Origin of the sequence: Mycolicibacter sinensis, assembly GCF_001667945.1 — a bacterium.
GTDB classification, from domain to species: domain Bacteria; phylum Actinomycetota; class Actinomycetes; order Mycobacteriales; family Mycobacteriaceae; genus Mycobacterium; species Mycobacterium sinense_B.
Window position 1 is genome coordinate 1 of record NZ_LZJK01000146.1, and the last position, 44,519, is coordinate 44,519.

General features: G+C 69.5%; 43 protein-coding genes and 2 pseudogenes. 30 read left to right on the top strand and 15 right to left on the bottom strand.

What is annotated here, in order from left to right; translation table 11 throughout:
• The 3 genes from A5694_RS18615 to pstS (A5694_RS18625) form a co-directional block, all read right to left on the bottom strand.
• On the bottom strand, positions 1 to 420 hold a 420-nt coding region (locus tag A5694_RS18615; protein WP_207516052.1), incomplete at its 3' end, for a substrate-binding domain-containing protein.
• A 65-nt stretch (positions 421 to 485) separates the two neighbouring features.
• Positions 486 to 1,292 (bottom strand): ATP-binding cassette domain-containing protein, encoded by an 807-nt coding sequence (locus A5694_RS18620; protein ID WP_064923791.1) that lies wholly within the window; start codon positions 1,290 to 1,292, stop codon positions 486 to 488.
• 46 nt (positions 1,293 to 1,338) lie between these two features.
• A complete protein-coding gene (gene pstS / locus A5694_RS18625; protein ID WP_064923792.1) occupies positions 1,339 to 2,433 on the bottom strand; it encodes a phosphate ABC transporter substrate-binding protein PstS in 1,095 nt (364 codons plus the stop codon).
• 49 nt (positions 2,434 to 2,482) lie between these two features.
• Here pstS (A5694_RS18625) and pstS (A5694_RS18630) point away from each other — a divergent pair, with 49 nt between their 5' ends.
• The 4 genes from pstS (A5694_RS18630) to A5694_RS18645 all read left to right on the top strand — a co-directional run bounded on the left by pstS (A5694_RS18630) (position 2,483) and on the right by A5694_RS18645 (position 8,372).
• Positions 2,483 to 3,601 carry a phosphate ABC transporter substrate-binding protein PstS gene (gene pstS / locus A5694_RS18630; protein WP_064923793.1) on the top strand — a complete coding sequence of 373 codons (1,119 nt, stop codon included), beginning with the start codon at positions 2,483 to 2,485 and terminating at the stop codon, positions 3,599 to 3,601.
• A 91-nt stretch (positions 3,602 to 3,692) separates the two neighbouring features.
• Positions 3,693 to 5,642: a serine/threonine-protein kinase PknD gene (locus A5694_RS18635; RefSeq protein ID WP_064923794.1), complete on the top strand. Its 1,950-nt coding sequence runs from the start codon at positions 3,693 to 3,695 to the stop codon at positions 5,640 to 5,642.
• Positions 5,643 to 5,648: 6 nt separating this feature from the next.
• Complete coding sequence (locus A5694_RS18640) at positions 5,649 to 7,577, top strand: serine/threonine-protein kinase PknD (RefSeq protein ID WP_064923795.1); 1,929 nt, start codon at positions 5,649 to 5,651, stop codon at positions 7,575 to 7,577.
• 183 nt (positions 7,578 to 7,760) lie between these two features.
• Positions 7,761 to 8,372: a cation transporter gene (locus A5694_RS18645; RefSeq protein ID WP_064923825.1), complete on the top strand. Its 612-nt coding sequence runs from the start codon at positions 7,761 to 7,763 to the stop codon at positions 8,370 to 8,372.
• A 137-nt stretch (positions 8,373 to 8,509) separates the two neighbouring features.
• Here A5694_RS18645 and ctpC read toward each other — a convergent pair.
• The 4 genes and pseudogenes from ctpC to A5694_RS18665 all read right to left on the bottom strand — a co-directional run.
• Positions 8,510 to 10,600, bottom strand: a pseudogene (ctpC, locus tag A5694_RS18650) (manganese-exporting P-type ATPase CtpC); the annotation flags it as partial.
• Positions 10,601 to 10,664: 64 nt separating this feature from the next.
• Entirely contained in the window at positions 10,665 to 10,946 is a 282-nt protein-coding gene (locus A5694_RS18655) for a DUF1490 family protein (protein WP_064923796.1), read from the bottom strand.
• Positions 10,947 to 11,120: 174 nt separating this feature from the next.
• Positions 11,121 to 11,810, bottom strand: coding sequence for a TIGR03089 family protein (locus A5694_RS18660; protein ID WP_064923826.1), 690 nt, complete (start codon positions 11,808 to 11,810; stop codon positions 11,121 to 11,123).
• Between the two features lie 46 nt (positions 11,811 to 11,856).
• Positions 11,857 to 13,329 (bottom strand): LCP family protein, encoded by a 1,473-nt coding sequence (locus tag A5694_RS18665; RefSeq protein WP_234786422.1) that lies wholly within the window; start codon positions 13,327 to 13,329, stop codon positions 11,857 to 11,859.
• A gap of 87 nt (positions 13,330 to 13,416) precedes the next feature.
• Here A5694_RS18665 and rfbD point away from each other — a divergent pair, with 87 nt between their 5' ends.
• The 4 genes from rfbD to A5694_RS18685 all read left to right on the top strand — a co-directional run bounded on the left by rfbD (position 13,417) and on the right by A5694_RS18685 (position 16,700).
• Positions 13,417 to 14,286, top strand: coding sequence for a dTDP-4-dehydrorhamnose reductase (gene rfbD, locus A5694_RS18670; protein WP_064923798.1), 870 nt, complete (start codon positions 13,417 to 13,419; stop codon positions 14,284 to 14,286).
• 10 nt (positions 14,287 to 14,296) lie between these two features.
• Positions 14,297 to 15,184: a glycosyltransferase family 2 protein gene (locus tag A5694_RS18675; RefSeq protein WP_064923827.1), complete on the top strand. Its 888-nt coding sequence runs from the start codon at positions 14,297 to 14,299 to the stop codon at positions 15,182 to 15,184.
• Positions 15,181 to 16,254: a sugar phosphate nucleotidyltransferase gene (locus A5694_RS18680; protein ID WP_064923799.1), complete on the top strand. Its 1,074-nt coding sequence runs from the start codon at positions 15,181 to 15,183 to the stop codon at positions 16,252 to 16,254. The genes A5694_RS18675 and A5694_RS18680 overlap by 4 nt, the downstream gene beginning before the upstream one ends.
• A gap of 89 nt (positions 16,255 to 16,343) precedes the next feature.
• A complete protein-coding gene (locus tag A5694_RS18685) occupies positions 16,344 to 16,700 on the top strand; it encodes a hypothetical protein (RefSeq protein WP_064923800.1) in 357 nt (118 codons plus the stop codon).
• Between the two features lie 14 nt (positions 16,701 to 16,714).
• Here A5694_RS18685 and A5694_RS18690 read toward each other — a convergent pair whose 3' ends face one another.
• The 3 genes from A5694_RS18690 to cofD are packed head-to-tail and all read right to left on the bottom strand — an operon-like array spanning position 16,715 to position 19,574.
• The gene (locus tag A5694_RS18690) at positions 16,715 to 17,248 is read right to left on the bottom strand and encodes an NUDIX hydrolase (RefSeq protein ID WP_064923801.1); all 534 of its coding nucleotides are present in this window, start codon (positions 17,246 to 17,248) and stop codon (positions 16,715 to 16,717) included.
• The gene (locus tag A5694_RS18695; RefSeq protein WP_064923802.1) at positions 17,245 to 18,585 is read right to left on the bottom strand and encodes a coenzyme F420-0:L-glutamate ligase; all 1,341 of its coding nucleotides are present in this window, start codon (positions 18,583 to 18,585) and stop codon (positions 17,245 to 17,247) included. Before A5694_RS18695 ends, A5694_RS18690 begins: the two co-directional genes overlap by 4 nt.
• Positions 18,582 to 19,574 (bottom strand): 2-phospho-L-lactate transferase, encoded by a 993-nt coding sequence (gene cofD / locus A5694_RS18700; RefSeq protein WP_064923803.1) that lies wholly within the window; start codon positions 19,572 to 19,574, stop codon positions 18,582 to 18,584. Before cofD ends, A5694_RS18695 begins: the two co-directional genes overlap by 4 nt.
• 362 nt (positions 19,575 to 19,936) lie before the next feature.
• On the opposite strand from cofD, the gene A5694_RS18705 reads away from it, so the two are divergent.
• A complete protein-coding gene (locus A5694_RS18705; RefSeq protein ID WP_275080514.1) occupies positions 19,937 to 20,293 on the top strand; it encodes a WhiB family transcriptional regulator in 357 nt (118 codons plus the stop codon).
• A gap of 16 nt (positions 20,294 to 20,309) precedes the next feature.
• Here the strand turns inward: A5694_RS18705 and A5694_RS18710 are convergent, their stop codons facing one another.
• Positions 20,310 to 20,765: a metallopeptidase family protein gene (locus A5694_RS18710; RefSeq protein ID WP_064923805.1), complete on the bottom strand. Its 456-nt coding sequence runs from the start codon at positions 20,763 to 20,765 to the stop codon at positions 20,310 to 20,312.
• A 91-nt stretch (positions 20,766 to 20,856) separates the two neighbouring features.
• Here A5694_RS18710 and A5694_RS18715 point away from each other — a divergent pair, with 91 nt between their 5' ends.
• The 12 genes from A5694_RS18715 (at position 20,857) to A5694_RS18770 (ending at position 35,020) form a co-directional block, all read left to right on the top strand.
• Positions 20,857 to 21,291 (top strand): DUF3499 domain-containing protein, encoded by a 435-nt coding sequence (locus A5694_RS18715; RefSeq protein ID WP_082952751.1) that lies wholly within the window; start codon positions 20,857 to 20,859, stop codon positions 21,289 to 21,291.
• A gap of 58 nt (positions 21,292 to 21,349) precedes the next feature.
• Positions 21,350 to 22,753 (top strand): phosphomannomutase/phosphoglucomutase, encoded by a 1,404-nt coding sequence (locus A5694_RS18720; protein WP_064923807.1) that lies wholly within the window; start codon positions 21,350 to 21,352, stop codon positions 22,751 to 22,753.
• Positions 22,750 to 23,889 carry a hypothetical protein gene (locus tag A5694_RS18725; RefSeq protein ID WP_064923808.1) on the top strand — a complete coding sequence of 380 codons (1,140 nt, stop codon included), beginning with the start codon at positions 22,750 to 22,752 and terminating at the stop codon, positions 23,887 to 23,889. Before A5694_RS18720 ends, A5694_RS18725 begins: the two co-directional genes overlap by 4 nt.
• A gap of 8 nt (positions 23,890 to 23,897) precedes the next feature.
• Complete coding sequence (manA, locus tag A5694_RS18730; RefSeq protein ID WP_064923809.1) at positions 23,898 to 25,139, top strand: mannose-6-phosphate isomerase, class I; 1,242 nt, start codon at positions 23,898 to 23,900, stop codon at positions 25,137 to 25,139.
• Positions 25,140 to 26,081, top strand: a complete 942-nt coding sequence (locus A5694_RS18735; protein ID WP_064923810.1) for a cation diffusion facilitator family transporter — start codon at positions 25,140 to 25,142, stop codon at positions 26,079 to 26,081.
• Positions 26,078 to 27,163, top strand: coding sequence for a type I-U CRISPR-associated protein Cas7 (locus A5694_RS18740; RefSeq protein WP_234786421.1), 1,086 nt, complete (start codon positions 26,078 to 26,080; stop codon positions 27,161 to 27,163). The genes A5694_RS18735 and A5694_RS18740 overlap by 4 nt, the downstream gene beginning before the upstream one ends.
• Before the next feature lie 138 nt (positions 27,164 to 27,301).
• Positions 27,302 to 30,073 (top strand): helix-turn-helix transcriptional regulator, encoded by a 2,772-nt coding sequence (locus tag A5694_RS18745; RefSeq protein ID WP_234786420.1) that lies wholly within the window; start codon positions 27,302 to 27,304, stop codon positions 30,071 to 30,073.
• A gap of 285 nt (positions 30,074 to 30,358) precedes the next feature.
• Positions 30,359 to 31,267 (top strand): SAM-dependent methyltransferase, encoded by a 909-nt coding sequence (locus tag A5694_RS18750; protein ID WP_064923830.1) that lies wholly within the window; start codon positions 30,359 to 30,361, stop codon positions 31,265 to 31,267.
• Positions 31,268 to 31,343: 76 nt separating this feature from the next.
• Positions 31,344 to 31,955 carry a UbiX family flavin prenyltransferase gene (locus A5694_RS18755; RefSeq protein ID WP_064923811.1) on the top strand — a complete coding sequence of 204 codons (612 nt, stop codon included), beginning with the start codon at positions 31,344 to 31,346 and terminating at the stop codon, positions 31,953 to 31,955.
• Positions 31,952 to 33,550, top strand: coding sequence for a UbiD family decarboxylase (locus A5694_RS18760; protein ID WP_064923812.1), 1,599 nt, complete (start codon positions 31,952 to 31,954; stop codon positions 33,548 to 33,550). Before A5694_RS18755 ends, A5694_RS18760 begins: the two co-directional genes overlap by 4 nt.
• 37 nt (positions 33,551 to 33,587) lie before the next feature.
• A complete protein-coding gene (locus A5694_RS18765) occupies positions 33,588 to 34,013 on the top strand; it encodes a tautomerase family protein (protein WP_064923813.1) in 426 nt (141 codons plus the stop codon).
• Positions 34,010 to 35,020 (top strand): LLM class flavin-dependent oxidoreductase, encoded by a 1,011-nt coding sequence (locus A5694_RS18770; protein WP_064923814.1) that lies wholly within the window; start codon positions 34,010 to 34,012, stop codon positions 35,018 to 35,020. The genes A5694_RS18765 and A5694_RS18770 overlap by 4 nt, the downstream gene beginning before the upstream one ends.
• Here A5694_RS18770 and A5694_RS18775 read toward each other — a convergent pair.
• From A5694_RS18775 to A5694_RS18785, 3 genes are read right to left on the bottom strand one after another with little or no spacing between them, the layout of a single operon-like run.
• Complete coding sequence (locus A5694_RS18775; protein ID WP_064923815.1) at positions 35,009 to 35,404, bottom strand: PaaI family thioesterase; 396 nt, start codon at positions 35,402 to 35,404, stop codon at positions 35,009 to 35,011. The genes A5694_RS18770 and A5694_RS18775 overlap by 12 nt on opposite strands.
• 2 nt (positions 35,405 to 35,406) lie before the next feature.
• Positions 35,407 to 36,321 (bottom strand): alpha/beta fold hydrolase, encoded by a 915-nt coding sequence (locus A5694_RS18780; protein WP_064923816.1) that lies wholly within the window; start codon positions 36,319 to 36,321, stop codon positions 35,407 to 35,409.
• Positions 36,322 to 36,353: 32 nt separating this feature from the next.
• Positions 36,354 to 37,820, bottom strand: a complete 1,467-nt coding sequence (locus tag A5694_RS18785) for an adenylate/guanylate cyclase domain-containing protein (protein WP_064923831.1) — start codon at positions 37,818 to 37,820, stop codon at positions 36,354 to 36,356.
• Positions 37,821 to 38,088: 268 nt separating this feature from the next.
• Between A5694_RS18785 and A5694_RS18790 the strand changes: the two genes are divergently transcribed.
• From A5694_RS18790 to A5694_RS18815, 6 genes are all read left to right on the top strand, one after another.
• Positions 38,089 to 39,318 (top strand): alkane 1-monooxygenase, encoded by a 1,230-nt coding sequence (locus tag A5694_RS18790; RefSeq protein WP_064923817.1) that lies wholly within the window; start codon positions 38,089 to 38,091, stop codon positions 39,316 to 39,318.
• Positions 39,318 to 39,491 carry a rubredoxin gene (locus tag A5694_RS18795; protein WP_064923818.1) on the top strand — a complete coding sequence of 58 codons (174 nt, stop codon included), beginning with the start codon at positions 39,318 to 39,320 and terminating at the stop codon, positions 39,489 to 39,491. The genes A5694_RS18790 and A5694_RS18795 overlap by 1 nt, the downstream gene beginning before the upstream one ends.
• Positions 39,488 to 39,670: a rubredoxin gene (locus A5694_RS18800; protein ID WP_064923819.1), complete on the top strand. Its 183-nt coding sequence runs from the start codon at positions 39,488 to 39,490 to the stop codon at positions 39,668 to 39,670. The genes A5694_RS18795 and A5694_RS18800 overlap by 4 nt, the downstream gene beginning before the upstream one ends.
• The gene (gene alkX / locus A5694_RS18805) at positions 39,667 to 40,296 is read left to right on the top strand and encodes a TetR family transcriptional regulator AlkX (RefSeq protein WP_064923820.1); all 630 of its coding nucleotides are present in this window, start codon (positions 39,667 to 39,669) and stop codon (positions 40,294 to 40,296) included. The genes A5694_RS18800 and alkX overlap by 4 nt, the downstream gene beginning before the upstream one ends.
• 73 nt (positions 40,297 to 40,369) lie before the next feature.
• Complete coding sequence (gene ahcY / locus A5694_RS18810; RefSeq protein ID WP_109535751.1) at positions 40,370 to 41,830, top strand: adenosylhomocysteinase; 1,461 nt, start codon at positions 40,370 to 40,372, stop codon at positions 41,828 to 41,830.
• Positions 41,831 to 41,988: 158 nt separating this feature from the next.
• Positions 41,989 to 42,336, top strand: a complete 348-nt coding sequence (locus A5694_RS18815; protein ID WP_064923822.1) for a hypothetical protein — start codon at positions 41,989 to 41,991, stop codon at positions 42,334 to 42,336.
• A gap of 9 nt (positions 42,337 to 42,345) precedes the next feature.
• On the opposite strand, the gene A5694_RS18820 is transcribed toward A5694_RS18815, so the two are convergent.
• Positions 42,346 to 42,735, bottom strand: coding sequence for a hypothetical protein (locus tag A5694_RS18820; protein WP_125224358.1), 390 nt, complete (start codon positions 42,733 to 42,735; stop codon positions 42,346 to 42,348).
• A gap of 81 nt (positions 42,736 to 42,816) precedes the next feature.
• Here A5694_RS18820 and A5694_RS18825 point away from each other — a divergent pair, with 81 nt between their 5' ends.
• The 3 genes and pseudogenes from A5694_RS18825 to A5694_RS18835 all read left to right on the top strand — a co-directional run.
• A complete protein-coding gene (locus tag A5694_RS18825; RefSeq protein WP_064923824.1) occupies positions 42,817 to 43,458 on the top strand; it encodes a dTMP kinase in 642 nt (213 codons plus the stop codon).
• Positions 43,459 to 43,510: 52 nt separating this feature from the next.
• Positions 43,511 to 44,197 carry a two-component system response regulator MtrA gene (mtrA, locus tag A5694_RS18830; protein ID WP_019737852.1) on the top strand — a complete coding sequence of 229 codons (687 nt, stop codon included), beginning with the start codon at positions 43,511 to 43,513 and terminating at the stop codon, positions 44,195 to 44,197.
• 78 nt (positions 44,198 to 44,275) lie between these two features.
• Positions 44,276 to 44,519, top strand: a pseudogene (locus tag A5694_RS18835) (two-component sensor histidine kinase); the annotation flags it as partial.

The window sequence follows — 44,519 nt, forward strand, 5'->3', positions numbered from 1 at the left end:
CTTGCCGTCGAGCTTGATCGCCTCGGTGACACCGGGAAGGTTGTAGTTGATCTGCTGGGCCGAGATGGCCAGCGCGACGTTCATCAGGCCCGGGTGTTCTTTCATGTCGCCCTCGGACAGGTAGGCGTCCGAAGCGCCGATGTCCACCGCACCCGCGGCGGCCTGCGAGATGCCGGTGCCCGAACCGGTGCCCTGCGCGGTGATGGTGACGTTGGGATACTTCTGGTGATACGCCGGGCCCCACTGGTTGAACAACGGGTAGAGCAACGTGCTGCCGGTCTCCGACAACGCCACCTCCGAGGAGGCCGGCGTCGTGGCCACACCGCCCGGATGAGCCGATTCCGATGGCGCCGTGTCGGTTTTCCCACCGCAGGAGGCCGCGGCCAGGATCAGCGGCGCGGTGGCCGACAGGGTCAGCATGCGACTCAGCTTGCTTTGACGGCGAGTTTTCACGGTGACACCCTTTCGTCGTACCTTGCGATTACCTAGGCGTGCTCGGCGGACAACTGCCCCCGGGAGAGGTAGCGGACCGTCTCTTGGTGCTGCGGAGACGAGAACAGTTGTGCGGTCGGGCCTTCCTCGACCAGCCGGCCCTCGAAGAAGAACGCGGTGCGGTCTGCGATCCGCGCGGCCTGGGCCAGATCGTGGGTCACCATGATCACCGTCAGCCGGTCGGTCAGCGACGAGATGAGCTGTTCGATCTTGTCCGTGGTGGTCGGATCCAGTGACGACGTCGGCTCGTCGAGCAGCAGCACGTCGGGGTTGACCGCCAGTGCCCGCGCGGTGCACAGCAGTTGCTGCTGGCCGCCGGAGAGCCGGAACGGGGAGTCTCCGAGGCGGTCCTTGACGGCATCCCAGAGTCCGACCAGCCGCAGCTTCTCTTCCGCAACATCGCGAAACCGGCTGCGCGGCACCATCTTATGGGCACGCACGCCGGCGACGACGTTGTCCAGGATCGACATCGGGAACGGGTTGGGGCGCTGAAACAGCATGCCGACACTGCGCCGCAGTTCCATCAGATCCCGGTCGCCGAAAATGCTTGCCCCGTCGAGCAGGACGTCGCCGCGGTAGCGGTAGCCGGTGACCTTGTCGTTCATCCGGTTCAGGGTGCGCAGAAACGTCGTTTTGCCCGAACCCGTGGGCCCGAGCAGGGCAGTGATCGCCCGGGCGGGAAACGCCAGATCCACCTCGTCGAGCACGGTTTTGGCGCCGAAACCCAAGGTGAGACCCACAGCGCGCATTGCTGGAGCGCTGGCATTCCCGGTCTCGCTGTCGAGCCTTTCGGGTGGCATCGGCGCTTATGTTACGTCCGGTTCCTGCGGATCGGTTGTCAAAGCCTCAATGAGCGGCGCCGATTTTGGCGATCTGGGCCTGCGACTGTTTGGCGACGGCGTCGGGCAGCGGCTGCAGGTGCACCTTGTCGAGGAAGCTGGGAGAGCTGCCGTCGGTGACGGCCCAGTGCAGGAAGGCCTGCAGCGCTTGGGCGGTGGCTTTATCCCTGGTGGCTTTCGGCGTGACGTTGACGATCGCGTACTCGTAGTTGACGATCGGGTAGGCGTCGGGGGCGGGGCCGTTGATCAGCGAGACGGCCTGGTTGTCGGGGGTCTGGTCGGCGAAGCCGGCCGCGGCGGCCTGGATGCCTTTGGCGTCGGGCAACAGATAGTGGCCGGCCGCGTTGGCCAACTGCGCCGTGCCGAGGCGATGAGCGCGCGCCTCATCCTGCTGGCTGATGCTGACATAGGCGATGCAGCCGGGATTGGCGGCGCAGCCGGTCACCATGGCGCCGTTGCCGTTCTCGCCCAGCGCCCCGGGCACTGCGGGGAAGTCCACGGTGGTGCCGAAACCGGGGGCTTTGCCCCAGCCGTCGGGGTCTTGTTTGGACAGGTACTGGGTGAACAAGAAGGTGTCGCCGGAGCCGTCGGAGCGGTGCAGTGGCACCACCGGGGTGTCGGGCAGGTTCAGCCCGGGGTTGAGCGCGGTGATCTGTGGGTCGTTCCAGGTTTTCACCGTGCCGGAGTACATGGCGGCCAGCACCTTGCCGTCGAGCTTGATCGCCTCGGTGACACCGGGAAGGTTGTAGTTGATCTGCTGGGCCGAGATGGCCAGCGCGATGTTCATCAGGCCCGGGTGTTGCTTCATGTCGCCCTCGGACAGGTAGGCGTCCGAAGCGCCGATGTCCACCGCACCCGCGGCTACCTGGGCGATACCCGCACCAGACCCGCCGTCCTGAGTGCTGATCGTGACGTGGGGGTGCTGCTGTTGGTAGGCCGGACCCCACTCGCTGAACAACGGATAGAGCAACGTGCTGCCGGTCTCCGACAACGCCACCGGCATCGCATCGGTGTCGCCGGTGGTGGCCGATCCGCACGCCGCGGCGCCCAGCAGCACTGTGGCGGTGAGCAACCCGGTGAGGCGTGTCCGTCGAGACCGCATCGAGCAATGCTACGTCCGCCTGCTGGGCGCCGCGGTAAGGTTTTGAGCTGTGAAACCCGGCCGATGGACCGTGTTGGTGGCGCTGCTCATCGTTGGTGCACTGACGGTTTCGGCATGCGGCGGCCACGCCGGTGATTCCGGTTCGGCGGAAGGCCCGGCGTCATCGGTGGACTGTGGCGGCAAGCAGGAACTGCACGCCAGCGGCTCCACCGCCCAGGAGAACGCCATCGAGCAATTCGTCTACGCCTACATCCGGGCGTGCCCGGGCCACACCCTGGACTACAACGCCAACGGTTCGGGCGCCGGGGTGGACGAGTTCGTGTCCAACGAAACCGATCTCGCCGGATCAGACGTGGCGCTGGACCCCTCCAAGGGCCAGCCGGAACGCGCTGCTGAGCGGTGCGGTTCACCGGCGTGGGACCTGCCGATCGTGTTCGGCCCGATTGCGGTCACCTATCACATCAGCGGAGTCAACTCCCTGAGCCTGGACGGCCCTACCCTGGCGAAGATCTTCAACGGCACGATCGGCAGCTGGGACAACCCCGCCATCAAGGCGCTCAACGCGGGTGTGCCGCTGCCCTCGACGCCCATCCATGTGGTCTACCGGAGCGACAAGTCGGGAACCACCGCCAATTTCCAAAAGTATCTCGATGGTGCCTCCGATGGCGCGTGGACCGGCGGAACCAGCGAGATGTTCAACGGCGGTGTCGGTGAAGGCGCCGCTGGGAACAACGGCACGTCGGCGGCGCTGCAGAACACCGATGGCTCGATCACCTACAACGAGTGGTCGTTCGCGGTCGGCAAGCAGCTGCCGATGGCGCAGATCATCACGTCGGCGGGGCCGAAGCCGGTCTCGATCTCCGCGGACTCGGTCGGCAAGACGATCGCCGGGGCCAAGTTCGCGTCGCCGGCCGGACAGCCCAATGACCTGGTGCTGGACACGTCGTCGTTCTACAAGCCGACCGAGGCGGGCGCCTATCCGATCGTGCTGGCGACGTACGAGATCGTCTGCTCGAAGTACCCCGACGCCGCCACCGGCGCAGCCGTCAAGGCGTTCATGCAGGCGGCGATCGGCCCCGGCCAGGACGGACTTGACCAGTACGGCTCCATTCCGTTGCCGGATTCCTTCAAATCGAAGCTTCTGGCGGCGGTAAACGCCATTTCGTGACTTCGGGGTGACGCCGGTTAGGCTGGTAGGCAGGTCTTTCGCCGCGGATTCGCGGCACCGGGGTGCTGGTGAGGCGAAGGGAGCGTCGTCGGTGAACAACACCGAGCCGGGTTCGCGGGCGGGGTCGCGGTTCGGCCCCTACCGGCTTGAGCGTTTGCTGGGTCACGGCGTCGTGGGTGAGGTCTACCGGGCCGAAGACACCCGCACCGACGAGATGGTGGCGCTGAGACTGATCGCCGAGTCGTTCTCCGGCGACGAGGCGTTCCGCGGCCGGCTGGAGGACGAGGCCGAAGCGGCCGGTCAGCTGACCGAGCCCCACGTGGTGCCTATCCAGGCCTACGGCGAGATCGACGACGTGCTCTACCTCGAGACCGCCCTGATCGACGGCACCGACCTGGCCACCGTATTGGCGGACGGCGGGCCGTTGAGCCCGCCGCGCGCGGTGGCGATCGTGCGGCAGATCGCCGCGGCGCTGGACGCGGCGCACAACGCCGACGTCACCCACCGTGATGTCAAGCCCGCCAACATCCTGCTCACCGGCGACGACCTGGCCTACCTGATGGACTTCGGGGTGGCCGCGGCCATCCCGGATCCGGGCACCCGGCCCGACCCGGCGACCAGCGCCGTGCATTACATGGCTCCCGAACGCCTGACCGGCGAGCAGGTCACCCACCTCGCCGACATCTACTCGCTGGCCTGCGTGCTGGCCGCGTGCCTGACCGGAGCGCCTCCGTTCTCCTCCGGCACCCTCGACGACGCGGTCGAAGAACGCCGGACCACGTTGCCCCCATGTCCCAGCAAGCTGCGCCCGGGGCGCGTCCCGGCGGCCATCGACGATGTGCTGGCCCGCGGATTGGCCAACAAACCCGAGGATCGCTACAGCAGCGCCGGTGAGCTGGCCGCGGCCGCCTACCAGGCGCTGACCGAGCCCGAACGCCACCAGGTGGCCAGGATCCTGCGGCGAGGCGAGCCCGCCCTGCATCTGCCCGGCGGCCTGGAAGCCGAGACCCGGGCCGACTCCCGCCCCGCCGCCCGTACCGCGGGCCCCGGGGACGCCGTGCCGCAGCCGGTGCCGTTCCCGGTGTCGCCGCTGCTAGGTGCCGAACTGCGCAGCGCGAACCCGGCCAGGTCCACCCCGCCCATGCCGTCCCGGCTCCGGCAACTGCCGCGCAAGCCGGTGCTGGCGGCGGCCGCGGCGCTCGCCGCGGTGACCGTGGTGGCCGGCATCGGCCACCTGGTCAGCCGCCCGTCGTCGGCGTCGGCGGTGGCCTCGCCCCCACAGCAGGTGCTGTCGTTCACCAACCTGGACTACCGGCTCTCCCCGGGCGGGGTGGCGCTGGACGGCGACGGCAACGTCTATGTCACCAGCGAAGGCATGCGCGGGCGAGTGGTGAAACTGGCGGCCGGCTCGGATGACACCACGGTCCTGCCGTTCAGTGACCAGTATCAGCCGCGCGGGCTGGTCGTCGACGACGGCGGCAATGTGTACTTCTCCGACGTGAACAACCGGGTGGTCAAGCTGGCGGCCGGTTCCGAGGCGCACACGGTGCTGCCGTTCGCCGGTCTGGACGATCCCAGCGGGGTAGCGGTGGATTCCGACGGCAACGTCTACGTCGCCGACCGGGGCGCCGACATGGTGGTGCGGCTGGAACCGGGCTCGAACATCCAGACCGTGCTGCCGTTCGCCGGCCTCAACAAGCCCAGCGGGGTGGCGGTGGACTCCGCCGGCAACGTCTACGTCGCCGACACCGGCAACAACCGGGTGCTCAAGCTGCTGGCCGCGGCAGGCGAACAGATCATATTGCCGTTCGCCGGCATCGTCTCCCCACGAGGAATCGCCGTGGACGACGCCGGCGACGTCTACGTCACCGAGCACAGCCGCAACAAGGTGGTGAAACTGGCTGCCGACGCCGCGATCCCGGAGGTGTTGCCGTTCACCGGCCTCAACGCGCCGCTGGATGTGGCCGTCGACAAGCACGGCCACGTCTACGTCGCCGACCGCGGTAACGACCGGGTCGTCATGGTGGACGCGAACCGATGAGGACCGGTGTATAACGGCGGCCCCGGGTCGCGAGCCGGTTCCCACTTCGGGCACTACCGGCTGATCCGCCTGCTCGGCAGCGGCGGGATGGGTGAGGTCTACGAGGCCGAGGACACCCGCAAGCACCGGATGGTGGCGTTGAAGCTGATCTCGCCGCAACTCTCCGACGACCCGGTTCTGCACGCCCGGCTGCGGCGTGAGGCCGACACCGCCGGGCGGCTCACCGAACCGCACGTGGTGCCCATCCACGACTACGGCGAGATCGACGGACAGTTCTACGTGGAGATGCGCCTGATCGAAGGCGACTCACTGCGCACCCTGCTCAACCGGCAGGGCCCGCTCAGCCCCGCCCGGGCGGTGGCGCTGATCCGCCAGGTCGCCGCTGCGTTGGACGCCGCCCACGCCGCGCAGATCATGCACCGCGACGTCAAGCCCGAAAACATCCTGGTGACCGGGGACGACTTCGTCTACCTGGTGGATTTCGGTATCGCCCGCGCGGCCACCGACCCGGGGTTGACTCAGATCGGTACCGCGGTGGGCACCTACAACTACATGGCCCCGGAACGGTTCACCGGCGGCGACGTCACCTACCGCGCCGACATCTACTCGCTGGCCTGCGTGCTCGGTGAGTGTCTGACCGGCACACCGCCGTACCGGGCCGACAGCATCGAGCGGATGATCGCCGCGCACCTGACCGAACCCGCCCCGCGGCCCAGCGCGCAGCGCCCGGGCAGTGTCCCGCCGGCCTTCGACCAGGTGATCGCCCGGGGGATGGCCAAACGGCCCGAGGACCGCTACCGCAGCGCCGGCGAGCTGGCCGCCGCCGCCCACGACGCCCTCACCGGCCCGCAACAGGATCAGGCGGCCACCATCATCCGGCACAGCGAAGAAGCGGCCTTCGGCCCCGCACCGGCCGCTCCGGTTGCCCCGGTTGCCCCGGCCGCTCAGGTCACCGGCTGGCGCGACCGGCCCGCACCGCAACCACCGACGGTGCGCCGGCCGGCGGCCTACGCGCCGCCGCCGGCGTCCTCGCGGCTCGGCCGCCGGCGCGGGGGCCCCGGCGGGCAGCGCCCGGCGGTGCTGGTCGCCGCGATCCTGGCGTTGGTCACGGTGGTCGGCGTGGTCGGCTACCTGATCGCGCGGCCGTCGCACCCGTCGGCGGCGGCGCCGGCCGGCCAGAGCGAGCTGCAGTTCACCGGCATCAACTTCCGGCTCTCCCCGAGCGGGGTGGCGCTGGACTCCGACGGCAACGTCTACGTCGCCAGCCAGGGCATGTACGGGCGGGTGGTCAAGCTGGCGGCCGGATCCACCGCGCCGACCGTGCTGCCGTTCAGCGGGCTCTACCAGCCGCAGGGCGTCGCGGTCGACAACAACGGCACCGTCTACGTCTCGGACTTCAACAATCGGGTGGTGAAGCTGTCGGCCGGCTCCAACGACCAGGTGGTGCTGCCGTTCAACGGGCTGAGTTACCCCGAGGGCCTGGCGGTCGACTCCGGCGGCAACGTCTACGTCGCCGACCGCGGAAACGACCGGGTGGTCGAGTTGGCGTCCGGCTCGAACACCCAGACGGTGCTGCCGTTCAGCGGCCTCAACAACCCCGACGGGGTGGCGGTGGACGGTTCCGGGACCGTCTATGTGACCGACACCGACAACAACCGGGTGCTCAAGCTGGCGGCCGGGTCCACCGATCAGGTGGTGCTGCCGTTCCCCGGGCTCGCGGTGCCGTGGGGCATCACGGTCGACTCCGGTGCCAACGTCTACGTCACCGAGCACGACGGCAACAAGGTACTCAAGCTGCCGGCCGGGGCCACCGAGCCGACCACCCTGGCGTTCACCGGGCTCAACACCCCGTTGGATGTCGCGGTGAGCAAGGACAACACGGTCTATGTGGCCGACCGCGGCAACAACCGGGTGGTGCGGCTCGCCCCGGGCTGAGCCGGTCGTGCCGGTGTGACGTGCGTCCGGCGGCCGTGCCCCGTCGCCGATCGGCGGTAGCATTTTCGTGTGGACAGTCGCGTGGCGGGCCCAGAGGTCGGCCTGACCAATCCGGTCATCGACGCAGCGGCCGTCCACCCTCCCGAGCACGATCACGCCGGGCACCGCCATGCGGTTCGCCCGGTGCTCGATGCCGGCTGGCACCGCGCCGCCAGGTGGGCTCGCCGGCTCGCCTGGGTCAGCCTGGTGGTGGTGGGGTTCGAAGGCGTAGTAGGCCTGTGGCAGGGCTTGGCCGCCGGCTCGATCGCGCTGACCGGCTGGGCGCTGGGCGCCATTCCCGAAGCGTTGGCCGGGGCGATCGTGATCTGGCGGTTCACCGGCGCACGTACGCTGTCGCCGACGGCCGAGCGCCGCGCCCAGATCGGGGTGGCGGTGTCGTTCTGGATCAACGCCCCCTACATCGCGGCCGAATCGGTACGCCACCTGTTGGGCGACCACCGCACCGAGAGCAGCGTCCTGGGAATCGCGATCACCGCTGTGGCGGTGCTGGTGATGCCGATTCTGGGCCGCGCGCAGCGCCGGCTCGGCACCCGGCTGAGTTCGGCGGCCACCGTCGGCGAAGGCGTGCAGAACTACCTGTGCGCGATCCAGGCCGCCGCGGTGCTGGTCGGGTTGACACTCACCGCGCAGTGGTCGGGGGGATGGTGGCTGGATCCGCTGATCGGCCTGGGGGTGGCCGCGGTGTCGGTATGGCAGGGCTTCCGGTCCTGGCGGGGCGAGGGCTGCGGCTGCTAAAGACCGTCGAACCTGCGGGGGGACTGCTTACCGAGCAAAGTCCCGGCTGCCCTGGAGCTGGTGGTGTTGCTCGACAGGGACAGCCGGGACGGAAACAGATTACGCCCCGCCGGGGCCGATGCCATCGGTTCGGTGCCCAGCTTGTAGCGAATCAACCGCGAACTGTTGGCGACCACGGCCACCGACGACGCGTTGTGCAGAATCGCCGCCAGCACCGGTGACAGCGCACCGCCGGCGCCGATCAGCAGACCGGCGGCGTTGACCGCGATCGACATGCCGTAGTTCTGCCGGATCACCTCAACGGCCCGGCTGCCCAGGTCCCGGACGTCCAGCAGCCGCCGCAGGTCGTCGTTGGCCAGAGCGACATCGGCGGTCTCGACCGCCACGTCGGTGCCGGCCAGGCCCATCGCGATACCCATGTCGGCGGCGGCCAGCGCGGGAGCGTCGTTGACCCCGTCACCGACCATGCCGACCACGTAGCCCTCGTCCTGCAGGTCGCGAACCACCTGCAGCTTGTCTTCGGGGAGCACCTCGGCGCGCCACTCGTCGATGCCGAGCTCGGCGGCCACCGCAGCAGCGGTCTCGGGGTGATCGCCGGTGAGCATCACGATGCGACGAATTCCCTTGCCACGCAACTGCTCAAGCACGCCGTGTGCCTCCGGGCGCACCTCGTCACGCAAGCTGATCAACCCCACCAGGGTGCCGTCGACCGCCAGCAGCAACGGGGTCTCGGCCTGCGCGCGCAACTTGGTGACCCAGTCCGCCGCCTTCTTCGAGATGCGGACCTTCTCGGCGCGCAGCAGATTCGGGCTGCCCAGCAGCAGGGTACGGCCGTCGGCCCAGGTGCGGATGCCCAGCCCGACCAGAACTTCGCACTCCTCATGCGGCGGAATGCTGATGTGGCGTTCCTCGGTGGAGCGGATCACCGCCTCGGCCAGCGGATGCCGCGAGTGCAGCTCCGAGCTTGCGGCGTAGGCGAGCACCTGCTCGGGCTGCCAATCCTTGTGGACGGCAACGATATTGGTCACCACCGGGCGGCCCACGGTGAGTGTGCCGGTCTTGTCGAACACGATCGCGTCCACCCGGCCGGCCTGCTCGAGATGGGAGCCGCCCTTGATCAGGATCCCGCGCCGGGCGCCGTTGCCGATCGCCGCGCTGATCGCCGTCGGGGTGGCCAGCCCGACCGCGCACGGGCAGGCGATCAGCAGCATCGTCATCGCGCGGCGCACATCACCGGTGACCAGCAGGGTGAACGCCGACAGGATGAATGACGCCGGTACGAATCGGCGGGAGAAGTTCTCGCCGACGGTCTGGATCGGGGCACGGTCGTGTTGCGCCTCCTCGACGCGGCTGATGATCCGGCCGATCACGGTCTGGCTGCCGACCGCGGTGGCGCGCACCACCACCCGGCCGCGCACCACCACCGAACCGGCGTGCACCGTCGCCCCGGCGATCACGCTGACGGGCAGGGTCTCACCGGTGATCGCGGACTGGTCGACGATGGCCTCGCCATCGGTGACCTCGCCGTCGACCGGGATCGCGACGTGATCGTGGACGATCACCTCATCGCCGATCTGCACCGTGTCGATCGGTACCTGCACCTCGGTTCCACCGGCGAGCCGCACCCAGGCGGTGTCCTGGCTGCCGCGCAACAGATCCGAGATGGCGCGCCGGGTGCGGCGCAGCGTCAGGTCCTGCAGGTATTCGCCGATGTTGAGCAGCCACAGCACGGTGAGCGCGACCACGTTCTCCCGCAATACCAGGCTGGCGATGGTCGCGGCGGTGACCAGCGCGTCGGTGCCGGCCTTGCCGGACCGGATCGAGCGCAGCGCGCCCCGCAGGAATGGATAACCCATGAACACCGTCGCGCCGGTGGCGACCAGCTGGCCGCTCGGCCCGAGCAGCGGCGGCCGGGCGAATACGTAGCGGCGCATGCCCAGCAGCGCCAGGGCTGCACCGCCGATCACCATGCGCAGCACATCGGTGTTGCGGATGTCCGCCGAGCGCGGGGTGCGGGCCGGGATCAGCTCGGCGGCGACGGTGGCCGCGTCGCGGATCGCCGCCATGATCTCCGCGGTGTCGCATCGGTTGGGGGAGTACCACACCACCACCGCGCCGGTGCGCGGGTAGGCGTGCACGGTGCGCACCCCGTTGACCCGCCCGGCCGTCTCCTCGACCGCCACTGCACGCCGCGAGTCGTTTCGGACCCAGGGGACCCGTACCCGCATCCGGCCCGCAGCGTCGGAGACGACGCTCAGTTCTGCGCTGTCGGCGGCGCTCACGTCGCCGCGCTCAGTGGTCGTGGTCGTGGGCGACGGCCGCCGCCGGGGGTGTCGCCTCCTCGCCGATGCGTTCGCGTGCCTCGGCGACCACGTCGGCCACCTTCAGCCGCGCCGACTCGGCGACCTCCTCGGCGCGCCGGGTTCCGCGCAGGCTCCATTCGGTGGCGGTCACCGCAGCCTCGTGCAGCGGAGCCTTCTGCAGCGCCTTACGCGCCAGCTCATAGGCGCTCACCCCGACCAGCCCGGTGAACACCGTGCCGGCCGCCTTCGCCAGCAGTCCCTGTACCGCCATGAGTCATCCCCTTCGTGGCTCGTCCGTCTTAGTCAGCGAGAGTATCAGCATATAAGCATTTCTGCATATATCGCGTCGGCTGTGAGTCGGCCTGGAAACGCGCCACGTGTGCGGTTTCGTACGCAACACGCCGGCGCGGGCGTATTGAACCGCACACTCGACCGCCGGGCCGCGTCAGCCCAGCGTCCGGGTGACCTTCTCGGTTTCCCGGCGGCGCTGCTGCGTGTCGGGGTCGGGATTGGTGACCTGCACCAGCGACGCGCCGACGGCGAAGACCGCCAGCATGTTGTCGACCAGCTCGGCAGGGGTGGCCCAGGAATTGGCCGACCACACCCGATCCGAGGGTGTCAAACCTGTTGCCGCCGCGGACTTCTCGCACCAAGCCAGCACCTCGTCGGCGGACGATCCGGCCAGTGCCGGGCCGGGGGCCCGTTCGGCGACGATCTGGTCGCCATGCACCCGCACCGCCGTCGCGTAGTCGGTGACACCCACCGGCAGGTCCGGGACCGGCCCGCCGAACGGGTCCAGGGACAGCACGACCACCTCGCCGCCGGTGGCGGCGACCGCCGCGTCGGCCTCGTCGAGCCGCTCGGCGGTGCACAGGGCGATATCGGCGTCCCCGCCCGGGGCGGCCAGTAGCACCTCGGCGCCGATCCACCACGCGCCGAACAGCACCGCCGCGGTCTGCCAGTGCGCCGGCAGCAAGACCGCCACCCGGCTGCGCGCCCCGGCGCCGAGTTCGTCGCGCAGCAGGTTGCCGGTCTTGGCGGCCCAGTTCGCCAGGGTCGCCGCGGATAACTCGATGCGCTCGCCGGTGGCGTCGTCGTAGTGGGTGATCCGTGGGCCCGCCGGGTCGGCGCGCATGATCGGGTCAAGGATCGCCGAGCTGAGGTTGGTCACCTCACCGACGTTAGTTGACGCATTGCGGGTCGTTGGAACCTGCGGTCAGAATCGGTGACGCAGCGGGGATTTGGGGCAGCTCGCCGTCTTCGACGCCGGAGATGCCGGCCACCTCGGCGCGATCACCGGCACCCAGGCCCGATCCCGGTCCGGTGTAGTCGTTGGCCAGCACGACGCGTACCGCGCCGGCCGGCACCGACTCGTTGGACACCACCGGCAACCCGCCGAGATCCCGGGCCACCGCCTGGGCGCCGGGGTCATCGGTGTTGGCGGCCTGCACCTGGCTGTTCGGCACGTGGGCGGCTTCGTTGTTGCCGACCGACCCGGTACCAAACCCCTTGGCGTTGAGCACACCCGAGACCGCCGCGGCCAGGCCGTTGATATCGGTGTCGTTGTACACGCTGGCGATGGTGTGCTCCGGGTCGTAGGCCCGCTGGTCGGTCCTGCCCTCGTCGGTGTCATGCAGCAGTCCGGCCACCCAGTCGGACACCTGGGCTGGGTCGACGCGCACCACGCTCTGCATGCCGTCGTCGCTCCAGCCGGACTCCTCGAGCACCGGGATGGTGGCGAAGGCGACCTTGCCCGCCGCCAGATCCTGCAGCTTGGTGACGAAATCCATTACGTCCCAACCGGCCGAGAGCACCACCGAGCGCTGCACCGCGGCCTGCAGCCGCGACAGGGTGCCCGGACTCGACAGTGTCTTGCCGGAGATCACCTTGTGGGCCAGCTCCGCCATCACCGCCTGCTGGCGGCGGACCCGGTCGAGGTCGCCGTGCGGCAGGTCGTGGCGCTGCCGCACGAAGCTCAGCGCCTGCGCGCCGTCGAGTCGCTGCCAGCCGGCCGGGAAGTCCGCACCGGAAAGTTCCTCATACACGGGCTCTTTCAGGCAGACGTTGACGCCGCCGAGGGCGTCGGTGATCAGCGCGAAGCCCAGCAGTCCGACCTCGGCGTAGTGGTCGACGGTGACCCCGGTGAGGTCGGCCACCGTCTTGATCAGGGCCTCCCGGCCCGCCTCGGTGCCGCGGGCCTGCGCCTGGGCCGGGTCCATCCCGGACGCGACCAGCGCGTCGGCGGTCTCGAGTCGGGTGGCGCCGTAGACGCCGTTGATCTTGGTCTTGTCCAGCCCGGGGGCGGCCACGTAGGAGTCGCGGGGTATCGAGATCGCGGTGGCCGACTTCCCGTTGTTGGGGATGCGGACCAAGATGATGGTGTCGGTGTTGGTGGCGTCGTCGTCGCCGACGCGCAGCGCTGCGAGCTCCTCGGGAGTCAGCGGGTTGCCGTGGGCGTCGGTGCGACTGTCCATCCCGACCAGCAGGATGTCGACCGCGCCGTCGGCTCCGCCCTTGCCGAGGGCCAGCGACGCGACGTGGAAGATGCCGTCCTCGAAGGACCGGACCCGGCTCCAGGCCACCCCGGTGCCGAGGACGACGGCGACGGCTGCCACGGTCGCGATCACACGAATCACACGTTGCGCAGGCATCACTTCAGGCTACTTGTGTAACTGCTGTATCGGCGGTAGCCGTGATCGGCGCGCCAGATCAGCTGGAACCGCTGCATAAGCTCGGCAGCTATGAGTACTCGGCAGCGAATCGTGATCACCGGAGCCGGCGGCCAGGTCGGCACCTGCTTGGCCGCCCGCGCCGCCGAGGCGGGCCGCGACGTGCTGGCGCTCACATCGGCGCAGTGCGACATCACCGATCCGGACGCCGTCGACGCCGTCGACCTGCGCGCCAATGACGTGCTGGTCAACTGCGCGGCCTACACGAACGTCGACGCCGCCGAGACCGACCCGGACCGCGCCCACGCCGTCAACGCGGCCGGCCCGGGCCATCTGGCCGCCGCCTGCACGCGCGCCGGCGCTCGCCTGATCCACATCTCCACCGACTACGTCTTCGACGGCGACTTCGGCGGCGCGCCGCCGCGCCCGTACGAGCCCGGGGACGCCACCCGCCCGCTCAGTGCCTACGGCCGCAGCAAACTGGCCGGTGAGAACGCGGTGCTGGGCGCCTCGCCGGACGCGCTGGTGGTGCGCACCGCCTGGGTCTACACCGGTACCGCCGGCGGGACGGACTTCGTCGCCGTCATGCGTGGGCGGGCCCCCGGCGATTCGACAGTGGAGGTGGTCGACGACCAGATCGGTTCACCGACCTACGCCGGCGACCTGGTCGAGGCACTGCTGGCGTTGGCGCAGGCGTGGCCGACGGCGCGGGTGCTGCACGCCGCCAATGCCGGTGCGGCCAGCCGCTATGAGCAGGCCCGGGCGGTGTTCAGCGCGCTGGGCGCCGACCCGCACCGGGTGTTGCCGGTCAGCAGCGCGGCCCGGCCCCGCCCGGCGGCCCGGCCGGCCTACTCGGCGCTGTCGGGCGTCGAATCGGCGCGGGCCGGCCTGGCGCCACTGCGCTCATGGCGCGATGCGCTGGCCGCGGCACTGGCGAGATAACCTCTACGCCGTGAGTGAGGCCCTGCCGGTGGTGACGGTGACGTATTCGCCGGGTTGGCATCTGGACCGTTTCCTGGCATCGCTGTCGCTGGCCACCGACCGCCCCGTGCAGGTGGTGATGGCCGACAACGGATCGACCGATGGCGCCCCGCAGGAAGCCGTGCAGCGCTACCCCAATGTGCAGCTGTTTGTGACCGGGGCCAACCTCGGCTACGGCGGCGCGGTCAACAGCGCGGTGGCGCACCTTGACGCCGCGGATGGCCACCGCAGCGAATTTCTCATCGTGGCCAACCCCGACGTGCAGTGGGGCCCCGGCAGCATCGACGCCCTGCTCGAGGCGGCCGACCGGTGGCCGCACGCGGCGACGCTGGGCCCGCTGATCCGCGAACCCGACGGCTCGGTGTACCCCTCGGCGCGCCACCTGCCGAGCCTGATCCGCGGCGGCATGCACGCCGTGGTCGGTCCGGTGTGGCCGAACAATCCGTGGTCGCGGGCCTACCGGCAGGAGCGCCTAGAACCCAGTGAGCGCCCGGTGGGCTGGCTCTCCGGCGCCTGCCTGCTGGTGCGCCGCGCCGCGTTCGAGGCGATCGGCGGCTTCGACGAGCGCTACTTCCTCTACATGGAAGACGTCGACCTGGGCGACCGGCTCGGCAAGGCCGGCTGGCTCAACGTCTACGTGCCGTCTGCGGAGGTACTGCACCAGAAGGGGCACGCCACCGGCAAGGACCCGGCGGCCAACCTAGCGGCGCACCACCGCAGCACCTATACCTACCTTGCCGACCGGCACACCGGGTGGTGGCGGGCGCCGCTGCGCTGGGCCATGCGCGGTGCGCTGGCGGTGCGCTCGACCCTGGCGGTGCGCAGCGCCCGCCGCAAGCTGATGAAGGGACGCCCGTGACACTGAGCCAAGTCGATGCCGTGGTGCTCGTCGGCGGCAAGGGCACCCGGCTGCGGCCGCTGACGTTGTCGGCGCCCAAGCCGATGCTGCCGACCGCGGGCGTGCCGTTCGTCACCCACCTGCTCTCGCGGATCGCCGCGGCCGGCATCGAGCACGTCATCCTCAGCACGTCCTACAAGCCGGCGGTGTTCGCGCAAGAATTCGGCGACGGGTCCGCGCTGGGCCTGCAGATCGACTACGTGACCGAGGACGAACCACTGGGCACCGGCGGCGGTATCGCCAACGTCGCGCCCGTGCTGCGCCATGACACCGCGATGGTGTTCAACGGCGACGTGCTGTCGGGGGCGGACCTGGGCGAGTTGTACGCCTATCACCGCGAGCACGGCGCCGAGGCGACCCTGCACCTGGTGCGGGTCGGAGACCCGCGCGCGTTCGGGTGTGTGCCCACCGACGACGGCCGGGTCACCGCGTTTCTGGAGAAGACCGAGGATCCGCCGACCGACCAGATCAACGCCGGCTGTTATGTGCTGTCCCGCAACGTCATCGACCGCATCCCGCGCGGGCGGGCGGTTTCGGTGGAGCGCGAGGTGTTTCCAGCGCTGCTCTCCGACGGGGTCAAGGTCTGCGGGTTCGTCGACACCAGCTACTGGCGTGACATGGGCACCCCGGAGGACTTCGTGCGCGGCTCGGCGGATCTGGTGCGCGGCATCGCGCCGTCGCCGGCGTTGGGCGGTCAGCGCGGTGAGTCGCTGGTGCACGACGGTGCCGCGGTGGCGCCGGGTGCGGTGCTGATCGGCGGGACGGTCGTCGGCCGCGGCGCCGAGATCGGCCCGGGCGCCCGGCTGGACGGCGCGGTGATCTTCGACGGCGTCAAAGTCGAAGCCGGCTGCGTGATCGAACGCTCGATCATCGGGTTCGGCGCGCGCATCGGCCCGCGCGCGTTGATCCGCGACGGGGTGATCGGTGACGGCGCCGACATCGGGGCCCGCTGCGAGCTGTTGCGCGGGGCCCGGGTGTGGCCCGGGGTGTCGATCCCCGACTGCGGAATCCGCTACTCCAGCGACGTCTGAGCCGGCTCTCCGCTGACTCTGCGCTCAGGGTGCAGCTTTCTCGAACTTTTCCGCCGTACACGCGGAGTCAACGGGGGATAGTCATAGCCATGTTCATCAAGGTCTTCGTCGCGTGCCTGGCGGCGGTCGCCATGGCGCCGTCGGCAGCTGCCGATCCGCTTGACCCGATTCCCGGTAACGGCGTCTATCAGGTCGGCACCGATATCGCACCTGGCCTGTATCACACCGGCGGGTCGGGTTCGGCCTTCGGCGTATGGATCAACAACGTACCGACGCAAGAGTCGATGTGTTCGTGGTTCACCTACAGCACACCCGATGCGGCCAAGGATCATGTGGTCCAGACGAATACGTCTATCGGTCCGATGTACGCGAGCATTCCCGCCACGGTCAAGGCCTTCGAGTCGCAGAATTGCCAGCCCTGGACGCGGGTCACCGACTCCCAATGAGCCCGCGGGCAGGGCTACCTGACCGCCCGCGCCACCAGATGCGCCAACGCGTCATCGGCATCCGGCGGCAACGCGTCCACCGGCCACCAGCGCAGGTCGACCGACTCGTCGCTGATGCCGATCTGCGCGCCGGCCGGGGCGTGCGCCACGAACTGCAGGTCCAGATGCCGGGTCGGCACGCCCAGCGAGCACGTCACCGGATGCACGTGTACGGCCGCCAGACGCGGGTCGAGCTGCAGGCCGGCGATACCGGATTCCTCGGTGGCCTCGCGCAGTGCGGCGTTGACGATGTCGGCGTCACCGTCTTCGCAGTGCCCGCCCAGTTGCAGCCAGCGGCCCACCCGCGGATGCAGCGTCAGCAGCACGTGTTCGCCGGTGTGGTCGAGCACCAGGGCCGAGGCGGTGATGTGGCCGGGCGCGCATTCGCGCGCACAGGCGTCGGCGCGGGCGGCCAGAAACGCCAGGACCGCGTGGCGCAGCGCATCTTGTCCGGCATCGGGTGCCTCCCAAGCCGTCAGCGTGGCGACAGCGGAGGCGTGGGTGCTCACCGGCGCACCAGCAGATCGTCGATGGCGGCCGGCGGGCGGGGTTCGATCGGCTCGGGGGAGTAGCCGATTGCGATGGCGCCCAACGGTTCCCAGTCCGCCGGCAGATCCAGCTCAGTACGCACCAGCTCGGGGGTGAAGATGGTCGACCCGATCCAGCAGCTGCCCACGCCGCGCACCGCCAGCGCCACCAGCAGCGCCTGCACGGCAGCGCCGACCGCCACGGTGAACATGGTGTGTTCGGCGGCGGTGCGGGCCTCATCCCGGTAGTGGTGGGCGCCGTCGGGGACCATCACCGGGATGACGACTTCGGTGGCGTCGTAGAGGATCCGGCCGCGCGCCACCCGGGCCTCGATGGCTTCCGCGGATTTGCCGTCGCCGGCCAGGTCGGCGCGCCAGCGCTGGGCCATCGCATCGAGCAGCCGGGTGCGCACGCTCGGGGTCTGCAGCCAGACGAACCGCGCCGGCCGGGTGTGGTGCGGCGCCGGGGCGGTCAGGGCTTCGGCGATGGCGTCGGTGATCGTCTCCGCCGGCACGGGTTCGCTGGAGAAGGTGCGCACCGAGCGACGCAGCAGCTGGGCTTGTCGCCGCCCGGTCTCGATGGCCTCGGCGGTGCCCAGCCAGAACAGGTCATCGGCGCCGGAGCGCACCAGCGCGGCCGCGGTGGAGCCGTCGTCGGGGCTGGACACCCCGCGTACCACCGCCACCGGAACATCGGTGAGCTTGCCCTTGACCAGGTCGGCGGCGGCGGCGAGCTCGTCGGCGACGGCCACTTCGGTGACCACCAACTCGTTGCCGTGCCGGTCGACGGCACCGCCGTAGCCGTTCAGCACGGTCAGCCCGGATGCCCCGATCGCGACATCGATCTGCCCGTTGCGCCAGGCGCGGCCCATGGTGTCGGTGATCAGCACCGCCACCGCGACCCCGAGCCGCGCGGCCAGGCCGGCGCGCAACGCGGCGGCACTTGCGTCGGGATCGACCGGCAGCAGCGCGAGTTCGTCGGCGCCGACGTTGGACCCGTCCACGCCCGCGGCGGCCTGCACCAGCCCCAGCCGATTCTCGGTGATCCAGGTGCGGCCCTTGCGGGCCAGGACCCGCACCGCCTCGGCCTCCACCAGCTGGCGGCGCAGCGCATCTCGGGCCTCGGCGTCGTGCGGCGCCGGCACGATGCGGCCCTCGCACTTGGACACCACCTTGCTGGTGACGACCACGATGTCGCCGTCGGCCAGCCAGGGCGCGGCCTGCGCCAGCGCGGCCGCCAGGTCATCACCCGGCCGGAATTCGCCCAGGCCGGTGACCGGCAGGATCTCGACCTTGGCGGCGCTGCCGTGTTCGGTCATCGTTTGCCCGCGAGATCCAGCCCGGTGCGCACCATCTCGGCCGTCGCGGCGGGATCGGTCATCAGCAGCGGGGCGCTGCACACGGTCACGCCGTCGACCTGCACGTGTTCGCCCTCGTGCACCAGCCAGTAGTCCAGGATCCCGGTTGCGTTGCGGGCGCCGTAGTGCGCGCCCACGGCCTGCGCAGTGGACTCCACGCCGATCACGCTCAGGCAGGTATCGGCCATGCCGCGCAACGGTTTCCCGGCGATGATCGGCGAGTAGCCGACGACCGGTGCCGGCGTGGATCGCAGTGCCGCCCGGATGCCGGGTACGGCGAGAATGGCGCCGATGCTGACGACCGGATTGGACGGGGCCAGCAGCACGATGTCGGCTCCGGCGATCGCCTCGGTGACTTCGGCTGTCGCGCTGGCCTTCTCGCTGCCGACGAAGCCGAATCCGTGGGTGGGGACCTCGGCGCGGTAGCGCACCCACCATTCCTGGAAGTGGATCGCGCGCTGCGAGTCGTCGGCCGGATCGGTGATGACGACGTGCGTTTCGCAGCTGTCGTTGGTCACCGGCAGCAACCTTGCCCCCGGCTGCCAGCGGTCACACAGTGCCGCGGTTACCTCGGTCAGCGGATAGCCGGCGCGCAGCGCCTGGGTGCGAACCAGGTGGGTGGCCAGGTCGCGGTCGCCGAGGCCGAACCAATCCGGCTGCATGCCGTAGCGGGCCAACTCCTCCATCGCGTGCCAGGTTTCGTCGCGGTGGCCCCAGCCGCGCTCCGGGTCCACCCCGCCGCCCAGGGTGTACATGCAGGTGTCCAGGTCCGGGCAGATGCGCACCCCGTGCATCCAGGCGTCGTCGCCGACGTTGACGACCGCGGTCAGTTCGTGCGCGGCGGTCTCGGCGTCCGAGCCGTCGCCGAACTGGCCCAGACCCAGCAGTTTCTGGACGCCGAGCAGGAAGCGGGCACCGCCGACCCCCCCGACCAGAACCGTCACCTTCACAGCGCACGACAGTACCTTTGGTGAGGCCGCGGCCGGTGTGGCGGTGCATCCCAACAGCCCCCGCAAGACACGCCGGAGGGCCGGTGTGGGCTAGATGACACGGACTCGCCGGTCTCGGACACGTCGGAAATCGGTCACGGGATGGTAAGGAATTTGGCCGTTCGGCTTGACCGGACCAGTCAACCCGTGTCTAATCACATCAGTGTCATTTCCCGGTTGGCCAGCCGATTCCGGTGTCGCAGACCGAGATTCGATCACATGTTCGAATTGAGACGGACAATATCGCACAAGCGGGCGACATATCAGGATCGCGCAACCAGGTGAGGAGGCCCAGCATGTCCTATGAACACCTTTGGGGCGTAATGGGGGGGACACCGCATGCCCATACCGCAATGACGCCGGCCGAGGCCGAACCGGCGCGCAGCCGGCCCCATCTGAGTCTGGTTCCCGAACCCGAGGACTACGACGAATTCGACCCGTTCGACCCCGCCTCGGCCACCAATGAGCAGTGGCAGGACCGCGCCCTGTGCGCGCAGACCGACCCCGAGGCGTTCTTCCCGGAGAAGGGCGGCTCCACCCGCGAGGCCAAGAAGATCTGCCAGCGGTGCTCGGTGCGCAGCGAGTGCCTGGAATACGCGCTGGCGCACGACGAGCGCTTCGGCATCTGGGGCGGCCTGTCCGAGCGCGAGCGCCGTCGCCTCAAGCGCGGCATCATCTGAGCGCGCTACGTCCGGCCTAGTCCTCGATCGTGGGGTCGATGACGGTGGGGTCGACATCGAGGTAGGTGGCGACCTGAGCCACCAGAATTTCGTGTAGCAAATCCCCGAGTTCGGTGCTGTCGTTCGCCCGTTGCTCGATCGGCTTGCGGAACAGCAGGATTCGCGCCCGCGTCGGATTTCCCCGCACATCGACCCCGGCGGGAATCAAGCGGGCCAGCGGAATCGGCCCGTCGGCGACCACTTCCGGCGGCCACTGCACACTGTCGGGGTCGCGGGCGGCGATCCGCGGAATCTCGTCGACGGCGACGTCGAGCGCCGATAGCCGTTGCTTCCAGCGTTGTTCGATGGGCTCGTAGGCCTCCAGCACCGCCATGTCGAACCGTTCGGCGCGGGTGCGCCACCCCGGCACGGTCGGCGGCAGCAGCGGCCCGCGAGGCTCGCGGCCGCGCCAATGCCGACGCGTGGCGATCACGGAAGAAGATGGTAACGGTTGCGCATAGCCTGCTCGCCCCTTGCGCGTGTCCGGCGACACGGCGGTGCGCGGCCACGATAGCCTCACGGGCGTGAACGTTCCCCGCCGCTGCTGTCGGCCAGGGTGTCCGCACTATGCGGTGGCGACGCTGACGTTCGTCTACTCGGACTCCACCGCCGTGGTCGGCCCGCTGGCGACCGCCGCCGAGCCGCATTCGTGGGACCTGTGCTTCAGCCACGCCGGCCGGATCACCGCCCCGCGGGGCTGGGAACTGGTCCGCCACCCCGGCCCCTGGGTCTCGCCGGAGGAAGACGATCTGGTCGCGCTCGCCGAAGCGGTTCGCGAGGGCCAGTCCGGGCCGGCCGCGCCCGCCAAGGGGTGGTACCCGCAGGCCGGCCCGACGGATTCCGGTGCCCGGGGCGCACCGGCCACCGCCCAAGGGGTGCTGGCACCGCCCGGTCCGCCCGGCAAGAGCAACGGCCGGCGCCGCGGTCACCTGCGCGTGTTACCCGACCCGTCGGACTGATCGCGCGTTCCGGGCTAGGCTTGAGCGTCAAGAGTCCACTTCGTCAGGAGCCCTGTCCATGTCTCGGCCCGCTGCGGCTGTCCACCGTGTGATCAAGGCGTACGACGTACGTGGCCTGGTCGGTTCGGAGATCGATGAATCCCTGGTTACCGAGGTCGGGGCTGCGTTCGCCCGGCTGATGGGCGACGAGGGCGCCCGCCAGGTGGTGATCGGCCACGACATGCGGGACAGTTCGCCCGGGTTGTCGGCGGCGTTCGCCGACGGGGTTACCGCCCAGGGCCTCGACGTGATCCGGATCGGTCTGGCCTCGACCGACCAGCTCTACTTCGCCTCCGGCTCACTGGACTGCCCGGGCGCGATGTTCACCGCCAGCCATAACCCCGCCGCCTACAACGGCATCAAGCTGTGCCGGGCGGGCGCCAAGCCCGTCGGCGCCGACACCGGCCTCGGCCGGATCCGCGACGAGCTGATCGCCGGGGTGGACCCGGACGCCGGCCGGTCCGGGCAGCGTGGTGCCATCACCGATCGCGACGTGTTGGCCGACTACGCGGCGTTCCTGCACTCGCTGGTCGACATCAGCGGCTCGCGCCCGCTGCGGGTCGCCGTCGACGCCGGCAACGGGATGGCCGGCCACACCGCCCCGGCGGTGTTCGGCTCGGTCGAGGCGATCACGCTGCTGCCGCTGTATTTCGAGCTGGACGGCAACTTCCCCAACCACGAGGCCAACCCGCTGGACCCGGCCAACCTCACCGACTTACAGGCCTTTGTGCGCGAGCGCGGCGCCGATATCGGACTGGCCTTCGACGGCGACGCCGACCGGTGCTTCGTCGTCGACGAGCACGGCGACCCGGTGTCCCCGTCGGCGGTGACCGGCCTGGTCGCGGCCCGCGAACTGGCCCGCGAGCCCGGTGCGACGGTGATCCACAACCTGATCACCTCGCGGGCGGTGGCCGAGTTGGTGACCGAGCGCGGCGGCACGCCGCTGCGCTCGCGGGTCGGGCACTCCTACATCAAGGGGCTGATGGCCGAGACCGGTGCGATCTTCGGCGGGGAACATTCGGCGCACTACTACTTCCGGGACTTCTGGGGCGCCGACTCGGGCATGCTGGCCGCTCTGCACGTCCTGGCCGCACTCGGCGAACAGCAGCGGCCGCTGTCCGAGCTGACCGCCGACTACCAGCGGTACGCGGCATCCGGCGAGATCAACTACACCGTCGAGGATGCGCAGGCGTGTGTGGACGCCGTCGTCGCGTCGTTCGGCGCGCAAGCCTCCGTCGACCACCTGGACGGGGTGACCGTCGACCTGGGTGCGGGCAGCTGGTTCAACCTGCGCAGCTCCAACACTGAACCGCTGCTGCGGCTCAACGTGGAGGCGCCCGACGCCGCCACGGTGGATGCGGTGGTGGCCAAGGTCGCCGGGCAGATCCAGGCCGTCACCGCCGCCGAGAAGTCACGGTCGTGAACGCGTTCTCCGGATCCTTTTCTTCCACCGTCGACCTCGACGACACCGAGGGGCTGCTGGCCGCCGACCACGACGGCGTGTTGCGGGCCGCGTCCATGGCCGGCGCGCAGGTACGGGCCACCGCCGCCGCGGTCGCCGAGGGCGCGTTGGACGCGGTGCGCAGCGACGGCTGGGACTACCCGCCGCGCACCCTGGTCTGGGTGGCGACCCGCGGAACGGCGGCGACGGCGGGCAGCCTGCTGGCGGCGGCCCGCGCAGATGTGGTTCGCCAACCGCTGGTCCTGGCCTCCGAGGCCCCCGCGTGGGTTGGGTCGCTGGATGTGCTGGTCGTGGCCGGCGACGACCCGGGGGATCCGGCGCTGGTCGCCGCAGCCGCCGCCGGGGTGCGGCGCGGCGCGCGGGTGGTAGTGGTCGCTCCCTACGAGGGTCCGCTGCGCGACGCCACCGCCGGCCGGGTCGCGGTGCTTGAGCCGCGAATCGGTGTCCCCGACGAGTTCGGCCTGCCGCGCTACCTGGCTGCCGGGCTGGCCGTGCTGGACGCGGTCGAGGTCGGCGCCACCGGTGCACAGACCGACCTGGGCGCGCTGGCCGACGAACTGGACGCCGAGGCGTTGCGCAACAGCGCCGGGCGTGAACTCTTCACCAACCCGGCCAAGATGCTGGCGGACCGGATCGTCGGCCGCGACGTCGCACTGGCCGGGGACTGTGCGGCGACGCTGGCGCTGGCCCGGCACGGTTGCGCGGCGATGCTGCGGATCGGGCGGACGACGGTGGCGGCGACCGGGCTGGCCGATGCGGTGAGCGCGCTGCGGGCGCGGGCCGCGGCGGGCTCCGCCGATATCTTTCACGACGAGCAGATCGACGGCCCGGCCGCCGACCGGCTGCGGGTGCTGGCGCTGACGCTGGCCGCCGACCGCACGGTGGTGGCGGCCCGGGTCAACGGTCTGCACGATGTCGACCTGATCGGCGCGGGGGACGTACCGCTGACACCGGGGGCGCCGGAGGGGGCCGCCGGGCCGGCTGGACTTTTGCCGGTGCCGGTGCCGACCGACGCGGACCGGGTCGAACAACAGCTTGCGGTGCTGGCCGTGCGGTTGGAGATGGCCGCCGCCTACGTGCGACTTTTGCGGGGTTGACGAGAACAGTGGAACCACTACGCGGTGCGATACGGACCTACGCCTGGGGGTCGAGGACCGCTATCGCCGAGTTCACCGGACGGCCGGTCCCGGCGGCGCACCCGGAGGCCGAGCTGTGGCTGGGTGCGCACCCGGGTGACCCGGCCTGGCTGGAGACCGCCGAGGGCGAGGCGTCGCTGCTGGACGTGTTGACCGCCGACTGGGAGGGGCAGCTCGGGCCGGTGGCTCATGCCCGCTTCGGTGACCGGCTGCCGTTCCTGGTCAAGGTGCTGGCCGCCGACGAGCCACTGTCCCTGCAGGCGCACCCCAGCACCATGCAGGCGATCGAGGGCTACGAGCGTGAGGAGCGGCTCGGAGTTCCGGTGTCCTCGCCGATCCGTAACTACCGCGACACCAGCCACAAACCCGAACTGCTGGTGGCGCTGCAGCCGTTCGAGGCGCTGGCCGGGTTCCGGCCCGCCGCGCGCACCACCGAGCTGCTGCGGGCGCTGGCGGTATCGGACCTCGACCCGTTCATCGACCTGCTCGGTGACGCCCCGGACGGCGACCAGTCCGACGCCGACGGCCTGCGGGCCCTGTTCACCACCTGGATCACCGCACCCCAGCCCGATCTCGATGTGCTGGTACCCGCAGTGCTGGAAGGCGCCATCCAATATCTCAGTTCGGAGGCGGGCGAATTCGCCGCGGAGGCCAAGACGGTGCTCGAACTCGGTGAGCGCTACCCCGGCGACGCCGGGGTGCTGGCCGCGCTGTTGCTCAACCGGGTCAGCCTGGCACCCGGTGAGGCGATCTTCTTGGCGGCCGGCAACCTGCACACCTACCTGCACGGGGTCGGCCTGGAGGTGATGGCCAACTCGGACAACGTGCTTCGCGGCGGGCTGACGCCCAAGCACGTCGACGTGCCCGAACTGCTGCGGGTGCTGGACTTCACTCCGACCACCGAGGCGGCGCTGCGGCCGGCGGTGCACACCGAGGGGCCGGAGCTGGTCTACCAGACGCCCGCCGAGGAGTTCGCGGTGTCCCGGCTGACGCTCGACGGCGCCTACCTGGGCCACGAGGTGGACGCCCCGGCGCACCATGACGGCCCCCAGATCCTGTTGTGCACCGAGGGCTCGGTCACAGTGCACGCGAAGTCGAAAACGTTGACGCTGCATCGCGGCGAGTCGGCCTGGGTGCCCAGCGACGACGGACCGATCCGGCTGCTGGCCCAGCAGCAGGCGGCGTTGTTCCGGGCGACGATAGGCCTGTGAGTGTCGTCGTCCGGTAGTACCAGGGCGATCATCGCGGCGCTGGCCGCCAACGCCGGAATCGCGGTGGCGAAGTTCACCGGGTATGTGATCACCGGCAGCGCCGCCATGCTCGCCGAGGCGGTGCACTCGGTGGTCGACACCTCCAACCAGGCGCTGCTGCTGTTCGGCCAGCGGGCCGCGGCCAAGGCGCCCGATGCGCTGCATCCGTTCGGGCACGGGCGCAGCCGCTACTTCTGGTCGTTCGTGGTGGCGCTGGTGCTGTTCAGCCTCGGCTCGATGTTCGCGGTGTACGAGGGCTACGAAAAGGTCCGCCACCCGGTCGAGTTGAGTTCTCCGGTGGTGGCGGTGGCGATCCTGGTCGTGGCGATCGGATTGGAGGCGTTCAGTTTTCGTACCGCGGTGCGCGAATCGCGCCCGCTCAAGGGCGACGGCAGCTGGTTGCGGTTCTTGCGCACCTCGCGTAACCCGGAGCTTCCGGTGGTGCTGCTGGAGGACACCGCCGCACTGATCGGCCTGGTGCTGGCGCTGGCGGGGGTGGGCCTGAGCATGCTCACCGACAACCCGGTCTGGGACGGCGTGGCAACCTTGGGCATCGGCGCGCTACTCGGGGTGGTCGCGGTGTTTCTGATGGTCGAGATGCACAGCCTGCTGATCGGCGAGGGCGCCACCGTCGCCGAGGATCGGGCCATCCGCGCGGCGCTGGAACAGACCGCCAACGTCACCCGGCTGATCCACATCCGCACCCAGTACCTGGGGCCCGACGAGATGCTGGTGGGCGCCAAGATCGCGCTGGTTCCCCGGCTGGACCTGGCCGCGATCGCGGCCACCATCGACGCCGCCGAAGCCAATATCCGCGCGGCCGTGCCCACCGCTCGGGTCATCTATCTCGAACCGGACCTGGACCGCACGCCTGTGCCAGACTCGCGGGAGCAGAAAGGGTGACCGTTTTGTCCAGCTTCTCCTACCAACAGCTGACCGCGGCCTGCCAGGCCGGCGGTGCCAGCACCTTGAGCGTGGCCACCGACTTGGCCGCCGCCGGCGGGCCGCACGCCGCGATCAGCCCGGCCCACCGCGCCGGACGTGGCCCGTCGGCCATCATCACCGAGACCCGCCTGATCGACGGCAACCCGACGCCGACGGTGGTCGTCGACGACAATCAGAGCCAGATCCAGCGCGTGGAAGCCGCGATCCTGCAAGGCCTGCGCGATCAACACCCGCTGCTGAGCCGGGTGCCGCATCTGCAGGTGGCCTACGAAGGCGGCCGCTCGGTCTACACCGATCTTGAACTGCCGCAACGCATCTTCGATGGCCACTTCCTGACCGGGTCGATCGACGGCCACCCGGCGATCGCGCACCCGGTCTACCGCGCTGCGCGCGAAAGCACGCCCGAAAACGCCCGCGCTCTCCTGGAATTGAGCCCCGGCAGCCTGGTTTTCGGCGCGATCGACGCCGCCCGCAGCGCGGGCCAGAGCCGCTTTCGCGGTGTGCTGTCCGGTGAGATCATCGGCGTGCTCGTCGAGGGCGCACCGACGAATTCCCGCGGGGGCGCCGACACCGTCTGCTGCAGCCGCATCATCCGCACTCAGGTGCTGAGCTTCGCCGCCCTGCGGCAGCTGCGATTCGACTGCGGGCCCGCCGGCGACGAGGCGTGCCGGGCATTGTTGGGTGCCTACGCGCTGGCCGGGCTGGTGCGCGCCAACGCCGAGCTGAGCATCCGGGCCAACTGCGACCTGGTCGAGACCGGCCCGACGACGCTCAAGCTCGACGCCCGCGACGGCGACTTCGTCGAGCTGGCGGCGCTGTCGATCGAGCAGGCCGACGACCTGCTGGAGCGCGCGCTGGCGCAGGCCTACCGGGAAGCCGACATCAGCTGGCGCGGCCAGGTGCTGCACGTCACCGGCAACGCCGGGGCCTACGCCGCGGCCCAGAACGGGGGAGCGGCGCAGGAGGCGCCGGTCGCCCATGAGCCGCGCCGGTTCCGGCTGCCGCACTTCATCGAGAGCCGGCGCACCGCGATGCGCTGAGGGACCGGCGCGCATCGACTGACCGGCCGTAGGGACGATGCCAGCACGAGTCGACGCAGCGCAACCTGATGCAGTGCTGGCAGCGGCACGGAACCTCCGGGGCTGCGCAGCTCTGGGCCGGCGTTATAGCGTCAGGGGGTGTCGGTACCGCTGCAGGGCGGCGTCCCGGACTTGACGGGCCGCGCCGCGGAGCGCCACGTGGTCGATCAACTTCTGGATGCGTTGCGCGCGGGTCGGAGCCGGGCCCTTGTGATCCACGGCGAGGCCGGTATCGGTAAGACGGCGCTGTTGCACTACGCCGCCTCGCGAGCGACCGGCATCCGGGTGCTTCGTGCAGCAGGTGTCGAATCGGAGCTGGAACTGGCGTACGCCGGGCTGCACCAGCTGTGTGCCCCCTTCCTCGACCGGCTCGATCACCTGCCCGCGCCGCAACGCCGGGCTATGCAGATCGCCTTTGGTATCAGCTCCGGCCCGCCCCCCGACGAGTTCGTCCTGGGGCTCGCTGTACTGGGCCTGCTGTCGCACCTGGCCGAGGAACGACCACTCATCTGCCTGGTGGACGATCAACAGTGGCTGGACCGGGCCTCGATGAGGTCGCTGGCATTCGTCGCCCGCAGGCTCGGCGAGGAGTCGGTGGGGATGGTGTTCGCGACCCGGCAGCGAGGGATCGAGGTAGCCGGCTTGCCGGATCTACCCGTCGCCGAATTGGCGGACGCCGATGCGCGACGACTGCTCGACAGGGCGCTTGATGGTCCGCTCGATGCGCGGGTCCGCGATCAGATCGTCATCGAATCACGCGGGAATCCCCTTGCCCTGCTGGAGCTTCCGCGCGCGGTATCGACGGCCGCGTTGGCCGGTGGCTTCGCGCTGCCGCGCGCGGGGTCGCTCACCGGGGCACTCGAGGAAACGTTCCGCGTCCGCTATCGGGCACTTCGCCCCGAGGCCCGGCTGCTGCTGCTGGTCGCGGCTACCGATCCGACCGGCGATGCTGCGTTGGTGTGGCGGGCCGCCCAGGCGCTCGGCATCGACGACAGCGCCGCGGTGGACGTTGCCGACGCGGGCCTGGCGGAGATCGGCACCCGGGTACGTTTCCGGCACCCGTTGGTGCGTTCGGCGACGTACTGGTCGTCGTCGATCGCGGACCGGCAGTCGGTGCACCGCGGACTCGGGGAGGCCACCGACGCGACCCGTGACCCGGACCGGCGCATCTGGCACCTCGCCCAAGCCGCCGCGGGGCCGGACGCAAAGCTGGCAGATGAGCTCGAACGCGCCGCCGACCAGGCGCTCGAACGAGGTGGGCTGGTGGCCGCGGCGGCATTCCTGGAGCGGTCGGCACTGCTGACGCTCGAGCCCTCCCGGCGGGGACAACGCGCCCTGATGGCCGCGCGGGCCAATGTGCAGGCCGGGCGATTCGATGCGGCGACCCACCTGCTGACCACCGCCGAATCGGAGTCGGTTGGCGAGCTTCAGCGCGCCCACATCGACCTGCTCCGCGCTCACCTCGCGTTCGCGACCAGCCGCGGGGGCGAGGCGCCGCTACTGCTGCTGCAGGCAGCGCGAAGATTCGAGCCCATCGATCCGCAACTCGCCAGGGAGACCTACCTGGAAGGCATCTCCGCCGCTGCGTTCGCCGGGCGGCTCGCAAGCCCTGGCGGAGACGTCCTCGACCTGTCGCGCGCCGCCATGTCGGCCCCGGCCCCCCGGGGAATACCGCGGACAACCGACCACCTCTTGGCCGGCATGGCCAAGAACATCGTCGAGGGATACCCAGCGGCGGTCGCAGACCTTCGCGCTGCGCTGGCCAGCGTGCCGGGCGAGATGTCGCCCACCGAAGAACTGCGGTGGATGTGGTTGATCAACGAGACCGCATTGCACCTGTGGGACGACGCGCGCTGGAACGCGCTGTCGGAGCGTTACCTTCGCCTGGCCCGTGGCGTCGGCGCGCTCATCGAGCTGCCCCTGGCGTTGAGCACCCGGGCCATCATGCTGGTGTTCGCCGGCGACCTGTCCACCGCGAGCGTTCTCATCGCCGAGCAGGCGGCTGCCACCGAGGCCACCGGTATCAATCTGGGTCCGTACGCCGCCGCGCAACTGGCCGCGGTCCGCGGTCGCTACGCCGAGACGATGGGGTTGGTCGACGACATCCTCGCCGTGGTGCCGCTGCGCGGGGAGGGTATCGGCATGGCGATCGCCGAATGGACGAAGGCACTGTTATTGAACGGCACGGGGGATTATCCGGAGGCGATGGCCGCGGCGCAGCGCTCCCTGCACCATCAGAAATACCCTGACCTGCACTATCCCGGGATCGCGAACTGGGCCGTGGCGGAGCTGATCGAGGCCGCCGCCCGTACCGGAATAACCGACACGGCAACCGAAGCAACACAGTGGATGACCGCGATGACCGATGCGAGCGGCACCGACTGGGCACTGGGCGTGGGCGCGCGATCCCGGGCGCTGGTGGCCCAGGGCGAGGAGGCCGAGCAGCTCTACCGCGAAGCGATCAGACGCCTGCAGGCCAGCCTGGTGCGGACCGACCTGGCCCGCGCGCACCTGCTCTATGGCGAGTGGCTTCGCCGGGAGCGGCGCCGCGTGGATGCCCGCGAACAACTGCGCACCGCGCACGACATGCTGGAGTCGATGGGAATGTCGGCGTTCGCCGACCGCGCATGGCGGGAGCTTATGGCGACGGGCGAAACCGCCCGCAAGCGGTCGGAACCGACTCGCACCGCCGAACTCACCGCCCAGGAGCTGCAGGTCGCTCGGCTGGCCCGCGACGGGCTCTCCAATCCCGAGATCGGTACCCGGCTCTTCATCAGCGCCAAGACCGTTCAGTACCACCTGCGCAAGGTGTTCATCAAACTCGACATCACCTCCCGGGCCCAGCTCGAGTACGTTCTCCCCTCGGTCTGAGCTCGGTTGCTGCCCACCGGCCGAGGCGAATGACGTTGTGGCCGGCGGAGCATCACCGATATGCCGGCAGGACCGGTCCCGCGCCACCGGCCTGGGCGGTTAGACCATCCACGTGGTCCCGGGCCGCTGGCCTCTGCTGGCGCAAGTTGTGGGAAAGCTGTCGCATCCTCGACCTCCCGGCGCCGGCCGGGTGGGTGAAGCTCGACCGGTGATTCCTTCCACCGCTCCCAGCCCGGCGGTTGCGGCCGCCGCAAACTCCCGGCAGATCCGGAGGACCGTATGACGATGAACCGCAGCGACAACGACACCTGGGACCTGGCCCGCAGCGTCGGCGCCACCGCGACCATGGTCGCTGCGGCCAGGGCGGCGGCCAGCAGACGACCCGACCCGATCATCAACGACAAGTTCGCCGAACCGCTGGTCCGCGCTGCCGGGGTCGAGTTGTTCGCACGACTGGCAAGCGGCGAGCTGGAGTACGCCGATGTCGGATCTGCTTGGATGCCAGACTATTTCGGGGCTCGCACCCGGTTCTTCGACGCTTTCTTCCCTGCTGCGACCATCGCCGGCATACGGCAGGTGGTGATCGTGGGATCCGGGCTGGATTCCCGGGCGTACCGATTGGATTGGCCACCAGGGACGGTCGTCTACGAGATCGACCAGCCGGAGGTGATCGCATTCAAGAACGCGACGCTGGGTCGCCTGGGTGCCGACCCGAAGACGGAGGTGCGCCCGGTCGGCATCGATCTGCGTCAGGACTGGCCCGCCGCGCTGCGTGCAGCAGGCTTCGATCCGGCGGCGCCGGCCGCCTGGTTGGCCGAGGGGCTGATGATCGGATACCTTCCCGGTGACGCCCAAGACCGCATGCTGGAGCAGATCACCGCGTTCAGCGCGCCGGGCAGCCGGCTGGCCGCCGACTACTTGCGCAGTGACTCCGCCTCAGTGGGGGCGATGATCTTGCGCACCGCCGAGGACTGGAGACTGCGCGGTTACGACGTCGACTTCGGCGCCCTTACCTACGCCCGCGGGCCCAAGGACGTCGAGTCCTCACTGCAAGCCCGCGGCTGGCAGACCGTCAGCTACCGGCTCACCGATCTGCTCACCGCGGCCGGAGTGGCCGACGGAGGTATGGACACCAGTCCGGACGGGCACGGTGCCATGGACTACGTCACCGCGATCCGTCGGGGATCGGAATGACTGGCCATCGGCGGATGCGAGGCCTGCCCCGTGCGCAGCATCCTGGCCAGCAGCGGACAGTGAGTGGAGGCCGATGATGCGTGTGGTTGTTGCGATGACGGGTGCGACGGGTGCCGTGTTGGGCATCGGTGTGCTGGAGGCACTTGCTCGGTTGGGGGTCGAGACGCACCTGGTTCTCAGTGAGTGGGCGCGGGCGACGATCAAGTTGGAGACCGACGTCAGTGTGGGTGAGGTTCGTGCGCTGGCGACTCACGCCTATGGTGCCCGCGATCTGGCGGCGGCTATCTCCAGTGGCTCGTTTCGCACGGACGGGATGGTGGTGTGTCCGTGCAGTATGAAGACGTTGAGCGCGATCCGGATCGGCTTCAGCGACAATCTGATCACCCGGGCTGCTGACGTCACGCTCAAGGAGCGTCGCCGGCTGGTGCTGGTCACCCGGGAGGCTCCGCTAAGTGAGATTCACTTGGAGAACATGCAGTATCTGGCGCGCGCGGGTGCGGTGATCTTTCCGCCCACGGTGGCCTATTACGCCCGTCCTCGTTCGGTGCAGGAGGTGACCGACTATGTGGTGGGCCGGGTCATCGATCAGCTCGGGATCGAGCACTCGCTGATCAACCGCTGGAAAGACGACCGGCGCCTGGGCGTGCACGGTGACGCCGGGCTGGCGGTGGTGAGGGCAACGAAATGACCACGGCCACCGGCGCGACCGGACCCCAGACGGACAACGGGGCCATCGAGCAGAACACCGGTCCTGATCTGCGTAGCTGGCTTGGCACCCTCGAGGCCGCCGGTCAGCTGCGCCGGATCACCGTCCCGGTGGACTGGGATGAGGAGATCGGTGCGATCACCCGCGCCAACTTGTGCCTGGGTGGACCGGCGCTGTTGTTCGAGAACATCATCGGCCACGAAAACACCCGGTGCACCAAGCTGTTGACGTCGGCGATCGGCAGCCGACGCCAGATCCAGTTGCTGCTGGGCCTGCCCGAGGGCACCACTGATTCGGCTATCGTGCATCACCTGCGCCAGGCGTTCAGCCACCCCGTTGCACCGCGCATCGTGGCCACCGGCCCGGTCAAGCAGAACATCATCGAAGGCGCCGACATCGACCTGCGGGAGTTGCCGGTGCCGAAATGGCATGGCCACGACGGCGGCCGCTACATCGACACCTTCTGCGGTGTCATCACAGCAGACAAAGTGACCGGCCGGGACAACATCGGCCTGTACCGGGGCATGATCGTCGACCGCGACAAGATCGCCAAACTGCTGGTCCCCAGCCAGGGCTGGGGTGGACACATGGCGGAGTACAAACCGGAACCAATGCCGGTCGCCGTCGTCTACGGATGGCACGATGTGCTGCCGTTCTGTGCGGGCAGCCCATTCCCCAAGAACATCTGCGAATGGGACATGATGGGGGCGCTGCTGGGCCGCCCCGTCGACCTGGTGGCCTGCGAGTCGGTGCCGCTGCATGTGCCGGCGACCGCCGAGATCGTCGTCGAGGGATACATCGACCCCGACCCGGGGACCTTCGCCATGGAAGGCCCGTTCGCCGAGTACCCCGGATTCATCGGCGATGCCGCACCGGCGCCGGTGCTGCACGTCACCCGGATCACCCACCGCAACGACCCGGTGTTGCGCGGCACCCTTGAGGGCATCCGCCCCGGGATGCTCAACGAGGACAGCATCGTCAACTTCGCCCGCTCGGCCATCACCTGGAACCTCCTCGACGATCTGGGCATCGGCGGCATCACCGACCTGTGGATGACCGAGGTCACCAATGGCCAAAACACCGTGGTGCAGATCCAAAAGCGATACCGCGGACACGCCCAACAGATCGCCTCGGCACTGTGGGGCACCGGCGGCTCGATGTGGTTCCACAAAAACGTCATCGTCGTCGAGGAAGACATCGACATCCACGACCCGGCCGCCCTGGACTGGGCCCTGTCCTACCGTGTCAACGCCGGCCACGGCGATATCGCCTTCTTCGGTCCAGGCCTGGGCTCATCACTGGATCCATCGACGCCGCCACAGCGCAACGACACCAACAAATACGGCACCGGCGAATGGACCCGCGTCCTCGTCGACGCCACCCGCAGCTGGGACATCGACCCACGGCCGCAGTGGGGAGGACGCCGATTCCCCCCGACCGACCGGCTACCAGTCGAATTGGAAGCCCGAATCGCCGCCCGCTGGAGTGAATACGGGATCGGCATCCCCTACCTGGACACCGCCGGTCGCGAACGCCTGACCCTCGCCCAACTAAGCAAACGAATGCCACAGGTATAGGCGCCTGCAGCAGGCCATCCATTAGATCGGAGAACATATGCCCGTCTACCGGTGCTACAGCCCCGCCGGCCTATTGAGCAGGTCGGCGAAAGCTGCTGTTGCCGAAGGGATCACCACCATTCATACGCACGCCACCGGGGCGCCCAGACTGTACGTTAACGTGCTGTTTCACGAGATCCCGGACGGCAACTGCTTCGTTGCGGGCAAGCCGGCCGCCTACTCCTACGTCTTCGGACTCATCCGCCACGGGCGTGACCTGCCGACGCGGCAGGCGATGCTGGCCGAACTCTCCCGGATGTGGGCACGCGTCACCGGGCAATCGGAAGCCGAGATCCTCGTTGCGCTGACCGAGACCGATCCTGCGAATGCGATGGAGGCCGGGGCGATCCTGCCCGAGCCCGGAGACGAGGAACAGTGGCTGGCGGCCAACCGCACCATCCTGACCGGAGACACCTCGACGTGACCGGAATCGACCTAAGCGTCGCGATACCACCGTCGTTCGAGGCGGCACGGCATATCGCGACGGCGGAGAAACTGGGCTATCGCCGGGCCTACCTCTACGACACGCCGTTTGAAGGCGGCGATGTCTGGCTGGACCTGCACCGCGCCGCCGAATTGACCACGACGATCGAGCTGGGTCCCGCCGTCCTGATTCCGACACTTCGCCACCCGTTGGTGAATGCCGCACAGACCGTGTCCCTGCATCGGCAGGCCCCGGGCCGCATCGTCAGTGCATTCGGTACCGGGTTCTCCAGCCGGGCCGCCATGGGTCAGCCGCCGATCCGGTGGTCCTATATGGAGTCCCACATCCGTACTTACCAGGCGCTGCTCGCCGGCGAGACCGTCGATTGGGAAGGCGCAGCCATCAAGCTGATGCTCACCACCGCACACGCGGACACGCTGCCGCTGCGAATCCCGTTGCTGCTGGCCGCGACCGGCCCCAAGGGCGCCGGCGTGGCGAAGCGTCTCGGCGTCGACGGGCTGATCTCGATGTTCGATGTGGTTGCCGCACAACGCGAATTTCCGCGGGCCGTGGTCGCGACGATGGGCACCGTCATCGACGACGACGAAGACCCCGCCGGTGAGCGGGTTCGCGCGGCCGTCGGGCCGTCCTGGGCGGCTGCGTATCACTACACCTATACCGTCCGCGGCGCCGAGACGGTACGCGAGATGCCGGGTGGTCAGGCCTGGCTCGAGGTGATCGAGAAGGTCCCGCATGCCCTGCGGCACTTACACATCCACCAGGGTCACATGATGGAGATGAACGATGCCGACCTAGCGGCCTGGCGCGCCGGGGGCCACGCCTCGGTTGCGTCGGTCACCCTCACCGGCGACGCCGCCAGGGTCCGAACCGCGGTCTCCGCTCTGGCCCGAGCCGGTGCCACCGAGATCATGTTCGAGCCGTCGGGCCCGGACATCGACCGCGAGCTCGAAACCTTTCTCGCCGCCGTCCGGAGCTCACCCCGGTAGGTCGATGGCGGCGAAGTTCACCGTCGCCGTCGCCGCGAGCTCGTCGTCGTTGCCCCGGTAGATGTCGACCTGGACCACCACCGAGCGCCGGCCGGTGCGCAGGATGGCCGCGACGGCCCGCGCCGGTCCCACCTTGATCGGCCGCAGGTAGCGGATGAACAGATCGGTGGTGGCGATGCCGTTGCCGAAAGCGGTGCTGCGGGCGGCGAGCTGGCCGGCCGCCACGTCGGCCATGGTGGCGATCAACCCGCCCTGCAGGCCGCCGGCGGTGTTGACCACCCGCTCATCGACGGGCATCTCCATGGTCAAGGTGCCGTCGGCCGACGGCACCTCCTGCAGGCCGAGTTGGGCGAACAACTCCCGGATCGATTGGGGCGCGGTCATAGTCAGCGCGCCTCGGCGCGGTCCCAGGCCTCGTCCATGGTGCGCAGAATCTCCTCGGCGCGACCGAGCCCGGCCAGGTGGCTTTCCCCGGGGATCGGGTACAGCCGGGCATCGGGCAGCAGCGAGACGGCGTGTTCCCCGTGCGCGAACGGGATGATGTGGTCGGCGTCGCCGTGCCACCAGTGCACCGGCACCTGCACCTCATCCAGCCGCAAGCCCCAGTAGCGGGCGAACAGGACGGCGTCGGCGATGGGCGCGGCGAGCTGCTTGCGGGAGCCGTTGAGCAGGTCGTCGAGGAACATCGCCTTGAACTCCGGCCGGCCCAGCAGCCGGCGGTCGCCCTCGGGGGAGATCAGCGCGTAGAGCTCCAGCGCCGGTTCGGCCACCGGCCGGATCATCCGGATCAGGCCGGTGGCCACAATGCTGATCGGGCGCCCGGCGCGCTGCAGCACCGGCTCGGCGAGCCGGGCCAGCGTCATCAGGCCGCTGCCGATGGCGTCGGGGCCTACCGCGGGGGCGACACCGCCGAGGATCCCGGCGGCGACCACCCGCTCGGGCATCGCCGCCGCGCACGCCAGGGTGTAGGGGCCGCCGCCGGACAGCCCGATGACCGCCATCTTGTCGATGCCCAGGGTGTCGGCCACGGTACGCAGATCGTCGGCGAACTGGGACACCGTCTGGTACTGATACGGCGTCGAGGAACCGATCCCGGGCCGGTCCACCCCGATCAGGCGGATGTTCGCCTCCTTGGCGTAGATCCGCGCCTCGACCGGGATCTGGCGGCGGGCGCCGGGGGTGCCGTGCAGCCAGAACATCGCCCGGCCCTGCGGGGCGCCGAACTCGGCGAAGCCGAGCTGACGGTCTTCGCCGACGGCGATATTGCCCTCGATCTGCGGGCGGGCGATCGCGTAAGCCATGCCCTGAGTGTGGCACGGGCCTGGGAGCTGGGTCACACGCCGGTGCCGGGGCCGGCAGTCGGCTCGCTGGCCGGCATGGACATCACGGTCGGCTGGGCGCGGCCGCGCAACAGCGCCGAGCCGTGCTGTGCCCAGTGCGCCCGCTCGCGGTCGTCGGCGAGTTCCAGCGCGGTCTGCGAGCACAGCACGCGGGCGCTGACGGTCTTGGCGCGGTCGGCCAGCCGCGCCGCCTCGTTGACGGCGTCGCCGACCACGGTGTACTCGTAGCGGTTCTCGCTGCCGATGTTGCCGGCGAACACCCGCCCCGCCGAGACGCCGATCCCGAAGTCCACCAGCGGCAGCCGGCGAAGCTGGGTGAGCAGGGTGCGGGCGGTGGCCAGCGCCGCCGCGGCCGAACCCTCGAGGGGGACCGGCGCGCCGAACACGGCCAGCGCCGCGTCGCCCTGGAACTTGTTGATCGAGCCCTGCTGGGCGTCGACGGCGGCCACCACGATGCGGAAGAAGTCGTTGAGCACCGCGGCGACCTCGTCCGGCGGATGGGTGGCGGCCAGCTCGGTCGAGCCCACCAGGTCGATGAACAGAATCGCCGCCTCCTGCACATCGCCGGCGAGCGCAAGATCGCGCTCCACCGCCAGGCGGGCCACCTCCGGGCCGACGTGCCGGCCGAACAGGTCGCGGAGCCGGTCGCGTTCGCGCAGGCCGGCCACCATGCGATTGAACCCGGTTTGCAGCCGCCCGATCTCGGAATGCTCGTAGACGCTGACCGAGGCCTCCATCTGCCCGTGCTGAACCCGGGCCATGGCGGCGACGACCTCGCCGACCGGATCGGAGACCGAGCGGGCCACCAGGATCATGGCGCGCATCCCGAGCAGCACCGCGACCAGACACAGCACCAGCACCGGCGTCTCCACCGAGGCGGTGCGGTCGATGACCCACCCCATCCGTCGGCAGACGATCAGGACGACGATGGCCGCGGCGGGCAGCGCGCAGGTGATGAACCACATGGTGACCAGCCGGGCCAGCACCCCGGGGGCGGTGGCGCGGACATCGGTGTTCCGCCAGGTGGCAGCCACGATCGGCCGGAAGGTGCGGTGGGTGAACAGCATGCTGGTGCACACCGACGCGGTTCCGCCGAACACGACGACCATGGCCAGCAGCACGAGCAGCCCGACGTCGGTCGAGCGCAGTGCGGCCAGGCCGATGGCTCCGCCGACCACCCAGGTGCCCAGCACGATCGTCGACTGGCGGCGCAGGATGTTGATCGCGGCGCGGCGTTGCCCGGCGTCGGGTTGCTGTCCGGCGGTGTACCAGCGCAGCGATCCAGCGATGCTGGCCGTTCCGGAGATGACCACGGCAACTGTGCCCAGCCCGACCAGCACGGCGGTCAAGACCAGGTGCTGCGGGCGCAACAGGATGTTGGCACCGGTGGGGGTCTCACCGGTCAGCGACAACACCACCGCGATCGCTTCGGCACTGGTGAGCAGGTGGGCGAAGGCCAGCCCGGTCGCGTAGTCGGCACCGACCCGAAGGGCCGAACGGGGCCGCGACGCTGCGCTCGAACCGGCCCGCGAACCTGCCTGAGTCATCGCGGTCGCGCCCATCCGTGAGTGCCTGCTGCAGTCAAAGTGCTCTCAAAGTTATACGGATCGGGCGAGCCCGGTGCGGCGAATCTGTGTGTACAAATTGACACCAAATGTCTAGACAACGGACGTAGCGAGATGTAATGTCCATCCACAACGGTGGTCGAACTCACAAGGAGGGACGCGGATGGCGCACAACGGCACTGCGGCGGCACCAATCCAGGCGTGGCGGGACAAGAAGCGCTACCTGTGGCTGATGGGCTTGATCGCCCCGACGCTGATCTTCACCATGCTCCCGTTCGTGTGGGCGATGAATCGGCTCGGCTGGCACGGGGCCGCGCAGGTGCCGTTCTGGATCGGGCCGATCCTGATCTACCTGTTGTTGCCGGCGCTGGATCTGCGGTACGGCGTCGACGGGCAGAACCCGCCCGACGAGGTGATGGCCCAGCTGGAGAACGACCGGTACTACCGCTACTGCACCTACGCCTACATCCCGTGTCAGTACGCCAGCGTGGTGCTGGGCGCCTACCTGTTCACGGCGGCCGATCTGAGCTGGCTGGGTGTCGAGGGGTCACTCAGCTGGTTCGCCAAGATCGGGCTGGCGCTGTCGGTGGGCGCCCTGGGCGGCGTCGGCATCAACACCGCGCACGAGCTGGGGCACAAGAAGGAGCGCCTGGAGCGCTGGCTGTCGAAGATCACCCTGGCGCAGAGCTGCTATGGGCACTTCTACATCGAGCACAACCGCGGGCACCACGTGCGGGTGGCCACTCCCGAAGACCCGGCGTCCGGCCGCTTCGGCGAGACCTTCTGGGAGTTCCTGCCGCGCAGCGTCTTCGGTGGTCTGCGCTCGGCCTGGCAACTGGAGGCCGCGCGGCTGCGCCGGTTGGACAAGGGGCCGTGGCGGTTGTCCAATGACGTGCTCAACGCGTGGCTGATGTCGGTGGTGCTGTGGGGAGTGCTGATCGCGGTGTTCGGCCCGGCGCTGATCCCGTTCGTCGTCATCCAGGCCGTCTACGGGTTCTCCCTACTGGAGTCGGTCAACTACATCGAGCACTACGGCCTGCTGCGCGGCACCCGCCCCAACGGCCGCTACGAGCGCTGCACGCCCGAACACAGCTGGAACTCCGACCATCTGGTGACCAACCTGTTCCTCTACCACCTGCAGCGGCACAGTGATCACCACGCCAACCCGACCCGGCGTTACCAGACGCTGCGCAGCATGGCCGAGGCGCCGAACCTGCCCAGCGGCTACGCGTCGCTGATCGGGTTGACGTATTTCCCGCCGCTGTGGCGCAAGCTGATGGATCACCGGGTGCTGGCGCACTACAGCGGCGACATCACCCGGGTCAACATCGACCCCCGGCGCCGGGCGAAGATCCTCAACCGCTACGCCGCCACCGAGCAGGCGGCCGCATGATGGCGCGCTACCGCTGCCCGGGCTGTGACTACCTCTATGACGAGGCCATCGGCGCGCCGCGTGAGGGGTTTCCGGCCGGCACACCCTGGCGCCAGATCCCCGATGACTGGTGCTGCCCGGACTGTGCGGTCCGCGAAAAAGTGGATTTCGAACCGGTGGAGGTCCCAACGTGAGCGACTACAAACTGTTCCGCTGCCTGCAGTGCGGCTTCGAGTACGACGAGGCGGTGGGCTGGCCGGAGGACGGTATCGCACCCGGCACCCGCTGGGCTGATATCCCCGAGGACTGGAGCTGCCCGGACTGCGGCGCGGCCAAGGCGGATTTCGAGATGGTGGAAGTCGTGCGGGGATGACACCAGCTAATCTCGCGGTGGTGAAACGCATCCCCTACGCCGAGGCATCCCGGGCGCTGCTGCGCGACTCGGTGCTCGACGCGATGCGGGAGTTGCTGACCACCCGGGACTGGTCGTCGATCACGCTGGCCGCCGTGGCGGAGGCGGCCGGGGTCAGCAGACAGACCATCTATAACGAGTTCGGTTCGCGCCAGGGGTTGGCGCAGGGCTACGCGATCCGGCTGGCCGACCGACTCGTCGACGCCGTCGAGCGCGCCATCTACGGCAACGTCGGCGATGTCCACGCCGCCTTTCTGGAGGGGTTCCGGTCGTTTTTCTCCGAGTCGGCCGCCGACCCGCTGGTCATCTCGCTGCTGACCGGTGTCGCCAAGCCGGACCTGCTGCAGATCATCACCACCGACAGCGGCCCGATCATCACCCGCTGCTCGCAGCGGCTGACGTCGTCGTTCATGCACAGCTGGGTCAAGGCCAGCGAGGAAGACGCCGGCATCCTGGCCCGGGCCATCGTCCGGCTGGCCATGAGCTATGTCTCGATGCCCCCGGAAGCCGACCACGACGTGGCCGCTGACCTGGCCCGATTGTTCACTCCGACCGCCGAGACCTACGGGGTCATCGACGTCGATTGACCCGCTCGAGCATTCCCGGGCGTTCGCCGGTAGCTTGTAGCGGAGCTGATTTCACCGAACCTACGGGGGCGCACTGATGAGTTTGACCGCGGACAGCCGCAACGGCATCGACTACAAGGTCGCCGACCTGTCGCTGGCCGAATACGGCCGCAAGGAGATCCGGCTGGCCGAGCACGAGATGCCGGGCCTGATGGCGCTGCGCCAGGAGTACCACGGCGTCAACCCGCTCAAGGGCGCCCGCATCACCGGCTCGCTGCACATGACGATTCAGACCGCGGTGCTCATCGAGACCCTGGTTGCGCTCGGCGCCGAAGTCCGTTGGGCGTCGTGCAACATCTTCTCCACCCAGGACCACGCGGCCGCCGCGGTCGTCGTCGGCCCCCACGGCACCGTCGAGGAGCCCAAGGGCACCCCGGTGTTCGCCTGGAAGGGCGAGAGCCTGGAGGAGTACTGGTGGTGCGCCGAGCAGGCCCTGACCTGGGAGGGTGAGCCGGCCAACATGATCCTCGACGACGGCGGCGACGCCACCATGATGGTGCTGCGCGGCGCCCAGTACGAGAAGGCCGGTGTGGTGCCGCCCGCCGAGGACGGCGACTCGCACGAGTGGAAGATCTTCCTGGCCACGCTGCGCGACCGGTTCGAGACCGACAAAACCAAGTGGACCAAGATCGCCGAGTCGGTCAAGGGTGTCACCGAGGAGACCACCACCGGCGTGCTGCGCCTGTACCAGCTGGCCGCCGCCGGTGAGCTGGTGTTCCCGGCGATCAACGTCAACGACTCGGTCACCAAGAGCAAGTTCGACAACAAGTACGGTTGCCGGCACTCGCTGATCGACGGCATCAACCGCGGCACCGACGTGCTGATCGGCGGCAAGAAGGCGCTGGTCTGCGGCTACGGCGACGTGGGCAAGGGCAGCGCGGAGTCGCTGGCCGGCCAGGGTGCGCGGGTCACCGTCACCGAGATCGACCCGATCAACGCCCTGCAGGCGCTGATGGACGGGTTCGACGTCAAGACCGTCGAGCAGGCCATCGCCGAAGCCGACATCGTCGTGACCACCACCGGGAACAAGGACATCATCACCCTCGAACACATGAAGGCGATGAAGGACCAGGCCATCCTGGGCAACATCGGCCACTTCGACAACGAGATCCAGATGGCTGCGCTGGAGACGTCCGGAGCCACCAAGCTCAACATCAAGCCGCAGGTCGACCAGTGGACCTTCGGTGACACCGGGAAGTCGATCATCGTGCTGTCCGAGGGCCGGCTGCTCAACCTGGGCAACGCCACCGGGCACCCCTCGTTCGTGATGAGCAACAGCTTCTCCAACCAGGTGATCGCCCAGATCGAGCTGTGGACCAAGGGCGACGAGTACGACAACGAGGTCTACCGGCTGCCCAAGCACCTCGACGAGAAGGTCGCCCGCATCCACGTCGAGGCGCTCGGCGGCACACTGACCAAGCTCACCAAGGAGCAGGCGGAGTACATCGGCGTCGACGTCGAGGGCCCCTACAAGCCGGACCACTACCGGTACTGATTTCGGCTGCCAGCAGGCACAAGAGCCCCATTCCGGCCCGGAATGGGGCTCTTTGCTGGGGACGGTGCCCGCGGGTGCGGGGAACGGCCGAAGCGGCTTGCCTGCCGCGAGAGGCCTACGCTGGACGGCAGACGCATACGACGGGAAGGGTTCAGACCATGAATTCATCGCGATCGATCCATACCGCGCTGATCCGCGCGGCGGGTGCTGCCTTGCTGGCCGCTGCCACGGCGGTCGTCGGTGTTCCCGCCGGCGAGGTCGCTGTTGCGTCGGCAAGCCCCGTGGTCGCGGGGCCGTCCGCTCCCGCCGACCTACCGCCCGGCGTCGCCGGGATGCCGTTGGGCGGAGGCTGGGGCCACGGCGGCGGCCACGGTGGTGGCCACGGTGGTGGCAACGGCGGCTGGGGTCACGGCAACTGGGGCAAAGGCAACTGGGGCCACAACGGCTGGATCAACGGTGGCCGGATCAACGGTTTCATCCAGAGCGGGGGGCGCGGCGGCTGGTAGCCGAGCCGCTCAGTGCCTGGCGTGAGCGATGACCTCCGCCGGCGTGCCGCACGCCTTTTCGTCACTGATCGACGGCCAGCGGCCGGGCATGCCGGATCGATCCGGTTCGTCGCTGCCGGCTTCCGGCAGGTCGATCGGGTGGCTGCCCGCGAAATCGATGACGCGCTGGATCTCTTCCGGCGTGTAGCCGTTGTGGGCCTGGGTCAGTACGAAGTCGCTGTAGCTCACGCACAACGCCTGGTAGGCGGGTTTGATGGCGCTGGCGGCGGCATACTCGGTTTTGCTGTGGGTGACAAAAGCGAAGAAGGCCGCTATCGAAGCGGCCACCGCGGCGATTACCGCGGCAGCCGCCGTGACCCAATCTGACCAGCTGCGCCGAACACGTGTTTCTGCGGTCATGAGGTTCCCCCTGGATCGGTGGGTGTCAGCTTAGCGGTCAGCGGTACGCCGGAAGGTGGGAAACGTGAGTAGGCTGCCGCCGTGCTGATTGCGATCGAAGGTGTCGACGGCGCCGGCAAGAACACCTTGACCACGGGGCTGGAGGCCGCGTGGCGGGCCACCGGTCGCACGGTGGCCACGCTGGCGTTTCCGCGCTACGGCGACTCGGAGACCGCCGACCTGGCCGCCGAGGCGTTGCACGGCCAGCACGGCGACCTGGCGGATTCGGTGTACGCGATGGCGGTGTTGTTCGCGCTGGACCGCGCCGGGGCTCGGGCCGAGATTCGGCACCTGCTGCACCACCACGATGTCGTGCTGTTGGATCGCTACGTCGCCTCCAACGCCGCCTACAGCGCCGCCCGGCTACACCAAGACGCCGACGGGGAGATCGTGGACTGGGTGCACACGCTGGAGTTCGGCCGGTTCGGCCTGCCGGCGCCCGACTGGCAGGTGCTGCTCGACGTCCCCGCCGAGTTGGCCGCCCAGCGCGCCCGGACTCGCGAGACGCAGGACACCGCCCGCGCCCGCGACAGCTACGAGCGCGACGACGGCCTGCAGCGCCGCACCGCCGAGGTGTACCGCGCGCTGGCCCGGGCCGGGTTCGGGGGGCGGTGGCAGCTGGCCGGTCCGACGGTCTCAGCGGCCGAGCTGGCGGCCGATCTGTCCGCGCAAATGCGCGGGTAAAACCGCGAAACGCGCGTGTGGTAGCAGGCATTTGTCTCGATCTGATGACACCATGTACGCCATGAGGCAAAGGATTCTCGTCGTCGATGACGACGCTTCGCTGGCCGAGATGCTCACCATCGTGCTCCGTGGGGAGGGTTTCGACACCGCGGTCGTCGGCGACGGCACCCAGGCGCTCACCGCGGTGCACGAGCTGCGGCCCGATCTGGTGCTGCTGGACCTGATGCTGCCCGGCATGAACGGCATCGACGTGTGCCGGGTGCTGCGGAAGGACTCCGGTGTGCCGATCGTGATGCTCACCGCCAAGACCGACACCGTCGATGTGGTGCTTGGGCTGGAGTCGGGTGCCGACGACTACATCATGAAGCCGTTCAAGCCCAAGGAGCTGGTGGCCCGGGTGCGGGCCCGGCTGCGCCGCAACGACGACGAGCCGGCCGAGATGCTCTCGATCGCTGACATCGACATCGACGTGCCGGCGCACAAGGTGAGCCGCGCCGGTGAGCAGATCTCCCTGACCCCGTTGGAGTTCGACCTGCTGGTGGCGTTGGCGCGCAAGCCCCGCCAGGTGTTTACTCGTGAAGTGCTCCTCGAACAGGTCTGGGGATACCGGCACCCGGCCGACACCCGGCTGGTCAACGTGCACGTGCAGCGCCTGCGGGCCAAGGTGGAGCAAGACCCGGAGAACCCGACCGTGGTGCTGACCGTTCGAGGAGTGGGTTACAAGGCCGGACCTCCGTGATCCCCACCGGGGAGCGGCTGCGGTGATCTTCGCGTCTTCGACGAGGCAGAGCGCCAGCGATGCTGAGGAGAAGCGCCAATGATTTTCAGCTCCAGACGGCGCCCCCGGCGGTCGGGTCCGCTGCTGCTCGGCGTGAACACGCTGCGCCGCGCGGTGCAGGTCGCCTGGCGCCGGTCGCTGCAGCTGCGGGTCGTGGCGCTGACGATGGGGCTGTCGGCCGCGGTCATCCTGGCGCTCGGATTCGTGTTGACCAGCCAGATCACCGACCGGGTGCTCGACGTCAAGGTGCGGGCGGCCACCGAGCAGATCGAGCGGGCCCGGG

What these genes read in the sequence shown, in the direction of transcription:
- A5694_RS18820 (WP_125224358.1), bottom strand. Translation starts at nt 42,735, where the DNA reads ATGACCGCAGAAACACGTGTTCGGCGCAGCTGGTCAGATTGGGTCACG.
- A5694_RS18780 (WP_064923816.1), bottom strand. Translation starts at nt 36,321, where the DNA reads ATGGCTTACGCGATCGCCCGCCCGCAGATCGAGGGCAATATCGCCGTC.
- A5694_RS18705 (WP_275080514.1), top strand. Translation starts at nt 19,937, where the DNA reads ATGGGGGGGACACCGCATGCCCATACCGCAATGACGCCGGCCGAGGCC.
- A5694_RS18790 (WP_064923817.1), top strand. Translation starts at nt 38,089, where the DNA reads ATGGCGCACAACGGCACTGCGGCGGCACCAATCCAGGCGTGGCGGGAC.
- A5694_RS18795 (WP_064923818.1), top strand. Translation starts at nt 39,318, where the DNA reads ATGGCGCGCTACCGCTGCCCGGGCTGTGACTACCTCTATGACGAGGCC.
- A5694_RS18685 (WP_064923800.1), top strand. Translation starts at nt 16,344, where the DNA reads ATGTTCATCAAGGTCTTCGTCGCGTGCCTGGCGGCGGTCGCCATGGCG.
- A5694_RS18750 (WP_064923830.1), top strand. Translation starts at nt 30,359, where the DNA reads ATGAACCGCAGCGACAACGACACCTGGGACCTGGCCCGCAGCGTCGGC.
- A5694_RS18765 (WP_064923813.1), top strand. Translation starts at nt 33,588, where the DNA reads ATGCCCGTCTACCGGTGCTACAGCCCCGCCGGCCTATTGAGCAGGTCG.
- A5694_RS18655 (WP_064923796.1), bottom strand. Translation starts at nt 10,946, where the DNA reads ATGGCGGTACAGGGACTGCTGGCGAAGGCGGCCGGCACGGTGTTCACC.
- mtrA (WP_019737852.1), top strand. Translation starts at nt 43,511, where the DNA reads ATGTACGCCATGAGGCAAAGGATTCTCGTCGTCGATGACGACGCTTCG.
- A5694_RS18815 (WP_064923822.1), top strand. Translation starts at nt 41,989, where the DNA reads ATGAATTCATCGCGATCGATCCATACCGCGCTGATCCGCGCGGCGGGT.
- A5694_RS18695 (WP_064923802.1), bottom strand. Translation starts at nt 18,585, where the DNA reads ATGACCGAACACGGCAGCGCCGCCAAGGTCGAGATCCTGCCGGTCACC.
- pstS (WP_064923792.1), bottom strand. Translation starts at nt 2,433, where the DNA reads ATGCGGTCTCGACGGACACGCCTCACCGGGTTGCTCACCGCCACAGTG.
- alkX (WP_064923820.1), top strand. Translation starts at nt 39,667, where the DNA reads ATGACACCAGCTAATCTCGCGGTGGTGAAACGCATCCCCTACGCCGAG.
- A5694_RS18755 (WP_064923811.1), top strand. Translation starts at nt 31,344, where the DNA reads ATGCGTGTGGTTGTTGCGATGACGGGTGCGACGGGTGCCGTGTTGGGC.
- A5694_RS18775 (WP_064923815.1), bottom strand. Translation starts at nt 35,404, where the DNA reads ATGACCGCGCCCCAATCGATCCGGGAGTTGTTCGCCCAACTCGGCCTG.
- rfbD (WP_064923798.1), top strand. Translation starts at nt 13,417, where the DNA reads ATGAGTACTCGGCAGCGAATCGTGATCACCGGAGCCGGCGGCCAGGTC.
- A5694_RS18720 (WP_064923807.1), top strand. Translation starts at nt 21,350, where the DNA reads ATGTCTCGGCCCGCTGCGGCTGTCCACCGTGTGATCAAGGCGTACGAC.
- A5694_RS18660 (WP_064923826.1), bottom strand. Translation starts at nt 11,810, where the DNA reads ATGCGCGCCGACCCGGCGGGCCCACGGATCACCCACTACGACGACGCC.
- A5694_RS18760 (WP_064923812.1), top strand. Translation starts at nt 31,952, where the DNA reads ATGACCACGGCCACCGGCGCGACCGGACCCCAGACGGACAACGGGGCC.
- A5694_RS18620 (WP_064923791.1), bottom strand. Translation starts at nt 1,292, where the DNA reads ATGCCACCCGAAAGGCTCGACAGCGAGACCGGGAATGCCAGCGCTCCA.